At 32.2% G+C, this 49,880-nt stretch carries 48 protein-coding genes, 2 tRNA genes and 1 pseudogene; 27 read left to right on the top strand and 24 right to left on the bottom strand.

All coding sequences use genetic code 11. The features are described 5' to 3' along the window. Positions 1 to 327 (top strand): T9SS type B sorting domain-containing protein (locus tag H593_RS0118220; RefSeq protein WP_028873730.1); only part of this gene is annotated, 327 nt, incomplete at its 5' end. Positions 328 to 711: 384 nt separating this feature from the next. On the opposite strand, the gene H593_RS0118215 is transcribed toward H593_RS0118220, so the two are convergent. Together H593_RS0118215 and H593_RS19750 are read right to left on the bottom strand one after the other, a co-directional pair. After that, the gene (locus H593_RS0118215) at positions 712 to 2,229 is read right to left on the bottom strand and encodes an OmpP1/FadL family transporter (protein ID WP_028873729.1); all 1,518 of its coding nucleotides are present in this window, start codon (positions 2,227 to 2,229) and stop codon (positions 712 to 714) included. 39 nt (positions 2,230 to 2,268) lie between these two features. After that, positions 2,269 to 3,324, bottom strand: a complete 1,056-nt coding sequence (locus H593_RS19750) for a dermokine domain-containing protein (protein ID WP_051229827.1) — start codon at positions 3,322 to 3,324, stop codon at positions 2,269 to 2,271. 100 nt (positions 3,325 to 3,424) lie between these two features. Here H593_RS19750 and proS point away from each other — a divergent pair, with 100 nt between their 5' ends. The 4 genes from proS (at position 3,425) to H593_RS0118190 (ending at position 5,951) form a co-directional block, all read left to right on the top strand. Continuing rightward, on the top strand, positions 3,425 to 4,903 hold the full coding sequence (gene proS, locus H593_RS0118205; protein WP_028873728.1) for a proline--tRNA ligase: 1,479 nt from the start codon (positions 3,425 to 3,427) through the stop codon (positions 4,901 to 4,903). Between the two features lie 133 nt (positions 4,904 to 5,036). Beyond that, positions 5,037 to 5,108, top strand: a tRNA-Glu gene (locus H593_RS0118200). A 27-nt stretch (positions 5,109 to 5,135) separates the two neighbouring features. Then, positions 5,136 to 5,390 (top strand): 30S ribosomal protein S20, encoded by a 255-nt coding sequence (gene rpsT / locus H593_RS0118195; protein ID WP_028873727.1) that lies wholly within the window; start codon positions 5,136 to 5,138, stop codon positions 5,388 to 5,390. Between the two features lie 198 nt (positions 5,391 to 5,588). Next, complete coding sequence (locus tag H593_RS0118190; protein ID WP_028873726.1) at positions 5,589 to 5,951, top strand: hypothetical protein; 363 nt, start codon at positions 5,589 to 5,591, stop codon at positions 5,949 to 5,951. A gap of 162 nt (positions 5,952 to 6,113) precedes the next feature. Here the strand turns inward: H593_RS0118190 and rho are convergent, their stop codons facing one another. After that, on the bottom strand, positions 6,114 to 7,871 hold the full coding sequence (gene rho / locus H593_RS0118185; protein ID WP_028873725.1) for a transcription termination factor Rho: 1,758 nt from the start codon (positions 7,869 to 7,871) through the stop codon (positions 6,114 to 6,116). Between the two features lie 228 nt (positions 7,872 to 8,099). On the opposite strand from rho, the gene H593_RS0118180 reads away from it, so the two are divergent. Continuing rightward, positions 8,100 to 8,510 (top strand): DUF4293 domain-containing protein, encoded by a 411-nt coding sequence (locus H593_RS0118180; protein WP_028873724.1) that lies wholly within the window; start codon positions 8,100 to 8,102, stop codon positions 8,508 to 8,510. A 452-nt stretch (positions 8,511 to 8,962) separates the two neighbouring features. Here H593_RS0118180 and H593_RS0118175 read toward each other — a convergent pair whose 3' ends face one another. Next, a complete protein-coding gene (locus tag H593_RS0118175; RefSeq protein ID WP_028873723.1) occupies positions 8,963 to 9,460 on the bottom strand; it encodes a metallophosphoesterase family protein in 498 nt (165 codons plus the stop codon). Positions 9,461 to 9,611: 151 nt separating this feature from the next. On the opposite strand from H593_RS0118175, the gene truA reads away from it, so the two are divergent. The 5 genes from truA to H593_RS0118145 all read left to right on the top strand — a co-directional run bounded on the left by truA (position 9,612) and on the right by H593_RS0118145 (position 15,756). Beyond that, positions 9,612 to 10,361 carry a tRNA pseudouridine(38-40) synthase TruA gene (gene truA, locus H593_RS0118170; protein WP_028873722.1) on the top strand — a complete coding sequence of 250 codons (750 nt, stop codon included), beginning with the start codon at positions 9,612 to 9,614 and terminating at the stop codon, positions 10,359 to 10,361. Continuing rightward, entirely contained in the window at positions 10,362 to 12,128 is a 1,767-nt protein-coding gene (locus H593_RS0118165) for an ABC transporter ATP-binding protein (protein WP_028873721.1), read from the top strand. 83 nt (positions 12,129 to 12,211) lie between these two features. After that, the gene (locus tag H593_RS20945) at positions 12,212 to 12,400 is read left to right on the top strand and encodes a hypothetical protein (RefSeq protein ID WP_147231398.1); all 189 of its coding nucleotides are present in this window, start codon (positions 12,212 to 12,214) and stop codon (positions 12,398 to 12,400) included. Positions 12,401 to 12,637: 237 nt separating this feature from the next. Further along, entirely contained in the window at positions 12,638 to 13,282 is a 645-nt protein-coding gene (locus H593_RS0118150; RefSeq protein WP_084142377.1) for a GLPGLI family protein, read from the top strand. Then, entirely contained in the window at positions 13,264 to 15,756 is a 2,493-nt protein-coding gene (locus tag H593_RS0118145) for a carboxypeptidase-like regulatory domain-containing protein (protein WP_028873719.1), read from the top strand. Before H593_RS0118150 ends, H593_RS0118145 begins: the two co-directional genes overlap by 19 nt. Before the next feature lie 171 nt (positions 15,757 to 15,927). Here the strand turns inward: H593_RS0118145 and H593_RS0118140 are convergent, their stop codons facing one another. The 5 genes and pseudogenes from H593_RS0118140 to folP form a co-directional block, all read right to left on the bottom strand. Then, complete coding sequence (locus H593_RS0118140; protein WP_147231396.1) at positions 15,928 to 16,386, bottom strand: hypothetical protein; 459 nt, start codon at positions 16,384 to 16,386, stop codon at positions 15,928 to 15,930. A 53-nt stretch (positions 16,387 to 16,439) separates the two neighbouring features. Continuing rightward, positions 16,440 to 16,592: pseudogene (locus tag H593_RS21640) on the bottom strand (DUF3667 domain-containing protein); the annotation flags it as partial. Between the two features lie 159 nt (positions 16,593 to 16,751). Beyond that, positions 16,752 to 17,534 (bottom strand): diadenylate cyclase CdaA, encoded by a 783-nt coding sequence (gene cdaA / locus H593_RS0118135; RefSeq protein WP_028873717.1) that lies wholly within the window; start codon positions 17,532 to 17,534, stop codon positions 16,752 to 16,754. Between the two features lie 37 nt (positions 17,535 to 17,571). Continuing rightward, positions 17,572 to 18,279, bottom strand: coding sequence for a hypothetical protein (locus H593_RS20330; protein ID WP_051229826.1), 708 nt, complete (start codon positions 18,277 to 18,279; stop codon positions 17,572 to 17,574). Continuing rightward, positions 18,280 to 19,101 (bottom strand): dihydropteroate synthase, encoded by an 822-nt coding sequence (gene folP / locus H593_RS0118125; RefSeq protein ID WP_028873716.1) that lies wholly within the window; start codon positions 19,099 to 19,101, stop codon positions 18,280 to 18,282. 128 nt (positions 19,102 to 19,229) lie between these two features. Here folP and H593_RS0118120 point away from each other — a divergent pair, with 128 nt between their 5' ends. The 8 genes from H593_RS0118120 (at position 19,230) to H593_RS0118085 (ending at position 25,920) form a co-directional block, all read left to right on the top strand. After that, complete coding sequence (locus H593_RS0118120) at positions 19,230 to 19,769, top strand: DUF1599 domain-containing protein (protein WP_028873715.1); 540 nt, start codon at positions 19,230 to 19,232, stop codon at positions 19,767 to 19,769. Positions 19,770 to 19,781: 12 nt separating this feature from the next. Further along, complete coding sequence (locus H593_RS0118115; RefSeq protein WP_028873714.1) at positions 19,782 to 20,876, top strand: BT_3928 family protein; 1,095 nt, start codon at positions 19,782 to 19,784, stop codon at positions 20,874 to 20,876. Positions 20,877 to 21,114: 238 nt separating this feature from the next. Next, positions 21,115 to 22,191, top strand: coding sequence for an ABC transporter permease (locus H593_RS0118110; protein ID WP_028873713.1), 1,077 nt, complete (start codon positions 21,115 to 21,117; stop codon positions 22,189 to 22,191). A 1-nt stretch (position 22,192) separates the two neighbouring features. Then, on the top strand, positions 22,193 to 22,684 hold the full coding sequence (locus tag H593_RS0118105; protein WP_028873712.1) for a TlpA family protein disulfide reductase: 492 nt from the start codon (positions 22,193 to 22,195) through the stop codon (positions 22,682 to 22,684). A gap of 36 nt (positions 22,685 to 22,720) precedes the next feature. Further along, complete coding sequence (gene tpiA, locus H593_RS0118100) at positions 22,721 to 23,470, top strand: triose-phosphate isomerase (RefSeq protein ID WP_028873711.1); 750 nt, start codon at positions 22,721 to 22,723, stop codon at positions 23,468 to 23,470. A gap of 141 nt (positions 23,471 to 23,611) precedes the next feature. Then, on the top strand, positions 23,612 to 24,448 hold the full coding sequence (prmA, locus tag H593_RS0118095; protein ID WP_028873710.1) for a 50S ribosomal protein L11 methyltransferase: 837 nt from the start codon (positions 23,612 to 23,614) through the stop codon (positions 24,446 to 24,448). Positions 24,449 to 24,682: 234 nt separating this feature from the next. Further along, positions 24,683 to 25,516, top strand: a complete 834-nt coding sequence (locus H593_RS0118090) for a M57 family metalloprotease (RefSeq protein WP_028873709.1) — start codon at positions 24,683 to 24,685, stop codon at positions 25,514 to 25,516. Between the two features lie 128 nt (positions 25,517 to 25,644). Continuing rightward, positions 25,645 to 25,920 (top strand): ATP-dependent Clp protease adaptor ClpS, encoded by a 276-nt coding sequence (locus tag H593_RS0118085; protein ID WP_028873708.1) that lies wholly within the window; start codon positions 25,645 to 25,647, stop codon positions 25,918 to 25,920. Between the two features lie 16 nt (positions 25,921 to 25,936). On the opposite strand, the gene H593_RS0118080 is transcribed toward H593_RS0118085, so the two are convergent. The 3 genes from H593_RS0118080 to H593_RS0118070 form a co-directional block, all read right to left on the bottom strand. Next, positions 25,937 to 27,343: an MBL fold metallo-hydrolase gene (locus H593_RS0118080; RefSeq protein ID WP_028873707.1), complete on the bottom strand. Its 1,407-nt coding sequence runs from the start codon at positions 27,341 to 27,343 to the stop codon at positions 25,937 to 25,939. Between the two features lie 106 nt (positions 27,344 to 27,449). Further along, complete coding sequence (locus tag H593_RS0118075) at positions 27,450 to 27,857, bottom strand: DUF6691 family protein (protein WP_028873706.1); 408 nt, start codon at positions 27,855 to 27,857, stop codon at positions 27,450 to 27,452. Between the two features lie 4 nt (positions 27,858 to 27,861). Further along, positions 27,862 to 28,422 (bottom strand): YeeE/YedE family protein, encoded by a 561-nt coding sequence (locus H593_RS0118070; protein ID WP_028873705.1) that lies wholly within the window; start codon positions 28,420 to 28,422, stop codon positions 27,862 to 27,864. Between the two features lie 103 nt (positions 28,423 to 28,525). On the opposite strand from H593_RS0118070, the gene H593_RS0118065 reads away from it, so the two are divergent. Further along, positions 28,526 to 28,599 (top strand) — tRNA-Arg (locus tag H593_RS0118065). A 167-nt stretch (positions 28,600 to 28,766) separates the two neighbouring features. Here H593_RS0118065 and H593_RS0118060 read toward each other — a convergent pair. Continuing rightward, positions 28,767 to 28,991: a hypothetical protein gene (locus tag H593_RS0118060; protein WP_028873704.1), complete on the bottom strand. Its 225-nt coding sequence runs from the start codon at positions 28,989 to 28,991 to the stop codon at positions 28,767 to 28,769. A gap of 516 nt (positions 28,992 to 29,507) precedes the next feature. Between H593_RS0118060 and H593_RS0118055 the strand changes: the two genes are divergently transcribed. Both H593_RS0118055 and H593_RS0118045 read left to right on the top strand, forming a co-directional pair. Continuing rightward, on the top strand, positions 29,508 to 30,116 hold the full coding sequence (locus tag H593_RS0118055; protein ID WP_028873703.1) for a hypothetical protein: 609 nt from the start codon (positions 29,508 to 29,510) through the stop codon (positions 30,114 to 30,116). A 416-nt stretch (positions 30,117 to 30,532) separates the two neighbouring features. Then, a complete protein-coding gene (locus tag H593_RS0118045; protein WP_157588957.1) occupies positions 30,533 to 30,817 on the top strand; it encodes a hypothetical protein in 285 nt (94 codons plus the stop codon). Between the two features lie 129 nt (positions 30,818 to 30,946). On the opposite strand, the gene H593_RS0118040 is transcribed toward H593_RS0118045, so the two are convergent. From H593_RS0118040 to H593_RS20320, 10 genes are all read right to left on the bottom strand, one after another. Then, positions 30,947 to 31,603 (bottom strand): hypothetical protein, encoded by a 657-nt coding sequence (locus H593_RS0118040; protein WP_028873700.1) that lies wholly within the window; start codon positions 31,601 to 31,603, stop codon positions 30,947 to 30,949. A 4-nt stretch (positions 31,604 to 31,607) separates the two neighbouring features. Continuing rightward, positions 31,608 to 32,531 (bottom strand): DUF6371 domain-containing protein, encoded by a 924-nt coding sequence (locus H593_RS19740; RefSeq protein ID WP_051229825.1) that lies wholly within the window; start codon positions 32,529 to 32,531, stop codon positions 31,608 to 31,610. Positions 32,532 to 32,581: 50 nt separating this feature from the next. Next, entirely contained in the window at positions 32,582 to 34,081 is a 1,500-nt protein-coding gene (locus tag H593_RS0118030; protein ID WP_084142375.1) for a DNA primase family protein, read from the bottom strand. A gap of 3 nt (positions 34,082 to 34,084) precedes the next feature. Then, positions 34,085 to 34,378, bottom strand: coding sequence for a hypothetical protein (locus tag H593_RS0118025; protein ID WP_157588955.1), 294 nt, complete (start codon positions 34,376 to 34,378; stop codon positions 34,085 to 34,087). Next, a complete protein-coding gene (locus H593_RS0118020; protein WP_028873697.1) occupies positions 34,378 to 34,719 on the bottom strand; it encodes a helix-turn-helix domain-containing protein in 342 nt (113 codons plus the stop codon). Before H593_RS0118020 ends, H593_RS0118025 begins: the two co-directional genes overlap by 1 nt. A 116-nt stretch (positions 34,720 to 34,835) precedes the next feature. Next, a complete protein-coding gene (locus H593_RS0118015; RefSeq protein ID WP_028873696.1) occupies positions 34,836 to 36,188 on the bottom strand; it encodes a hypothetical protein in 1,353 nt (450 codons plus the stop codon). 121 nt (positions 36,189 to 36,309) lie between these two features. Further along, positions 36,310 to 37,572 (bottom strand): tyrosine-type recombinase/integrase, encoded by a 1,263-nt coding sequence (locus tag H593_RS0118010; protein ID WP_037052956.1) that lies wholly within the window; start codon positions 37,570 to 37,572, stop codon positions 36,310 to 36,312. Between the two features lie 693 nt (positions 37,573 to 38,265). Next, positions 38,266 to 38,961: a Crp/Fnr family transcriptional regulator gene (locus H593_RS0118005; protein WP_028873694.1), complete on the bottom strand. Its 696-nt coding sequence runs from the start codon at positions 38,959 to 38,961 to the stop codon at positions 38,266 to 38,268. Positions 38,962 to 39,222: 261 nt separating this feature from the next. After that, positions 39,223 to 39,417, bottom strand: a complete 195-nt coding sequence (locus H593_RS20325) for an amino acid permease (protein WP_028873693.1) — start codon at positions 39,415 to 39,417, stop codon at positions 39,223 to 39,225. Positions 39,418 to 39,450: 33 nt separating this feature from the next. Beyond that, the gene (locus tag H593_RS20320; RefSeq protein ID WP_211224968.1) at positions 39,451 to 39,780 is read right to left on the bottom strand and encodes an amino acid permease; all 330 of its coding nucleotides are present in this window, start codon (positions 39,778 to 39,780) and stop codon (positions 39,451 to 39,453) included. Positions 39,781 to 40,411: 631 nt separating this feature from the next. Between H593_RS20320 and H593_RS0117990 the strand changes: the two genes are divergently transcribed. From H593_RS0117990 to H593_RS0117970, 5 genes are all read left to right on the top strand, one after another. Next, the gene (locus H593_RS0117990) at positions 40,412 to 40,753 is read left to right on the top strand and encodes a hypothetical protein (protein ID WP_147231334.1); all 342 of its coding nucleotides are present in this window, start codon (positions 40,412 to 40,414) and stop codon (positions 40,751 to 40,753) included. A gap of 128 nt (positions 40,754 to 40,881) precedes the next feature. After that, positions 40,882 to 43,425, top strand: coding sequence for a YbcC family protein (locus tag H593_RS19730; protein WP_051229824.1), 2,544 nt, complete (start codon positions 40,882 to 40,884; stop codon positions 43,423 to 43,425). A 5-nt stretch (positions 43,426 to 43,430) separates the two neighbouring features. Further along, entirely contained in the window at positions 43,431 to 45,299 is a 1,869-nt protein-coding gene (locus H593_RS0117980) for a proton-conducting transporter transmembrane domain-containing protein (RefSeq protein WP_028873690.1), read from the top strand. A gap of 52 nt (positions 45,300 to 45,351) precedes the next feature. Further along, a complete protein-coding gene (locus tag H593_RS19725; RefSeq protein ID WP_051229823.1) occupies positions 45,352 to 47,523 on the top strand; it encodes a SulP family inorganic anion transporter in 2,172 nt (723 codons plus the stop codon). 110 nt (positions 47,524 to 47,633) lie between these two features. Next, positions 47,634 to 48,365 carry a DUF2490 domain-containing protein gene (locus H593_RS0117970; RefSeq protein ID WP_028873689.1) on the top strand — a complete coding sequence of 244 codons (732 nt, stop codon included), beginning with the start codon at positions 47,634 to 47,636 and terminating at the stop codon, positions 48,363 to 48,365. A gap of 552 nt (positions 48,366 to 48,917) precedes the next feature. On the opposite strand, the gene H593_RS21085 is transcribed toward H593_RS0117970, so the two are convergent. Further along, positions 48,918 to 49,880 (bottom strand): T9SS type A sorting domain-containing protein (locus H593_RS21085; protein WP_028873688.1); only part of this gene is annotated, 963 nt, incomplete at its 5' end.

Genomic DNA, 49,880 nt, shown 5'->3' with positions numbered 1-49,880 from the left:
GTCACTGCGAGAGACAAGAATGGATGCGGAGAAGGGAGTGATACCGTTATTGTCATGGACTATCCAAAATTCTTCACACCAAATGGCGACGGTTATAATGACACATGGAACATTAGTGCAATAAATAGTCAACCAAACGCAAAAATTTATATATTTGACAGATACGGAAAATTACTCAAGCAACTCAGTCCAACAGGAGCAGGCTGGAATGGTACCTACAACGGTAACCAACTCCCAACAAGCGACTACTGGTTTGCAGTAGAGTACAATGAGCCTATTACAGGCGACCGTAAAGAATTTAAAGCCCATTTTACCCTGAAAAGGTAACTATTAAACGAATTATATTTAAAAGGCTACGTCACAATGACGTGGCCTTTTTTGATTTTATAAAATAGAGCTATTTCTATTGTTATTTAGATAGGAGGTTAACTTTATTAGTTATTAAAGGCGTAGTACTATATTTAACTAACTCGATATTAGGAGTACTATAGAATGATATTTATCTCCAAGTACAATTTGTGTAATCAAACTTATGCGATAGTCCATATTGTAAACAATATTTTTAAACACTAATACCGTTTTGTATAGAACTTTAGTAGTTTTAAGATAGAGTAATTGAATTTTGTTTTAAAGGTCTTTTATAGCTGCTAATAATAAAAAAAGCGCTAAACGTAAGTCTAGCACTTTTCCGAAAAGAATACTATTTTCTAACTATAAGTTAAAACCTAATGACAGGGTAATATTAGAATTATTTGTATCTAATAGCGCAGCATCGGTTAAACCGACTGAATATAATTGATTGTTGGTATTTCTTTGAGCTTGATCATAGGTTAAATCTAATTTTGTATTACCAAAATTATAACCTATACCAAGAGAATAACCCGTTAAATCACCATAAAAAGAATCATCAGCATATGGGCTTTCTTCTAATCTATATCCCCCTCTAAGGCTAATTTGTTTTATTTTATATTCACCACCAACTCTATAAGTATTTGCTACTTTGAATACGTTATTCATGATATTATTTTGAGATGCAAAAAAAGGATCAGAGGTTGGTTTGAATTTTGTATTCGTATGATCTCTTCTAGAATAATCAAAACTTATCAAACCTTGTTCGCCAAAAACATAAGCTAAACTTCCTGTAATTTTTCCAGGAGACAGCAACCTATAGCTAGGAAAAATATTAATTATGTTTGGGTTGATAAAAGAAGAAAAGCTCCCGTCTCCATCATTTTGAACTGTCGAGATATTTTGAGACGTTTCTTCTGTAATTGTAAACCATGTGGGCGAGTTATAAGTAAAACCTGCTCTAAGCTCATTAGTGAGTTTTAAAATTGCTCCCAATTGAAATGAAAAACCATTACCAGTAGTGAGTAAATTATTTTCAAAACCAACATTGGTTATTAAAGAATCTTGATTAGAATTAGATTCGTTTAAAAATGTAGATCTTTCATAATTAATAAAGTGTGTGTTTAAATTAATTCCTAAATATAATTTGTCTTCATATTGAGTTGCTGCATTAAAGCTAAACTTCCCATTGTAACCTTGAGATACATAATCATACTGTTGATTGAATGTTCCTGGAGCTATGTTTGAGGTATAAAGTGTGTTTTCATCTGTATCAGTTCCTGGTTCTAGGATAAATGATTCGTATCCCAAGAAGGCTTGTTGATTTCCAAAACCATAAGTAGATCCAATTTCAGCATAAGCATCAGAAAGGTTTTCACCTGGAAATGCAGAAATTTGATCCAATCGAAGTCCGTTGGCATAGTCTAAAAAATATCCATCAATAGAATTTGCATTACGTCCAGAAGCAAACCATTGATTATCATAATTAGCAGTTTTATCATAAGCAACACTGAGGACGAATTTTTTCCAAGAAGAAGATTCATTTGTGTTTTGAAAAACAAAGGCTGCACCAGCTTGATTTAAGTCTATTTTAGAGTCAGAGGACGAACTTCTGCCATTAAAATAAGATATATCGTTGTCAACATTTAAACTAGATAATGATAAAGAAGCGTGACTTTTAGTGAATACAGCAGAACCTGCAGGGTTTATACTTACAGCAGACATATCTCCACCTAAGGCTCCAAAAGCTCCACTTAGAGCTCTAAAACGAGCTGTTCCTTGTATTTCATCTTGTGAATAGCGAAGCGCGTCTGATATATCTTGAGCCATAATATTGGACACAGATAACACTCCTATAGCAAGTATAGTTAATTTTTTCATATTGAAATTTTGTAAAATTATAATTTAAATAAACCTAGATTATCCTCTGCGTCCAGAGCCACCTCTACTTGATGATCTTGATGATCCGGATGATCTACTAGAACCACCGCTCGAACTTCTTGCAGAAGAAGATCTACTAGAACTGCTTCTTGAGCTTCTTGCAGAAGACGAATTGCTTCTATTATTGCTTCTTGGGCTCACAGAGTTATTAGTTCTAGATGTTCTAGGTCTCACGGAAGAGTTTGAACTTCTTGGTCTTGTTGTTCTAGGTCTTACCGTTGAATTACTACTTCTAGGCCTTACTGTTGAATTAGTTCTTCTATTTCTTATAGTAGAATTATTTCTAACAGATGATGATCTTCTGGAAACATTAGTTGAAGAATTACGTCTAGAGTAATTACCATTTCGATTTGCTAAATTAGAACCTCTTCTGCCCGCGTTATACGCTATTCCGTTTCTCCCTCTATTAAAATTGTTATGCCATCCAAATCCATTACCAAAGCCACCGTTCCATCCAAATCCATTACCAAAACCACCGTTCCAGCCCCAGTTATTGAATCCCCATCCAAAACCGTTACCAAAGCCACCATTCCAGCCCCAATTGTTGAATCCCATTCCAAAGCCACCATTCCAGCCCCAATTGTTGAATCCCATTCCAAAGCCACCATTCCAGCCCCAATTATTGAACCCCATTCCAAATCCGCCATTATTCCAACCATTGTCGTAATAATTTATAGTTACATTTTCATTAGCTTGTCCCCAACCAGCTTGGCCAGCTTGTTCATCTTCATAAGCTTCGTCACTATAGTTACCTTCGTATGAGTCTATATCCGTAAATATGGCGTTAGGATCATTTGGTATTTCACTATATTGTAAGGATTTTTGAGTGAAATAATCTTTATAGACACTCTGACTCTCTGCAGGAACTGCTCTTGCGTCTTCATAAACAACCCTTTCTCTAGAGTTGTTGTCATTGTAAATACCATCACTGTCATAACCAACATATTGGTATGAACCACAAGAAGCTAATAAGAACGTAAAGCTTAGTGCAACAAAAAATGGAAATTTCGTCTGTATGTAATTACTTAATTGCATATCTATTGATTTTTATTGTTGAACATTACAAAAATAGTTAGTTTTGCTGAACTATTTATTTATTTAACATATGCGCAAATTTTGTGCCAAAACATTAAAAATGAGTAAAAACCTTACAAGTAGAGCTGAAGATTATTCTAAATGGTATAACGAATTGGTTGTGAAGGCTGATTTGGCGGAGAATTCTGCTGTTAGAGGGTGCATGGTCATTAAGCCCTATGGATATGCGATTTGGGAGAAAATGCAGGCCGAATTAGATCGCATGTTTAAAGAAACTGGTCATCAAAACGCATATTTCCCCCTTTTTGTTCCTAAAAGTTTGTTTGAAGCTGAAGAGAAAAACGCTGAAGGTTTTGCAAAGGAGTGTGCAGTTGTTACACATTATAGATTACAAAATGATCCGGATAATCCAGGGAAACTGAGGGTGGACCCTGAAGCAAAATTAGAGGAGGAGCTTGTCGTTAGACCTACAAGTGAAGCTATTATATGGAGTACATACAAAGGATGGATTCAAAGCTACAGAGATTTACCAATCTTAATTAACCAATGGGCCAATGTGGTTAGATGGGAAATGAGGACTCGGTTGTTTTTGCGTACCGCAGAATTTTTATGGCAAGAAGGTCATACAGCGCACGCCACAAAAGCAGAAGCGGTAGCAGAAGCTAAACAAATGAATGATGTTTATGCAGAGTTCGCTGAAAATTTTATGGCTATCCCAGTAATAAAGGGCGTGAAAACTGAAAGCGAACGTTTTTCGGGAGCTATAGACACTTATTGTATAGAAGCATTAATGCAAGATGGAAAAGCTCTACAAGCTGGAACATCGCACTTTTTAGGTCAAAATTTTGCTAAAGCTTTTGATGTTAAATTTACGAATAATGAAGGCAAACTAGATTACGTTTGGGCAACATCTTGGGGAGTTTCAACACGTCTAGTAGGAGCTTTGATTATGACACATAGTGATGATAAAGGATTGGTTTTACCTCCAAATTTAGCACCATTTCAAGTCGTTATTGTGCCTATATATAAAACAGATGAACAATTAGAAGTAATTACAGAAAAAGCTAAGGGTATCATCAAAGAATTAAAGTCTCTTGGTATTTCATGTAAGCTTGATGCTAGAACAACGCACAGACCAGGAGCAAAGTTTGCTCAGCATGAATTACAAGGTGTGCCATTGCGAATTGCAATTGGACAAAGAGATATAGATAATGGAACTGTTGAGTTAGCAAGACGCGATACTTTAACTAAAGACGTTATAGGAATGACAGATCTTGTGTCTAAAGTAGAATTGCTTTTGAAAACAATTCAAGACGAATTATTTAGTAAAGCTATTAAATTTAGAGATACTCATACTACTGAAGTTGATGATTTTGAAACATTTAAAACTGTATTAGAGACTAAGACAGGGTTCATTTCTGCACATTGGGATGGTACAGCAGAAACTGAACAAAAAATAAAAGAGCTCACAAAAGCAACGATTAGATGTATTCCAATGGATGTTAAAAAAGAGGCTGGAAAGTGTGTATATACTGGGAATCCGTCAACAAATAGAGTGCTGTTTGCTAAGGCTTATTAAATTTTTTTTAAAAAAGTTTAATAAGGTCTTGCAACATTTAAAAATAGTTGTATTTTTGCATCCGCAATCAGTAATTGCTTGTTCATTTAAAAAGCACTTTAATTTATTAAAATGCGATTGAAATAAATAAAATGGCCCGTTCGTCTATCGGCTAGGACGCATGGTTTTCATCCATGTAAGAGGGGTTCGACTCCCCTACGGGCTACAATTTTTTAACAAGAAAGAAAAAACAATGGCAAATCACAAGTCAGCATTAAAAAGAATAAGAAGTAACGAAGCTAAGCGTTTACGTAACAGATACCAACACAAAACAACGCGTGGTGCTATCAAAAGGTTACGTGATATGGAAACAGCAAAAGACGCGGGTGATTACTTGCCGGCAGTTATTTCAATGATAGATAAATTAGCTAAGAACAACGTTATCCATGATAACAAAGCAGCTAATTTAAAATCAAGTTTAACTAAGCATGTCTCGGCTTTAAGCTAAACAGAATTAAATTTTACAATTGTAAGCTTCTCCATGTGAGAGGCTTTTTTTGTAATCTAAATTTTTTGTATAAAATTAACTAGGATGAGTATTAAAAGTTATTGTCAATAATAATTAGGAAATTATTAAAAAGGCTCTGTACTTGATTTAAAAAAAGATAAATTTGTATAAAATTAACTATTCACATAATCTTCACCTTTGGAAAATACACAAGCAATTAAATTAATCGATAAAATTCTTAAAAATCTTGATGAAACAGGAATTAATTCTGATGCATTAGTCGACGATATCAAGGAATTAAGAGGCTATGCTATAGAGCAAAAAGTGCCATTATTAGTAAAAGTATTGAGATATACTTATGAGCATATAGAAGAACACCAATCATTTCTTATTCCTATTCTTAACGATGAGCCGTTGGATGAAGAAAATGATATTGAACAAACAGAAGATGTTTCTCCCGTAGAAAGTCTTAAGTATTTAATAGCGCTTCCAAGAAATCTTAATAATAAGGGTAATCTTTCTGATTTAAAAGAATACAAAGAGCTTTTAATGGCTTACTAGTAATAGGTCGCGTAAACCACCATTAAAAGTAACGTGGTTATCTTATTGTAGTTCTATTAAATTTCGAACTAGATAAACTAAACCAGTTCATATAAACACAAAAAAAAAGCCTTGACTTATTAAGTTCAAGACTTTTTTTTTGGTTTAATATTTTAAACAAGTTTATCCGTTCATAGAGACTAAAAACTCTTCGTTGTTTCTTGTTTGCTTAAATCTTTCGTTAATGAACTCCATCGCTTCTACAGGATTCATGTCGGCAAGGTATTTACGCATTACCCACATTCTTTTAATTGTTGTTTCATCTAATAGAATATCATCACGACGCGTGCTTGAAGATGTTAAATCAATAGCTGGGAAAATACGACGATTAGAAATCTTGCGATCTAGTTGTAATTCCATATTACCAGTTCCTTTAAATTCTTCGAAGATGACTTCATCCATCTTAGAACCTGTTTCAGTTAAGGCTGTAGCGATAATAGTAAGTGATCCACCATTTTCAATGTTACGTGCTGCACCAAAGAAACGTTTTGGTTTGTGTAAAGCATTGGCATCTACACCACCACTTAATATTTTACCCGATGCAGGTTGTACAGAGTTATAAGCTCTTGCTAGACGTGTTATTGAATCTAATAGAATTACCACATCGTGGCCACATTCTACAAGACGTTTTGCTTTTTCTAAAACAATATTTGCAATTTTTACGTGCTCGTGAGCTTCTTTATCAAAAGTAGAAGCAATGACTTCACCACGCACATTTCGTTGCATGTCTGTGACTTCTTCTGGACGTTCATCAATTAATAAAATCATCTGATATACTTCAGGGTGATTAGCAGCGATTGCATTGGCAACATCCTTCAATAACATCGTTTTACCTGTTTTTGGTTGCGATACAATCATACCACGTTGTCCTTTACCAATTGGTGCGAACAAATCCATTATACGCGTAGAGATCGTCGCTTGCTTTTCAGCAATGTTAAATTTCTCTTCCGGGAATAATGGTGTTAAGTGCTCAAAAGCAACACGGTCTCTTACCACATTTGGACTTTGACCGTTTATCTTATTGACTTTGATTAATGGGAAGTATTTTTCACCTTCCTTTGGAGGGCGCACATTTCCTAAAACGGTATCACCAACTTTTAATCCAAACAATCTAATTTGTGATTGAGAGACATATATATCATCAGGAGATGATAAGTAGTTGTAATCAGATGAACGTAAAAAACCGTAACCATCTTGCATTACATCTAGAACACCTTCACTTTCTATAATAGCATCAAATTCAAAGTCTGGTTCTCTGTAACGATTGCGATTATCTTTGTTACCGTTATTCTTATGGACATTACCATCCTTTTGACGAGGGTTTGGTCTATTGCCATCCTTTTGACGAGGATTCGGCTTGTTGTCATCCTTCTGACGCGGATTAGGCTTGTTGTCATCCTTTGAGCGAGGATTCGGCTTATTATCATCCTTTGGACGCGGATTAGGCTTGTTATCGTTAGGACTTTTAGGACGATTATCGATATTTTGATTATTTTTTTTAATATCTTTTTTCTGTTCGTCAGACTTTGGAGACTTTTCATCTTTATCGTTGGTAGAAGTTTTAGATGACTCATCGTCTTTCTTCTCATCCAATTCCATTGTTTGTTGCGTAGGATTAGGATTCTCATCTTTCTTTTTCTCAACACGTGCTCTTGGTTTACGTTGTTGTGCAGACTTCTTGTCTTCTACTTTTTTATCAGGAGCACTAATCGGAGCAGCGACTTCTTGCTTTACAACATCTGGGTTGGCTGCTTGGAAATCTAAGATTTGGTAAACAAGATCTAATTTTTTTAACGTACGGTATTTTGGTACGTTAAGTTTTTGAGCTATATCCTGAAGTTCAGGAAGCTTTTTTGCTTTTAATTCGGAAATTTCGAACATGTATGTTTATACTAATTAAGTTTATTCTTTGAAATGGATTTATTTCTTACTTTTCTTTTTTTGAAAAAATATAATAATGTGAAAAATTTGAAAAAAATCTGAAGATTTAAACAACTGCTACTCTGAGTGTAGCAGTTGTTATTGCAATAATACAATTTTATTTTTAAAATTTAATACTACTTTTAAAAAGAAACTATTAATTTTGTACCTCGTTAGAGAGAATTAAATATGATACAACGCATACAAACTATATACCTTTTATTATCTGTAGCAGTATCTGCAGGTTTGATATTTGTATTGCACTTATGGACAAACAGTAAAGATCTTCCTGTTTTTGCAAAAGATGAATACTTGTATTTAGGTTTGTTTTTTGGATCTGCTTTATTATCTTTAATTTCTATTTTTAGTTTTAAAAACAGGAAGTTTCAATTTGTATTGGGACGACTCAACATAATATTAAATTTTATTTTATTAGGATTTTTTGTGTATCAATTACTAATGCCACCTGGAGAGAGTCATATTTCAGAGAAAGGTGTTGGGATATTTATACCTATTTTATCTATCGTATTATTGGTCTTGGCCAATAAAGCCATAAAAAAGGATGAAGATCTCGTCAAATCTGTTGATCGATTGCGATAAAACCTATTATCTTAATTATTTTAGTGCGTAAACCCAAGGTGAAGACCTTGGGTTTTTTTAGTGAAAACTAAATCTCAAAAACGCAGCACATTGGTGTTTATTGGTTGAACTAATCGCGTTGCATAATGGGATCTTTAATTTTTATTGTCTTCAGAAATAAGTATTACATTATTAAATATCTACATTTTATAAAGTGAAAATTTAACTAAAATCAATCATAAAATAATCTACATTTACTTAAAGCTTAATCTAGAAATATTATGAAAGTTCCTGTGTCGATGAATAACTTTAAAAATGGTTTAATGTATTTTTTTGCAGCATTGGCAATTAGTTTCTTACTCTATCAGTGTGAGTCGTTATCTTTAGGATGGTCAATATGCATTGGCTTTGGTGCATCAGTTTTATCTATTATAAATAGTAAATAAAATTTCTTCGGAAATTTTAAAACTTTATTAATATCGCTTCGGAAATTCTATAACTTCAAGATTCTCTATTTTTGAACCATCAATGGTAAAACGTAGCATTGTTCTTACGTTATGAAATCCATATTTCCCCACAGCTCCTGGATTCATATGGATGAGATTATTGCGTTTATCTGGCATGACTTTTAAGATATGTGAATGGCCGCAAATAAAAATGCGAGGTGGATTTGCTTTGATTAAGTCTCGAGTACGCATATTATATTTTGGAGGATAACCTCCAATATGAGTGATCCAAACATCAACATCTTCACACATAAATCTATTGTTTTCAGGAAATTCTAATCGCGCTTTAGCATGATCTATATTTCCATAAACACCTCTTAAAGGTTTTAGAGCTTTTATTTTATCGGTGACTTCCAAGTCTCCAATGTCTCCAGCATGCCAGACTTCATCAGCTTGTTTAACATATTTTAAGATGTCATTATCTATATAGCCATGAGTATCAGAAAGTAATAAGATTTTTGTCATATTTATTGTCTACTAAAGCAGAAATCTTTTAAAATTAATATCTATAAATCTATTCTTAAGAAATTTCCGAAGAATTTTTTTTAATTGTGTTAATGTAATATGATAACAATAAAACTAATTATCTTTGGATTTCACAAAAGTACCATTTCTATTGCGTTTTTTTATCGAATTATCATATAACGGGAAAGTATATCATGGTTGGCAAAATCAGCCAGATGCTATTTCCGTACAAGAGGTTTTAGAGAACACTTTGTCTACAATCTTAAAGCAGGATATAGCTGTGGTTGGAGCAGGAAGAACTGATACAGGAGTTCATGCTTCGCAGATGTTTGCTCATTTTGATTTCGATAAAAAATTATCAGAACAGATAGTTTTTAAATTGAATTCTTTTCTTCCAAAGGATATAGCGATTACAGCTATTTTTGAAGTTAAAGAGGATGCTCATGCACGATTTAATGCTTTAAGTAGAACGTATCATTATAAAATTTCAACGAGTAAAAATGTATTTAACTCTGATTTTGCTTATGCCTTGCAGAAATCATTAGATGTAGAATTAATGAATAAGGCTTGTGAAATTCTATTGCAGTATAAAGATTTTCAATGCTTTTCAAAAGTAAAAACAGATGTAAATACGTATTATTGTAAACTAATAAAAGCCCAATGGGAAGTTGAAAATGACGAATTAGTATTTACTATAACAGCAGATCGTTTTTTAAGAAATATGGTCAGAGCCATCGTAGGTACACTAATTAATATAGGTTTAGGTAAGTTAGAACTAGAGAAATTACATGATATTTTAAAATCTAAAGATAGAGGTGAAGCGGGCTTTTCTGTTCCAGCTCATGGATTGTATCTTGTAAACGTTGGGTATCCAGAAAGTATAAAAAAAGTAATTAACTAAATGGAAAACAAAAAGAATAAAGTCTTTGATTTGACCTTGTTTAAGAGATTGCTTCTATATATTAAACCGTATAGATCTGTATTTATTGTATCCTTGATTTGTGTGATTGGTCTTGCCGTTTTCGGTGCTTTGAGACCTTTAGTTTTACAAATAGCTATTGACGATCACATCGCTGTAAAACAGTACGACGGGTTTCTATTTTACGTGATCTTGATGTTAGTGTTGTTAATCCTTGAGGTGGTTAGTCAATTGTTTTTTATTTATTACGCTAACTGGCTAGGGCAATCTATTGTTAAGGATATACGTGTTAAATTATATGATCATGTTCTTAGATTTAGAATGAAATACTATGACAGCTCGTCTGTTGGTGTTTTAATCACAAGAACAGTAACAGATATGGAGCGTATCGCAGCTATATTTGGTGAAGGTTTGTTCATGATATTTAGTGATCTTCTCAAAATGTTGGTTGTTGGTGGAATGATGTTCTATATGAATTGGAAATTAAGTCTCATTGCATTTATTACTATGCCAATAGTGTTGTTTGCGACTAAGATTTTTCAGAGGTACATGAAACGTGCTTTTGAGGAAGTGAGGAACGAGGTGTCTAATTTGAATTCTTTCGTTCAAGAACGCGTTACTGGGATGAAAATTCTACAATTATTTACAAGAGAAGATACCGAGTTTAATAAGTTTAAAGCTATTAATGAGCGTCATAAAAGAGGTTGGTTAAAAACCGTTTGGTATAACTCTGTCTTTTTTCCAATTGCAGATCTTTTGTCATCCATAACCCTAGGAACTATTATTTGGGTTGGAGGATTGATGGTTGTTATTCAGGGAACCGCTACTGAAGGTAATTTATTTGCCTTCATCATGTATGTACCTATGTTGTTTAGGCCTTTAAACCAAATTGCAAATAAATTTAATACATTACAAATGGGAATGGTTGCAGCAGATCGTGTTTTTAGAGTTCTCGATACCACTTCCCAAATCGATGACTCTGGTACTGCCATTGCCACTGAGTTTAATGGCGATATCTCGTTTAAGGATGTCCATTTTTCTTATGTAGAAGATGAAGAAGTGCTTCAAGGTATTTCGTTAGAGGTTGAAGCAGGACAAACCATCGCCATTGTTGGATCTACAGGTGCAGGGAAGTCAACAATTATCAATTTATTAAATCGGTTTTATGATATTCGAGACGGGACTATTTGTATCGATGGTATCGATACAAAAAGCCTGACTTTAAAGTCCTTGCGTTCTCAAATTGCGGTTGTATTGCAAGACGTGTTTTTATTTGCTGATACTATTTTGAATAATATTACACTTAAGGATGATACTATTTCCGAAGAAACAGTGATACAAGCAGCAAAAGATATTGGAATTCATGATTTTATTTCGAGTCTTCCAAATGGGTATCATTATAATGTGAAAGAGCGCGGTGCGATGTTATCTTCTGGTCAACGACAGTTGATTTCGTTTTTAAGAGCTTATGTAACCAACCCTAGTATTTTGGTGTTGGATGAAGCGACGTCTTCTGTAGATTCCTATTCTGAGCAGCTGATCCAAGACGCCACAGATAAAATTACCCAAGGACGAACCTCAATCGTTATTGCGCATCGTCTAGCAACGATTCAACAAGCAGATCAAATTATCGTAATGGATGCTGGTAAAATTGTTGAAAAAGGAACCCATACCGAACTTTTAAAAGTTGAGAAAGGGTATTATAGAAATCTATATGAAGTTCAGTTTTTGAAGGCTGAGGCTAGTTAGATTAGTAAACTGTTAAGTATAGTAATTTTTCTATAATTATCTTGTTTATGTTTGGGTAGTACTAATTTAAAAACATAAATATTATGAAAAAAATATTTTTATTGCCTATGCTTTGCTTCCTATTCATAGGAATGTCTAGTTTTAGTTCTGTGGAAAAACTTAGTGAATATAATGAGCCTTGTCGAGTTACACTTTCTTTTACTGATGGAGAAACAGGCGAAACTTCTCAAGTTAGTTATATCTCTTATAGTCGTACTTCAGCAGCAGATTGAGATGCTGGCGCACAAGCTTTAGCAAATGGAAATTTTATGCAATCATCATATTTGAAAATGGTTCCTACAATATTTGACTTATAAAATGAAACATTTTATCTACATAGCTTTTTTTAGTCAGTTCTTTATTTATAGTCAAAATAATGATTCTATACCTTTGTTTGAATACGAAGTTAATTATAATTTAGGTAAAGCTTTGGTAAAAAAAAAGGCTATGTTTTTGAGTTAGATGGTAATATTTATTATAATACATCGAAAACAGAATTTTTAGAAAATATTGAAAGGCTTACTTTTGCAGAACAAACAGGAGTGCCTAATATCAATATAATATCTGCGGGTAATGGTATCGAAAATAATGTGAGTCTTTTAAAAGAGAACAACCATATTGATACCTATTCAGTAGGTAACGAAGTTATTCGTACCGATGAGGTTTTACAGAAACTGCAATGGATTTCTACTGGAGCAGAACAACTAGTAAATCGCAGAGAATGTATAAAAATGGTTTCAAAATTTAGAGGAAGAGATTATGTAGCTTACGTAGATTTGAGCGTTCCTGTAAATTTTGGTCCTTGGAAGTTTAATAGTTTTCCAGGATTACCAGTTTTAATTTATGATACAGAGAATAAATTGAAGTGGACTTTGATTAAAATAACAAATGATAGTAAGACTGATGTTCTAGAATTTATTGAACAGCAAAATGCTTATTTAAATTCATTGAAAAACTTATCTTTAAGAGAGTATGTCAAGTTGTATGATGAAACCGAAGATGGACATTCCATAATTCTTTCAAAGATGTCTAGAGATTTCCAAAAAGCTCCGGGCCAAAAGAAAAAGAAAAGAGGAGGCTTAGAATTGAAATTTGAATGGGAAAGAGAGAATTGAAAAATTGCAATTTTTTATTTGCTCAATTTGAGATTAGTGGGTCAGTAAAAGATTCTCTAAATAGATCGGTTGATGGTGTTAATATTTTGGTTTTTAAAAACGATTCTTTAAAAACATATACATTCAGTAATAATGGATTTTTTAGAATAAGTAATTTATCTAAAGGGACTTATAAATTGGAAGTGTCATCTATGGTCTATGAAAAAATCTCTAAAGTTGTAGATTTATCTAAAGACGAAATTGTCGACTTTAAATTAAGAGATAAGATAAATGTTATAGATGAGGTAATTATTCATGTTGAAAGAGATATTGAAATTAGAGGGGACACTATTATTTTTAAAGCAGATGCATTTAATAAGAAAAAGAATGCTGTCGTAGAGGGTCTCTTGAGCAGTATACCTGGAATAACTGTTGAATTAGATGGCACTTTGAAATTTCAAGGCGAACTAATTACCAACGTAAAAATTGATAATGATGATTTATTTGAAGGCGGTTATTCTGTATTAACCAAAAATTTAAATGCAGAAGTCATAGATAAAATTGAAGTATTGCAAAATTACAGTAGAAATCCTTTGCTTAAAAATATTAGAGATACTCAAGATATTGCACTAAATTTAACTTTAAAAGAAGATAGAAAAGCCAACTTATTTGGTAATGTGGAATTAGGATATGCAGAGCCAGATCGTTATGATTTAAATGGTAATTTGATCTCTTTATTGAAAAAAAGTAAGCATTACGTGTTGACTGATTTTAATACTATAGGTGATGATGTTGTTTCAGATATTAATGGGATTCTAAGTAGTAAAAATGATGATCAAAGTTTTAATTTAGGTAGAAAAGAAAGTAATTATACATTAACAACACTTAATACAGTGAGACCAGTTTTTGATAATAGGTTTGTCAATTTCAACGACTCTAAGTTTGCAAATGTAAATTCAATATTTAATGTGTCAGACAATTTAAAAATAAAAACATTAGGTATTTTGTTTTCTGACAACAAAGCATTTTTGAGTCAGAATATTACAAATTTTATTACTGAAGACTCATTTACATTAGTGGAAGATTTTAACACAAGAACTAAAGATAGATTGGGTTTAGGTAAACTAAGTGTGGAATGGGATTTAAGTAAAAATGAACGTTTTGAATATCAAGGTTCATATTATAAATTAAGGTCAAATGGCTTGTCCGACGTCGTTCAAAACCAAATAGATATTAATGAAGATTTAGGTTCAACTACCACTAGACATAATCATTTTATTCATTACACGTCTCGTTTACGAGATAGCTCTGCACTAGTCGTTTATGCAAAGTATATCAATGAGGCTAAACCTTTAGAATACATTGTAAAACTCTATTTATATGGTGATTTCTTCTATCCTGAGAATGAATCACAAACTTTTGAGCAATCTGTTTCTGTAATTGATTCTAAAATGAATCTTAAAACAATACAACTTGGTTATTTGTCTAACGGAACACACTTTAATTATGAAGGTTATTTGGGTTATAAAAATAGAAATGATGCGATCAATTCAAATTTGAGTTTTAATGATGGCGAGGATGTTTTTGTTGCTAATGATGACTTTCAAAATGATTTTAACTTAAGTACAAATCTATTCTACTTGAATAATAGATTTAGGCTTTCCATTGGGAAAGTAGATGTTTTTTCAAACATTAATTTAAATTACAATAATTTAAATATAAGAAATAGTGAAACTATTTCTAGTTATTATTTTTTAAATACTAGTTTAAATTTAAAGTATCAACCCAATAAAAAGCATGAATTGATTACAGGATTTGAAACTAATGGTAATGTTACAGATGCCCGAAATACCTTTAACGATTTTGTACAATTTAATTATAGAACATTTTTTAGAGGGTTGGATGATAGTAGTTTATTACGAAATAATGTAATGTATTTAAATTATAGATTTGGTAATTGGGCAGATAAGTTTTCAGCTAACTTAAATCTTAGATATACTCAAAACAAAAATTTTATATCGTCTAATTCATCTATTTCTTTAGATTTTAATACGACAGAACAAATAGTTTTGGATGATAGTGATAATTATTTTATTGGTCTTAATTTTGATAGATATATAAATTTCATATCCTCTAATTTTAAATTAAAAACCTCCTACACTCAATCTAATTATAAGGACATTATAAATAATTTTGAAAGAAATGTAAGCTCTACAAATCTAAATTATGGCTTTGAAATGAGGTCTGCATTTAATGGGAAATTTAATTTTATTTTAGGAACAGAATGGACTAAAACTGCATTCAAAATAAATAGTTCCAAAGCCGATAATACCAACAACAAAACATTTTTGGATCTTGATTTGGCTTTATTTGAAACTATAGATCTTTCTATTATTAATGAGCGTTATACATTTGGCAATTTACCTAAGAATAAGAGATCTTACTATTTTACTAACATTGAAGCTAAATATCAATTTAAAGACAGTAATTTTTAATCATTTTTAAGAATTAATAATCTTTATAATAATAAGTCTTTCGATATTTTTTCACTTACAGATATTACAACATTTACTTCAAGAACACCTTTGATTAATCGATATTTTATGTTTGGTATAAACTATCGGTTTTAATTATTTCGATCTACAGTTTTTAAAGTCTGAGGCTAGTTAGTAGAAAGCTAAAGCTACTTCCTTAGCTGCTTTTTGTGCTTTCATCATTTGCTGAAAGTCACCATTGATAAACATAATGATCGCCATAATAATGCCGAAAGCGATATGGAAAACAAAAAATGCAATAAAAAATAAAAACATTTTAAGTATTAAATCTCCTGCGCTAAGTTTAAAAATACGTTTAAAAGCATAACAGTGATAAATGAATAATGCAACATACAATATGAGTGCAAATAATAAATAATATTCTGGAATAATTAAAAGAACAATTTGCCCAAAGAGTATAGATATTATAGTGAGGGCAGACATACTGTATAGGTAAACAATTATGTGTTCGGTAAAGTTGTAATTTTTATCATAAAATACAATTAAGGATATAATCGCCATCAAAGGAATCATTGCAGATAACATTAAAGAGCCATATTCTAAGGATGAATTAGATGAGTTTTCCAACATTTGTTTAGACGTTGGATTATTGAATATTTCTCCTTGGAATAAATGAGAGTTATCTAGATATTGTAGGTGTTTTTTTTTATTATAAATAGAGATAAACCATTTAGCGACAGTGATATTCCAAAGAAACTAATAGGATTCACATATCGTTTTATAACACCTTGAACATAGCTGTCAATTACAGCTTCTGGTTTCCTATACAAATCAACAAACGTCTTAAGAGCTTATTGTCATAATTAAAGAGGGTTTTAGCAACGTGTTCAAATAGATTTTTGAAGGGGAGACCCGATTTCTTGTGCCTTTCCCTCGCAGTTATTACAGAAATTACTATTTTTTAAAAGTTGCTTATTACAGTTATTACAATCCATCTAAATCAAGTCTTGGTAAAGAAGTGCCGTTAAATCTTGTATGGTTTCAAACATCACAAATTCGCCGTTTTTTAGGTAAGAAATTTGGCCGGTTTCTTCGCTAACCACAAGAACGACTGCATCTGTTTTTTCTGTAATACCAACAGCGGCTCGATGACGTAACCCAAAACGTTGCGGAATATTCTGCTCGTTACTAACGGGTAGAATTACACGTGTCGCCTTCACTACATTGTTCTCAATTATAACGGCACCATCATGCAGCGGACTATTCTTAAAAAAGATACTTTCAATAATAGGTTGCGTGACTTTAATATTCATTTCATCACCAGTACTAGTCAAAAAATCTAGGTTATTATTGCGTTCTAATACAATAAGGGCTCCGGTTCTAGATTGTCCCATTCTCTCGCAGGCATTTACGAGTGCATTGATATCGGTTTCTGTTTCCACTTCGGTTTTTAAGAATTTCATTTTTTTGAAAAACTTACCACTACCACTTAAATTGGTGGAGCCAACCATGAGGAGAAATTTTCGTATTTCGGGTTGAAACACAACAATAAGGGCAATAATTCCCACTTTAATAAAACCATCAAAAATACGATGGAGCATAAACATATCTAGGATTTCAGTAACTCTCCAAACCAAATAAATAATAATAATCCCAATAAAAATATTGACAGCAACAGTACCTTTAACTAGTTTATAGACATAGTAGAGTAGAATAGCGACGAGAAAAACGTCTATAAAGTCTATTATCCCGAAATCCCAAAATTTGAATTTATCCAAGTTGAAAGCTGTTTAGCGTAAATGTAATAATTATTGGTTAATATATGAACTCGTTGTTAGCAATTGAGATTGTATCAGATTCTAAAGTAGAAATTTTTGATTTTATTGAGATGTAATCTTGAAAACTCAAATTCTGATTTAAATATAATTTTAGATGGAACCCAATAAAATTATATTCATTTACCAAGTACTCCATTGTTTTAGAAAGCTCTTCAATGAAAATTATTTCATTTCCAATTTTTATTTTTTTGTCTTCATTTATAATTAGTGATAAAGTTGATTGTGCATGATAACCAGCCATATTATTAGATTCAGTTTTTGATTTTAGAGTTTGTATTCCAGTAGAGTCTTGTTTTATATCGATTAAGTCGTAAACAACATTCGTAAACTCCAAAAACCCCAAATTTTTAATACTCGTATCGTTACAAGTAAAGTAATTCTTAGCATCTTCATTTTTATGCAATTCCGCATTTCGCTTTTTCTCCTGTAAGAATTTTATCTTCGGAATCGCTTGAGCAAGTGTCAATCGTTTATCCACATTAACCAACCAATTGGTCGTAATAATCAAGTTTTTCCGGTTGAGTTCTATGCTGTCTTCTTTTGTTTCATCATAAAATAAATAGGCATGAGACACATCGTTAATTTCGGTGATTTTTGCATTTTCAATTTCTGGAAGTTGTAAAATACGCTCATTTCCGCAGGAAAAAAGCACGACAGAAACCAATAGTAGATACAAGTGTTTCATTTAATGCAGTTGTTGGGTTAGTGTAATACATTCCAGAGCTTCCTTAACATCGTGAACTCTCAAAATATTAGCGCCTTTTTGTAAGGCAATGGTATTGAAAACTGTGGTTCCGTTAAGCGCCTCTTCCGAAGAACTATTTAAAGTCTTATAAATCATTGACTTTCTAGATAACCCAGCAAGAATGGGTAAGTCGGTCATTCGTAATAACTCAAATTTATTAAGTAACTCGTAATTCTGCTCTAAAGTTTTTGCAAATCCAAAGCCTGGATCAATAATTAAATCAACAATTCCTAGTGCTCTAGCTTTTGCAATTCGTTCAGAAAAATAAAAGAGAATATCGGCAACCAAATCATCATAATTGGTGAGACTTTTCATCGTTTTAGGATTACCTCTCATATGCATCATAATGTAAGGCACGTTCAAATTGGCAATCGTTTTAAGCATCTCTTCATCCAAATGTCCTGCAGAAATATCATTTACCATACATGCTCCAGATTTAATAGCTTGTTGTGCGACTTGACTTCTAAAAGTGTCTACGGAAATGAGCGTATCTGGACATTCGTTAAGAATCATTTCAATTATTGGGATCACACGTTGTAACTCTTCGTCTACCGAAACATCATCTGCATCAGGTCTAGAACTATAACCACCAACATCTATAAACGTTGCGCCTTGCGATGTCATGGTTTTTACTTGACTCATAATGGCCATCGTATTTTTATAGTTGCCACCATCATAGAAAGAATCTGGAGTCACATTGAGAATTCCCATGATTTTAGGAGTTGATAAATCTATAAGTTTGCCTTTACAATTTATGGTCATAGCCGTCTTTCGAATTTTATTTTAGAGGCTCAAAAACATCCGATATTCATAAAAATCTTGAATTTGGAACGTTGCACTTTGAACTCTGAACTATTTAAGCGAAATTTACGGAAAATTAAATGTTTTAAATGCAAGATACTTCAAAACAATATGATGCTGTGATTTCAACATGCAGAAGTCTTTTTATAAGTAAAATGAAAGACTATGGAAGTGCTTGGCGAATTTTAAGACTACCATCGCTAACCGATCAAATCTATATCAAAGCCCAACGCATTAGAGGTTTGCAACAAAACAACGAGCGTAAGGTTGATGAAGGTGAAGTGAGCGAGTTTATTGGTATTATCAATTATTGCACAATGGCTTTGATTCAATTAGAAAAAGGTGTGGTAGAACAACCAGATTTATCTTTGGATGAAGCTATTGAATTATATGATGGTAAAATTGCGATTACAAAACAACTCATGATGGATAAAAACCATGATTATGGTGAAGCTTGGAGAGATATGCGTGTGAGTAGTTTAACCGATTTGATTTTACAAAAATTATTGCGTGTAAAACAAATTGAAGATAATGCAGGAAAAACATTAGTAAGTGAGGGGATTGATGCCAACTATCAGGATATGATTAATTATTCGGCATTTGCACTCATTCATTTAAAAGAAGCATAAAAAAAATAGAACATGAAAGCACTAGTAAACATATGTCGAGTATTCGTAGGAGGATTATTTATTTTTTCAGGATTTATAAAACTCAATGACCCCTTAGGGTTTTCATATAAACTAGAAGAATACTTTAGTTATGATGTTCTCAATATACCATCGTTAATACCTTTTGCTTTAGGGCTTGCAATATTTGTGGTCGTTTTTGAAGTAGTATTAGGCGTATTCTTGCTCATTGGTTATAAACCTAAATTTACGGTTTGGAGTTTATTAGCGATGATTGTCTTCTTTACATTTTTGACCTTCTACGCAGCCTTTTTTGAAAAAGTAAAAGATTGTGGATGTTTTGGAGATTTCTTAAAATTGTCCCCTTGGCAATCGTTTTGGAAGGATGTGATTTTGCTGGTAATGATCGTTGTTTTGTTTATTGGTCATCGTCATATTAAATCAATATTTAGCAAATTTGGATTAACAGTTACTGCATTATTGAGTTTTATCGTGTGTCTATGGTTTGGTTATCATGTGTTGATGTACTTACCAGCGTTCGATTTTAGAGCTTATAAAATAGGAGATAACCTACAGGAGAACATGCAATTGCCAGCAGATGCTCAAAAATCGGTAACAGATTATGTCTGGACTTACAAAATCAATGGTGAAGAAAAAACAATAACAGATAGAGGTCGTGGGCCAAAACAATACGATGAAATTATAGGTGTAGATACCAGACTAGTTGAAGAAGGTGATGTGCCTAAAATTCAAGATTTTTCTATAGAGTCCCAAGATGAAGATTTAACACAGCAGTTTTTAGAGTTGGATAAATTGGTCATAATTGTCGCTTACAGCTTAGAGAAAACAGAAGCAGATGGTATGAAGAAATTTAAGGCAATGGCAGATGAAGCTCAGAAAAAAGGCTATACTGTAATTGGTGTAACTGCCTCTGGTGAAGCAAAGAAAAAAGAAATAAGAAACACTTATAATCTAGATTTTGATTTTTATTTGTGTGATGAAAAAGTATTGAAAACTATAGTAAGAGCAAATCCAGGCGTTGTTGTTTTAGAAAAAGGAACAGTAACTCAAAAAGTACATTGGAATGATATTGCTGACCTTAAATTATAGTTTTTAGAAGTCATAGATTTGCAGTTGAATCATAAAACAGCAATACTCTAATTACATTAAAGTATTTACAAAAGCCTTAGAGAGTTAACCTCATGGTGAATAAATAATATGTCATAACTCTGGAGTAATAACAAACGATTAATCAAAGAAGGTTTTGCGACTTTACGTCTCTCTGAGAAATAATAATTGAGCTTACCCAAAGACGCGTAAGCACAACTCAACAACAAACAATAAACACCTGATAAGATATATCCTAAATAAAATCCTTTACGCATTACTCACTCTTCTAGGTGTAGTAACAGTCATATTTTATTTATTTAATGTGTTACCAGGAGATCCTGCACAAATGATGCTTGGACAAAATGAAGATAGCGAGCAAATAGCTACTGTGAAAGCTAAATATGGATTTGATAAACCTATTTCAACTCAGTATTTATATTATTTAAATGATTTAAATCCTATTTCATTTCACTCATTAAACCAAGACGACTACACCTATTTAAAAGCTGGTAAATATTCAGCATCAAAATTGTTTACTGTTGGCAATACAACAGTAGTTATCAAGTTTCCATACTTAAGAGAATCGTTTGCCAAACAAGGTAAAAAAGTATCGCAAGTTATTGGAGAGACACTTCCAAACACAGCGGTTTTAGCCGTTTCAGCAATTATTATTGCTATTGTGCTAGGTATTTTATTTGGTATAATATCTGCACTTTATAAAGACCAATGGATAGATAAAACGATTCAAATCTTTAGCACCTTAGGCATGAGTGTACCTTCGTTTTTTAGTGCTATTCTATTTGCATGGTTCTTCGGTTTTGTGATTCATAAGTACACTAATTTAGAAATGACAGGAAGCTTATACGAGCTTGATGATTTTGGAGAAAAAGTGACTATAAAATGGAAGAACCTTATACTTCCAGCCGTTGTTTTAGGGATTCGTCCTTTAGCAGTTGTTATTCAGTTAATGCGGAATTCACTTTTAGAAGTATTTAACCAAGATTATATTAGAACAGCAAGAGCCAAAGGGCTTAGCGAATTTCAGATCATCAGAAAACACGCTATAAAAAATGCTTTAAACCCTGTAGTAACAGCAATTTCAGGTTGGTTTGCTTCGATGTTAGCAGGAGCCGTATTTGTAGAATATATTTTTGGCTGGAATGGTCTTGGCAAAGAAATAGTCAATGCGCTCAATACATTAGATTTACCAGTAATAATGGGAGCAGTTTTAGTTATAGCACTATTGTTTATAATCATTAATATATTTGTCGATATTATTTATGGATGGCTCGACCCAAAAGTGAAATTAGAATAGTATGAGAAATATAATGTACACGGTATTCATCTGTCTTTGTATCACAAACTGTGAAGCGCAACCAGAGCCAACTCAATTTTCAGAAGCTGCTTTGAATGCTGTTTTTGTAAATCCTGAAGGAGAAAAGGAAAGCCTCAAAACAATTTTAGAGACCTATAAGGGAAAAAAAGTTTTGATAGATATTTGGGCAAGTTGGTGTAGAGATTGCATTGTAGGCTTACCAGATTTAAAAGCATTACAAGAAGAACATAAAGATGTTACTTATCTGTTTTTATCTATGGATAAAACGCAAAAGAGTTGGAAAAACAGTATTAAAAAATATGACATAACAGGGGTGCATTATTTTATGCCGTCAGGTTGGGATGGGCCTTTTAGCGATTTTATGGATTTAGACTGGGTACCGCGATATATGGTTGTTGATAGCGAAAGTAACATTAAATTATTTAGAGCTATAACAGCTAACGATCTAAAAATAAAAGAACATTTAAAGTAAAATATAAGTTTCTTCGGAAATATAAATACAACACTAATGAGAAAAAATATTGTAGCAGGAAATTGGAAAATGAATAATGATTTGGCGCAAACAGAAGCATTAATTTCAGATTTAAAAGCACATACAAAAACGTCAAATGCAGAGGTGATGATTGCGCCATCATTTACAAACCTATGGCACGCTTTTGAAGCGACAAGGCAAGACGATATTGAAGTGGTAGCACAAAATATGCACTTCGCAGATAACGGTGCTTACACAGGAGAAGTAAACGCAAGTATGTTAAAAGGTATTGGTATAAAAACCGTTATTTTAGGTCATAGCGAGCGTCGCGCTTATTACAATGAAACAGATGAATCGTTAGCAAAAAAGGTAGATGCAGCACTGGCAAACGATATGAGAACAATCTTTTGCTTTGGAGAAGAATTGGCAGATCGTAAAGCTGGCAGTGAGGAGGCGATAGTAGGCTCTCAAATTAAGAATGCCTTGTTTCATTTAGAAGCTTCAGCATTTAAAAATATCATTTTAGCTTATGAACCTGTTTGGGCAATAGGGACAGGAGAAACGGCAAGCCCAGAGCAAGCTCAAGATATGCATAAATTTATAAGACAAACATTAAACGATACCTATGGTAGTCAAGTTGCAGATGACATGTCCATTCTTTATGGTGGTAGCGTAAAACCTGGCAATGCTAAAGAAATTTTCAGCAAACCTGATGTTGATGGCGGACTTATTGGAGGAGCAGCTCTAAAAGCAGACGATTTCTATGCCATTGTAAACGCATTTTAAAAATTTAATTTGGACGTTACCAAGACATGCTAAAGAGCATTGTCTTGGTCGCGCTATCTATGATATCTTTTTTGAGAACTACAAAAAAGGATGCCATTTCTATCGCTAACGCACTTACGTGCTAAAACCACTACCATACCAATGTCAAACATTATTTATTTAGGTTACTATTTTAAAGTACAACCAGTGCAACTAGGAGTCGAAATTTTAATTGCGGAATTAGGCTATGCGGGCTTTGAAAGCTTCATGGAGACAGAAGAGGGCGTGACAGCATACATTCAAAAAGAAGACTATCATGATAAAATCCTTAATGATATTCAAATCTTAGACTCAGAGGAGTTTGAAATATCTTTTACTTCCGAAGAAATCGAGCAAGTCAATTGGAATCATGAGTGGGAAAAGAACTTTAATCCTATTATTGTGGATGATAAATGTTCGGTTCGTGCACCTTTTCACGAAAAGCCAGATACCGAATTTGATATCATTATAGAGCCAAAAATGAGTTTTGGTACAGGGCACCATGAAACGACACATATGATGATTCAACATATTCTAAAGAATGATTTTGAAGGTAAATCGGTTTTAGATATGGGTTGTGGGACAGGGGTTTTAGCTATCCTAGCAGAAATGAAAGGCGCAAAACCTTTAGATGCGATAGATTTTGATAATTGGTGCTATCTCAATAGTTTAGAAAACGTAGAAAGAAATAACTGTAAACATATCAAAGTAGTAGAAGGAGATGCAAGTCTATTGTCAGGGAGGCATTATGATATCGTTATTGCTAATATTAATAGAAACATTTTATTAAATGATATAGAAACCTATGTCAAGACTTTAAATGAAGAGGGACTATTATTTTTAAGTGGGTTTTACAGTGAAGATATCGCAATAATTAAAGCCGAGTGTAATAAACAGGATCTAGTTCATGTTGACACATTAAAAAGAAATAACTGGGTAGCTTTAAAGTTTAAAAAATAAGAATAATTCAGTATTATTTTGTTTCTCCGACGTATTGCTCAAAAGTTTAACATAAAAAAATCAAAATGTATTAAAATTACGGAAAAACCGTAATTTTTTTATTTTTAAAATAGTTAACTTTGATTTGATAATTATCACAGCCTGGATAACAATATAATTTCAATGAAATAATCACCGTTGTCCAGCTCGCCCCAATTTACGTAAATCTCACTTATTAACTTAATTTACGCAAAAATGAAAAAAATAAAATTTGTGGCACTAGCTTGTCTATGCCTTATGTTTAGTATTCAGTCTTGTCAAAAAGATGACAGCCCAATCGAAGAAGTCTCTGTTGAAAGAGCAGTTTCTACAGAAATATTAGCAAAATTAGCCGACTTACAGATAAATACCAACGATGTTAAAATTGTCGATTTCTACTTGCCTGATGGCACTACAAAAGAAATGATAGAACTAGAAGGTGATATCTACATGAGTGAAAAGGAAATCATCGCTTTAAGTCCTTTAGTAGAAGACGGATTGTCTAGAAATTATCGAACTAATAATTTAGTGTCTCAAGGTAAGACCATAACTATAATTGGTTACACTGGAGGTGGAGGCTCTGGTCTTTCTACAAAAGAGAGAACAGCCTTACAATGGGCAGTCAATAATTACAATGCTTTGAGTAGTGTCTCTATTTCTTTCCAATTAACGTTTGGTACAGATTACCAATCTAAAGATATGGTGGTTTATCATAATCCAAATCAATCTGGTTCAGGAGGTTCTGCTGGATTCCCTAGTAATGGTAATCCAAATAAATTTGTTCAAATTTATGGTTTAGATATTTATGACACTAATGTAGTAGAACATGTTATAACACACGAGATTGGTCACTCTGTAGGTTTTAGACATACAGATTGGTTTAATAGAGCAAGTTGTGGTCAAAACGTTAATGAAGGCGCCGGTCAAGCCGGAGCAATAGATTTAGGAGGTAATAATCCAGAGACGTCTGTAATGTTAGCTTGTTTTAGTACAAGTGAAGACGGAGAATTTGGAACTGACGATGTCAATGCACTAAATATTATGTATTAATAGACGTTGCAATAATTTTAAAAGACTTCTGTTCTATGAATAGAAGTCTTTTTTTATTGAGGAGTTTTTTCTAATTTTGCAAAACCGGAATCATCAACCTCATTAAATAAATTGCTATGCACCAAATAATGAGCACAAAAGAAAAAGTAAAAGAAGAACACCTCGTTGATACTCTCGAGTTACCTCTCAATGAGATTGTATTGTATAATGACGATGTCAATACATTTGATCACGTTATAGAGACCTTAATCTATGCATGTGATCATACATCAGAGCAGGCAGAACAATGTGCGATATTGGTGCATTATAAGGGCCAATGTACTGTGAAAACAGGGGAGTATAAAGAGTTAGAGCCTCGTTGTACAATGCTTTTAGAAGCCGGTTTAAGTGCCGAGATAATTTAGCTTCGTATGTTTAAATTTACAATGTCGATGGACAAACAAAATCTGTCATCGGTAAATCTGTGGTTTTAATTGCATCAAAACCACCAGCTATGTCCACTAGTTTATGAAATCCTCGTGCTTGTAAAATAGAGGCAGCGATGACACTTCTGTAGCCACCAGCGCAATGGATATAATAGGTTTTGTCTTTAGAAACATCATTCATTTGCTCGTTAATCAAATCTAGAGCAAAATGTTTAGCATCTTCAAGATGCATGCTTTGAAACTCACCGTCTCTTCTAACGTCTAGAATATTAACATTACCTGTTTTAACTCGGTTTGAAAACTCTGTGGCAGATATAGATTCTAATGTGTCAATGTCTTTTCCTGCGGAAATCCAAGCGGCAATACCACCCTTTAAATATCCTAAAGTATTATCATAACCTACACGGGATAAACGTGTCACCGCTTCTTGACTTTTACCATCAGGAACTACTAAAATTATAGGTTGTTTGATGTCTTTAATTAGAGCACCAACCCAAGGTGCAAATGTACCATTTAGACCAATAAAAATTGAATTAGGGATATGACTTTTTATATAGTCACTTTGAGGTCTCACATCAAGTACTAAAGCCTCTTCATGATTAGCCATAGCTTCAAAGTCTTCAGGAGATAAAGCGATGTTTCCTGTTTTTAATACAGTTTCAAAAGTATCATAGCCTGTTTTATTTAACATGGCATTTTTTGCAAAATATTGTGGAGGAGGAGCAATGCCGTCTAATACTTCTTTTACAAATTCGGCTTTAGTCATGTCTGCTCTTAAGGCATAATTGGTTTCTTTTTGATCTCCAATAGTTCCCACAGTTTCTTTGCTCAGATTTTTTCCGCAGGCAGAACCTGCACCATGAGCTGGATAAACAATGACATCATCTGCGAGAGGCATTATTTTATTCCGGAGAGAATCAAATAACATAGCTGCTAAATCTTCTTTTGTTAAATCAGATTTTATTGCTAAGTCAGGTCTCCCAACATCACCCAAAAATAAAGTATCACCAGAAAAAATGGCATGATTATTTCCATTCTCGTCAATTAACAAATAAGTTGTTGACTCTAAAGTATGACCAGGAGTATGCCAGGCTTTAATAGTAATATTTCCTAGTTTAAATTCTTCGTTATCTTTTGCTGAATGAATCTCATAGGAAGTTTCAGCTCCTGGCCCATAAATAATTGTCGCGCCAGTTTTTTTTGCTAAATCGATATGTCCTGAAACAAAATCTGCATGAAAATGTGTTTCAAAAATATATTTAATTTTGGCTTTGTTTTTATCAGCCTTCTCTATGTAAGCTTGTGTTTCACGAAGTGGATCTATTATGGCAACCTCTCCATTAGATTCAATATAGTAAGCGCCTTGTGCTAAACAGTTTGTATATATTTGTTCGATTATCATAAGAATATCAATTTCAATTATCTAAAAAAGCGTTGTGTTTTTAAATTTTTTCCATCTCAAAGATACGAAGTATTCTTTTTTTAGAACCGACAAACACTAACTTTTGCTAATGTGGTAATTTGTCTTTCATCAAACCGTAAACATACGTTCCTAAAAGGGCAGCGAGAATTAGTATAATCACAGAAAATGCTCCGGTACCGACCAGAATGTACATTGGTCCGGGACAAGCACCAGACAAAGCCCAGCCCAAACCAAAAATGGTTCCGCCAATAATATAGCGTGTAAAACCTTTTTCTTTTTTGGGTACAGTCATTAAACCACCATTTATATTTTTTAGTTTTTTGCTAATAAGGAGTAAGATAATTCCGGTAATAACAGCTGTTCCAATAATACCAAACATGTGAAATGATTCAAATTTGAACATTTCGTAAATACGGTACCATGAGACTGCTTCAGACTTTACGAGTACGATTCCGAAGAGAATTCCGACGAATAAAAATTTTAAATATTGTATCATACTAACTAAAAATTAAAGGAAATAATAAATGAATCATGATAAGGCCTCCTATAAAGAAGCCTATAACAGCAATTAATGATGGCAATTGTAAACTACTTAGGCCAGTAATGGCATGTCCAGATGTGCAACCTCCAGCGTAGCGAGTGCCAAAGCCAACTAGAAATCCACCAATAATTAAAATAGCCAGCCCTTTGATGCTAAGCGCAGCATCCCAGCTATATAATTCTGGAGGTAGCAACGATTGGCCAGCGTTCTCAAAACCTAGGGTATTAAGCGTTTTAACAGTTTCTGGGTTTAAATCAATGTTAATTGGTGAAGAGAGGTATAAGTGTGCTAAAAAGCCACCAATAATAGCTCCCAAAACTACTGTAAGATTCCAACGTTGTGTTTTCCAATCAAAATCAAAGAATTTTACATTTTTACCAGCACCAGCCCAGGAGCAGAGTGTTCTAAGATTGGATGATATACCAAATGTTTTTCCGAAATAAATAAGGATAAACATAATAATAGCGATGAGAGGACCACAAACATACCAAGGCCACGGATCTAGAATGAATTGCATAATTTGGATTTGAAATTGAGTACAAAAATAAGTATTTAGAATTTTTGAAATAATAGTTTGGTAATAATTTAATAAATGTATTATATTTGCACCCACTTAAAAAGGCCTCGTGGCGCAACTGAATAGCGCACTTGATTACGGCTCAAGAGGTTACTGGTTTGAATCCAGTCGAGGTCACTAGTGTTAATAAGGCTTTCAAGAGATTGAAGGCTTTTTTTATTTTATCATTTTCACACTATTTTCACACTTTGTTAGAATTAACACCTTTTTTGTAAGCAAATAACGAACTCTAATTTATTCTTTTTGTTTTAGGCTACATTTTATACATTACCTACATTATGTTTTTATAGGTTTGAATACTTATCTAATAAACGACCAGTTTTAAAACTTCTTACTTCTGTTATTGTGTTATGTACTCCATCATACACGACCTCAACAAAGAACTTATTGATTGCGTAGAGGTTACAGCGTTCTGTTTTAGTAATATAGTTGTCTATGAAAGTGCCATATTGATTAACAGCCTCCATACGTTCGTTTACGTATAATATGTTGAACTCGTATAATGTCATTCTTGTTTTAATTTGAAAGTGCAGCAAACACGAAAATTATAATCAAAATTAATATAATAATACCAATCAGAGAACAGCCAAAGTTCAATGTTTGAAGAAAACAACCTTCTGATTCAACATTAGATTTTGTTTTCAGAGGGTATGCACAATTTGGGCATTTGTCAGCTTTATTTGATACTTGGGTACTGCATTCTGGACAGTTGATTAGAGCCATAATTTTAAATTATTATCTGTGTTTTTTAATAGTAAACAGTCATTTTAAATAAATAGTGTACAGGGTGTATAGTCCATAACTTATTCCACAAATTAAAGCATAAAACAATCCTAGTTTAAAAGTATTGCTGTACTTATCCGTGTAGTTGTCTTGCTGATTGTTATAACGTTTGTCTTTTTTATGAAAGAGTCGCATAGTGTAAATATACTTGATTTTTGAAATTGTAAATTGAGGGAAACCGTAATTTTTATTTATGGAAAATTTTTACCTTTATTTTTCAATAATTAAAACTAAAATAAACCATGAGAAAAACAATCTTAATGTTAGCAGTATTCACTATTTCAACTTTAAGTTTAATAGCACAGACTGAAGCGACTACTAAAGACGGAAAAAAAGTAATTTTAAACGAAAATGGAAGTTGGGAGTATGATGAAAATATCAAAACTGAAAAATCAGTTACGTTAGACTGTTCTAAGTTAATTTCTACCGATACAGATAAAATGACAGGGAAATCTTCAACGTCATCAAAAAAGGTTTTAATGGTGTCAAAGAATGGAGGGAAAAACGGATTCGGAATCTTTCTAATGAAAGGCTCTAGTGGTACTATTATTATCAGTACTCAAGCTGTAGGTGCTGGAGGTTGTATTGATGATGACGATAAAATGAATGTTTTGTTTAGAGATGGAACAAGAATGGAATTAGTGAATAATGGAAAATTTAATTGTAAATCTAAATTCACACTATATTTTGGGAATTCGTTCGGAAAGAAAAAAGAGTTAGAAATGTTACGAACTAAAGAAATTGAAACAATGCGAATTTGGACATCTAAAAGCTATGTAGAGGAGGACTTTACACCTGAACAAGGTAAAGAGCTTATGCAAACTATAGTTTGTTTACTGAATAATGAATAACTATTTACAATAACGTTATATTATATTTGAAAAATAATTAGTTCAAAAATAATCAGTTCAACATGGAGGAAAGTGAAAAGCTAGATAAGATTATTTCAATATTACTTGTAATTAAAGCGTGGATAGTTTTTTTCGGGATAACTACTATTATTGGTGTTTTAAGTTATTTATTTCTAACTTATATTTCAGTTAAAGAAATTGAGCAAATTCGTAAAGATAATAATTGGCAGGAAAGGATAAACCAGTAGTCATTAAACTTTTAATTACGATACATTTATAGGGGTTTTAACTATTATAAAATTTACCAAAAGTTTTATGAAAATAGAAAAATTAGCGTGTACCTGTGAACATTGCTTTATTTCCCATGATTTGGGGGTATGTCCGTTTGTTTTAATGATAAAATCAATTTAAAAAATATGAGTCAGTATCTAGAGAAAATGAAAGATTTAGCGCTTTTGAATCCAGTAAATAAAAGTGTTTATTTTAAGAATATGAGTAATTATAAGAAAACTAATGAAGAGACTCAAAAAGCTTATAATGATAATGCTAATCTCTTTTTTGAATTAGAGTTGAAAGTTATTTCAAATAGTGATAGCGCAAGCACGAAATATTTAAAAAACATAAACATTATAGTTATAATCATGTTTGTGCTTTTTTTAATTTCCGTAGTAATTCAATCTATATTTGTATTTCTAACATGAAATTAAAAACTGAATTATAAAGGTTTTTAATCTTTTAATATCATGATTAGCGACTCAGTCAGCTATATTAATCTGTTTCATCAGCTTAATATAGCACTTTGTTGGTTTGTCATTATAGCAACTTGGTTTTTACTTTGTTTGTTCTAGTGCTTTCGATACGATACATTCAATCTCTAAAATATCTTGTTTGGGTAGTTTATCAAAATCTTCATTCGATATTTTTAAATTATTAATTTGAATATAATTATTAACGTTTGCGGTGTTGCTGTTTGCTACTCCTGAAAGCTGAATAAAGTGTTTTAAAGCACTTGCGTTTCTGTCTTCAATACCGATTAAGTAAAGTTTCTGTAACGCTTGCATTGCCATTATTTCATTTTTGCCTTTTACTAAAGTATTGCGCTTATCTGATATTCCATTTTTTAAATGATTATAAATTGTTTGTCTTGATAATTTGGTCTCAGTTTGAATATGAGTCATTACAGGAAAACAGCGATTTTCCAATACATAATTATGAATAAAACTTGTGATTAAGGTATGATTATATTCATAGGTTATATTTCTAATTTCATCCTTTTTATTTTGGTCATCCAAAACAGAGGTTAACATTTCAACAAGTACAAATTCTTTCCCTGATTTGTCTAAGTAATTTTCGCCTAATCTATTGAGTAAACTTTTTCTTAGTTGCTTTTTAGAATCAGGATTTTCGACTAAATAATTTTCAACATCTTTTATTGAATTTAAATCTTCAATATCCGTCAACTTTTGTAAACTTTTTTCTTTTTTCATTTTGTTAATATTTAGTTTTTAATAAATAATCTGCAATATCTAAACCTTGCTTTTTCTCTGTTTCTATCGCATTATCTTCTAATAAAGTAGATGTTCTAAAACTCGCTAGTCTTGTAAGATGCGGAATCTTGTCGTTCCATAAATCAAAACAATTAAGGTCAGGGAATAGAACCACGTTACGCCCTTTTAGTGCTTTTGTTTTGGCTTCATTCAGATTATTAACAGAACCACAAGCCAACCAGATAAACTCAGGTAAAAACACGCTCGAAATAATCGCTGTCTTTTCGCTCTCTACAATAGCAACTGGTTTACTTGTATCTTCTTTTAGTAAGTGTTCGCCAAAATAACATTGCTCTAAATTGAAAGCATCAAGTTTTAAAGCTTTATGCACCCAGTTAATATGATTGTAAGGCTTCTTTACTCTTTTGCCATTAGAAGCATTGTAAAGCATTATTTTTCCGCTTCTTATCCTCCTGTTTATATCTACTTGCCAAAAAACCGTCGCACCGCTCCATAGTTTAGAAGTGCCGATATTATATTTAATTGCTAAATAATTAACTGTTTCAAAATCCCAAATATTAGAAAGGAACTTAATAAAATTGTTATTACTTTTACTTGTTTTGCTCTTTTGCATAACCTCAGCATTTATAAAACTTGTCGTTGGTTTTGGTTTCGGCTTAACTCTATACGTAAACCGTTGACTCGATGAGGTATTAAATGAAATATTATTATCTTCAAAATACTGTTTTGGCTTGTAGTGGTAACCGCATTTAATTAGCCGATTACAGCAACCAACGGCATCGTTTAAATACTCGTTGGTGTGTAAATCAATATACTTGGTAAATACGTTACTCTTGTTACAATTAGGACAGCGGAAACGTGTCTTCATCCCCTTGTAAGGCTCTAAAGTGTATCTATGTTCTCTCATAGTGTTAAAAATTGTTTTTTAATGACTTGCATTTGTTACATTAATTTGCATTAAAAGTCAATTTCACATGAATCTTCGTTTATGCTTTTGCGCTCTATAAATACAGCATTGCCATAACTCTTTCTTTTAACTAAAAAACCGTTCTTTTTTATCCTGCTCGAAAATGTACGAATTGAGCATAAGCCAAAACCACCATCTAAACAGTAACTTTTGTACTCTGCATAAATATCTTTTAGAGGTCTATCGTCTACAACTGACTTTTGGTAATTTTCATCATCAATAAACATCAGTACGCTGTCGCTTTCCTTTTGGTATTGTAGTATTTCATTCTGTACAATTAAACTATTGGTAAAATCTTTGTTCTTTAGTAATCGAGTTAAACCATTTAACACCCAATTAAAGACTCCTGAGAGTTCCGTTTCAATTATGCGACTAGAGAGTTCTTTGTCTTGTTTGCTTGGTGGTATCGTCACTCTAAAAGGAAGGATTATAAATCTGCGAAAAAAGGCATTTGTATTCTCTACTTCTTTTGGTAGTTCGTTACAGTTGAACATAAACCTCGCATAGTCTGTAATTATCTGAGTGTTTTTGTACAACAGTCTTGCTTCTACTGGTTCGCCTGAAATAAGAAGTTTAAAAATGCTACTTTCTAATCGTCCATTAATTTCACTAGCGTAATTCAGTAATTTGTTTACCAGTTGCGCTCTTGAGTTACCATTCTCTGCTGTTAAGGATTGTAAAGAGTAATTTGCTACGTTTTGACTACCTAGTAAAGCCATCAGTATTTCAAACAAAACGCTTTTGCCATTTGCACCAGTACCAAATAACAGTAATACTTTCTCAAGCTTTAGAACACTGTTCTTTACGAAAATATAGCCTAAATATTCGGCAAGTATATTTTGTAATTCCTGCTCAGGTAGAACCTCATCTAAAAACTTCTTGAACTTTGGCGCTGTTGCTTCACTATCATAATCAAATGGTAATTGATAGGTTAGGAAATCGGACTTCTTAAAAGCTCTTAAAAACTGTTTACTTTGCGAAATTTCAAACGTTCCATTGTAGAGGTTAATTAATGTAGTGCCGTTCTTTGGCTTTATCTCTTTTAGCCCTGCATCTGCAATAAACTGTTTATAAAGCTCATCTTTAAATAAATGATGTTTAGCATCGAATTTATCAACACTCATCTTAAGAGCTGTGCATCCTAAAAAATCTTTGAAAGTTTCTTCATCTACACTTTCCCAGTACTCAGAATTAAATAAATAAATAAAGTCGCTCTTTCTACAAAGACTAAAACCGTTATCGTTAACTACCTTTAGAAGTATCTCTATGCAAGCCACTAAAAAATGTTTCTTTTGTAGTTTGTCTTTGTCATTATCAAGCTTACAATAATCTCGAAAATTTACTGGCTCTACATTTTTAAGCATCTCCGCTAATATGTTAGCAACTGAGTTTTGTTTCAAGTGTTCTTTATCCATTTTTACGGCTTCCAATAGTGTTTCTGTTTCCTTTAATATCTCGTTAATACCAATACTTATTTTTTCTTCTTTCATCGCTTAAAACATCTTTAATTGGTTCGACGGAGGAAAGTGTTTTGGATTGGTGGTTAAGTACCACGCTAAATGCTTTGTCTTTTCACAATAACAGTATTTTACCTCTGTTAATAAGCCTAATTCTTCTAAATCTCGCTTGTATCTTGTAATACATTTTTGAGGTACGCCAGTAGCATCAGTAACCATTGAAGCTGTTGCAATATGATTTCGCAAATAGGTAAATATGGTTTGAAGTTGGGTTCTTTTATTGCTATCTTTCCCTTGTCTTATATTCGGGCTGTTATCTTGTTTATTCATTATTTCAGCCCTTTATTTTTGTTAGACAAATACTCATCCGTTTCAGCTTCCAACTCGTTTAGAGTTTTTTGCTTTCCAGTTTTTACAAAGTCTTCAATAATTTCAGTTTTGAAAAAATAAAGTCGATTACCTTTTTTGTGATAAGGTATTTCATTTCGTTGAACGTAGCCGTAAAGAGTTGGTACGCTCAAGTGTAGTAATTCTGCAACCTCTTTAATGGTTAAAGGATTGTCTTGTTGCAGTGTTTCAGCCTTGTTTAGTAGAAAGGCTTTTAATTCTCTAACTTCGTTTGTGAGTGTTGTAACTACGTTAGGTAGTTGCTCAAATTTTAATACTTCCATTTTATACTATTTAAAATTAATGATAGTACAATATTATGAAAGTATTGTGTGTTAACTACTTGGTATTCAGTTGTATAAAATTGTATACAAGTAAATACAAGTTTTCGTAACTTGTTTTATTGTTGGTTATTAAATTCTTCTAAAAACTGAATCATTGAATCCAGTTGCGCGTTGTCTGTGCTATCATTATACTTATAATCATTCATTGCAGTATAACTAGCAATATGCCACTCAAACTCTCTATTACAGCATTCGTGAAATTTTTTAGCATTTCTTTCTTTTGGTACTAAATTAAGCTTTTGCAATGCCATTAATAATAGCTTTAGCTCTTTACCTTTTATATTTTTATACCTTATTTTAATATTTTGAACAATTTGGCTTGCTTTTTTATGCGTAATCAATTCGTGTAACTCTTGCGCTTTATTTTCAGTAGTTCCATTATTTTCAGCCTTAATTATCCAGTCCTCTAAAGCTTTCTTGTTTCCCTTGAAATTTGCACTCTCTAAAATTCCATATTTAAGATATTGTATAAATGCTTCTTGATTATTAGTTTTATTATAATGGTAGTCTAAAAAAGGAAATATTTCTAATACATACAGATTGCTTAATTTTATAAAAAATTGTGAGTTATATTCTGTTTGTAAACCTGCTGTTATAAATTCTTTAGTTTTAAAATGAAAAACGCTTTCGTTTTTTAAGTCAAAATTATTTGCTTGTTTCTCAATATCCCAAGGCTTTATTATAGTATCTTCTTTTTTGAATTTTCTTTTAACTTCGCTAACAGAAAACATTCCATCATATTCACGCTTCCAAATATCTTTTTGTTTTTCAGTATCACCTGAATGAATTTTTGAGTAATTCTTTATGGAATCATCAATCTGCAATAGTTGGTTGATTAAATCTTTATTAGCTGAATCTTCAAGATTTTTAATTTGTTCATCAAAATAAGAGTTTAAAGGACTTCTTTTTATGTCTATATCGAACCATTGATTAAAAAAAGAAATAACGCTTTCTAATTGTGTGACTAGATGATTTTTAAGCAGTAAAGCAGTTTTGTAATCTTCTGCTTGCACGTAATTTTTTATAAAATATTTTTGATAATCTAAACTTTTAAAAAGTTGTTTAATTTTATGAAATTCTCTGTTTATTGAGTTAATTGAAGCGTTAGCTCGTCTATCTTTATTTTCCCTTTTTGCTTCATCATAAATGGATACAGCTTTAAATAATAAAATGATATGTTCTTGTAATGAATCTAAAAGAGAGTATTCATTTTTAAGTCTTTTTTTGATGTCTTCATTAAATTGCTTTTCGTTGCTTAATGCTAACAAACTTACTTTTGTCCTTGAGTGTATTATATTGCTGTAATATAATTCATTTGCACTGCCATCTTGATTTTTATGCTCTAATGCTGGTGCTAGCGAATATTCATTGTAGCTGTCATAAAAGGACTTGATAACGTCGATATTCATTGTCTTATATTCTAATTTAGATAATGTAGATAATGTAGTAAATGTAGGTCAAAACAAAAAGAATATATTGCAACGTTGTTAAATGTTTTAAACAGAAATAGCCCCTTAATAAAATAGTAACTTAAAAGTTAAGTAAACTATTTGCAAATTCCTTTTTTGCTTCATCTTCAAAACCTGCGAAATAATGTTTTGTAACGCTGAGGTCGCTATGGTTTAGGGCTTCGCTTATAAACTCCATACTAGCACCTTTACGAACTGAATTTGTAGCAAAGGAGTGTCTAGCGTAATAAAAGCTGATATCTTGTGGTAAATCGTTTGCTATTGCTATTCTTTTAATATGGTCGTTAATGTAACGAGTGAAATTTTTAATCTTTTTATACTGAGTGGAACTATCCTCTTTAATGTCTATAATGTCAAACACAAATCCGCTTTTGCTTTTATTACCATAGTTGGCAATTACTTCTTTTGTGTATTCTATTAAATAGATTGAAATGGCTTTTTTTTCTGCGGACTTATCAAATGTTTTCGCCCTGTAATAGGTAAACTTATCTTTATTAATATCTGAATATTTTAATAGTGCAATATCTTTTAAATTCATTCCATTACATAAGTAGCTAAAAAACCAAAATGCTTTTGTTTTTGCTTCATTTTCATTTTTTACCTCAGCATTAAACAAAGTTTTTAATTGAACAGAAGATAATGCTTTCTTTACTTTTTTCGTGCGTGGTATTTTATAAAGCTTATCATTTTTCACTTGGCTGTAGGGGTAAACCGCTTTAGAAATATCATTATCCCCAATAGCGTTGTTGAATATTGCTCTTAAAGTTCGTGTGTAGATACCTATAGTTGTATAGCTTTTGTTTTTAGAGAGCATAAAGCTTTCGTAGTCATTAAGCCAATCAGTCGTAATAGTATCAAAGGTTAATTTGTCTATTGCGTATTTTTTTTCCTCCTCACTAAATTGTGCTAATGAATTAAGAGTGTACTTATAGCTTTCAGCTGTTCCAATTTTATTGTTTTTAATATTCTTAGCAATAACTTTATTAAAATGATATTGTACGTTATTATTATCCGTAGACTTTCTGAAGAGTTTCATTTCAAACTGCTTAAAATCAAATGCTTTCATTTGTTCGGCAACTTCATTTGCTCTTTTTTCAAAATCTTGAAGCTTAAAAAGAATTTCTTTATTCTTGCCTCTTAGCTTTTTGTTTTTAGCATTTATCCAAATAGTTAAAAATTCTTCTTCGGTTAAATCTATACCAGTTGTGAAATATCTTACTTTTTTAATGTTATTGAGTTTATTATAAACTCTTAATTTAATTGAAAACTTACCATTTTCTTTAATTCGTCTTTTTTCAAAGTAAATTGATATAATATGACTCATTGTCTTTTGTTTAAAACAAATATAATCATATTCACACTATTTTCACACTAATTATATTATTAAACAGATAATAGATATTAACGAACAAATACTATATTTGTCTTTATTGCAGTGTTTAATAAGTGTTTAGGTAAGAAACGAATAATTAACAAATAGGTAAATACTTGATTACGGCTCAAGAGGTTACTGGTTTGAATCCAGTCGAGGTCACGAATAGATAAATTCATTAGAAAAAACGCCAAGCTTGCTTGAGCGTTTTTTTGTTGAAATTATTTTCAAAGCGGAGCTTTTCTGGAAAGACGGAGTCAATTCTAAAACATATATAAAACAGTAATCTGTTAATCTTTGCCAATTTTGCTTGAGCATTTTTTTGTTGAAAAACTTAAATCTTTGTTTTATACGGTTGAAGGAAAATAATAAAGTTTAATGCAATAGTACTGCATACTTTACATTTTTAATAGGTGATTTACAATAGCTAAATAATTCTGTAGCAGGACGTAGTCGTCATAATATCAACATAAAAAGGCTGTATTTTTTTATGGTCAAACTCACTTTGTGCTATTTAAATCGTTAACTGGTACAAGAAATTCAAAATTTAATTTTTAGATAAGCACCTTATTAGCAGTAGTATGACTATTCATTGCTGCCTCTAAAAGATGATCGATAACGCTTATGTTTTTTTTGCAAATAGCATTATGCTAACTCTAAATTTAGCAATTTGTAAAATAGAACTTTATCTGTAATATATATAGAACGTTTTTTTATAGAAATCATCCCTTTATCTTTAAACTGTTTGAGACTTCTGCCTAAACTTTCACGAGAAGTTCCGATGCAGTTTGCTAAATCTTCTCGACTTAAGTCTATTCCACTAAAATTCGGATCCATTGTTTTAAACCGATGATCAAACACCAATAAAAAAATAGCCAATCTTGTATTTTGATCTTTTTGAGCCAATACTGCAATTGTATTTGCTAATACACCAAATTCGTGACTAATATTTTTTATAACTGCATCTTTTAGGAAGGGGAGTTCTTTAAGTAATTTTAAAAAATTAGTTTCTGAAATAAATTTTAGTTCTAAATCGTCAAGAGCTTCGCAAGAATCTTGGTAACGCTCTTCACCTAATAATGCGTGGTATCCTAAAACATCTCCAGGCGTATAGATATAAAATATCTGCTCTTGATTACTAAAGCCCTTTTTAAACTTCTTTGCTCTACCTTTAACGATTTGAAAGATGCCAGTAGGAATTCCATCTTCATAAAAAAGAGCACTCCCTTTCTTTATATGGATGTCTTCCATAAACGTTTCAACTAATTTCTTCTCTTCAACTGGTAAATTTTTAAATAGTAAATGGCTCTGAAAATCAAAATTTGAATAGAAATGGTTCATAATGAAAGTTTAGAACAAATATAACTTGAACTATTAAAAAAGATAACAAATGTTATATCAAATGCTAGTTTAATTTTATAATAAAAGCTTAGTCATATTTTTAATTGGTTTTCTGGATATCGCATGTGTTCAGAATTAGAAACGGTTTGAATTTATATGATTAGTCGAACATCGCCTAATTGCTCAATTTTATATGGAAAACGGTCACCATGAGAGCTGATAAACATAAAATTGATTGGAATACTTCAATCCTTAGAAGGTTTATCTATTAATTTTGACGAAAACTTTTCTTTTGTTCTTTTTTTTTAAATATTGAGGTAAGATGCGATCAAGCGCCATACGTTCCAATGGGCCTGAAACTTCAATAAATCTTATGAGTACCGCTCCACTCAGCATCAAAAAGGCATCCAAACTTATTAAGTTTGCCAACCATTTTTCTCCTACGTGCGATTCCATTTCAATTAACAACGTAGTTTGATAGGCATAACTTTACAATAGTGGAATTCCAAATAGTGAAAGTGCAAATAATGCAGCCAATGAATTAATAATACTTACCACAAGCCACATGTTTTTTAATGTTTTGGGAAATACTCCTTTTTGTTGTTCTTCCACAAAATTAGTAGAACTTTCAAAACCAGAAACTCCTAACATTGAAGCCGTAAAACCAAGAAAAATAGCGTTTGCTATACTTCCTCCTGTCGTGGGTAAATACCAGTTTTCTATAAATATTTCAATGCCATTATTTAGAAGAAAGAAAATGACGAAAGCACTTAGTATAGCAAACGATACCAAATGGAAAAAGAAAATTTCTATAACCACTTTGGCAGATTCTGAAAACACCTCCTATGGTCAGAACACCAAAAAAAACTAAGGAGAGTTATGGTAGTCAACATTATGGGAATAGTAGGAATAGGGTGTTGTAGGCAATGAATAGCTTCATTTGCCGAAATAACAACTGTAGCCAAATAAGATAAGAGTGTTAACGCGGTAGCACAAGAGGCCATAGATTTGCTGGTCATATTTAATAATGCATTGCATGCTCCGCCGTTTAAAGGTAAAGCTCCAACTACTTCTCCATATATTTTTCTAAAAAAAAAAGGGAACACGTGAGACAATAAGTAGCGTGATGCATGCCTATTGTCCTGCGAAGGCTGGCCAAAGCCGATACATATAACACAGATGAGCTTATGTCATTTCCGCAGATCGCTTAGAGCCTAATACAGATAGTTTTTTATATTTTTTCATAGCATGGAATGATCATCTTATGACAATTAATAATTGGAATCACTCTTTATTTGTTGATATTTCATCTGCTATAACGATCTTAATCTTTGTAATAGAAAGCCAATTAGGAATAAATAGGATTAATAATAAAAGTTTTACATAAATATAACTTTAATTATTTTTAAATATAACAAATGTTATATATGTTTGCATCTTTAATTTTAGTATGAAGATTTTTTACTCCATAATAGTATTGCTTTTTACATTGATGCCAGAGGTGTCGGTTGGGGCTATTGCGGATAAAGGTTCCACCGAAACAACTCGTATTGATGATAGATTTCAGTGGCTAGAAGAAGAAAAAGAAATCGATACTCTTACAACTCTAATTGAGGATGTTTTTCATAAAATTGGAGGATCTTCTGGCGGATATGCTTTAGAGGATAAACCTTTTACTACTCAATTTTTTCAATCTTTTACCAAAAGAAATGAATGTACTCAACTAAGCTGGATTATTTTTTCAAAGACGCCTCGCTACATTCAGTTTTGCAGTCTCAAACTAGACTGTTAAACCATTCTTATTAATACTAAATCTCCTTTATTTTATTATCAATCCGTTATCTAAATAGCTACAAATTAATGCTTTAGTTTGGGGAAATGATGGTGATATTTCATCCAACAATACTTATACATGTTTTAATGAAAACAGTAAATTTACAATTTAACGAGGAAAAAACAATAGAACATTTAGTTCATCACTTACCTTCTCAACTTACTCTTAAAGATTTCGTACATCATAACTCCCTTCACAATTTTCAGGATAAGGAGTTCTTTGAAGGTATATTTAGTGCCTCCAAAATCTTCGGTATTCAAGTAACATTTAATCTTAATGAGTATCGAAAATTACACCGGCAAGGAAGAATTAGAACGGATATTATTAATCAAGTAATTACAAATAAAAAAGGCGTTTCTCATTTAGAAGCATTTAAACAAAAAATGTTGGAGCATCCATATAAGCATACTTATAATCCGCGAATTGGAAAACTTAGAGCGAATTGGAAAAAACAATACAAGATAGATCTTGAAAATCTTGTTCAACCTCTATTGTTTAGAATTATAGGAAGTTATCTCGATCAGGGAATTGCTATTTGGCATTTTCCATTTGAAGAGAAAGGTCTTATCAATGCGTTAAAAATTCTAGAGCAAAAAAGTCTAACAAGTTTTTTTAAAACAAAAAAAGCAAAGCGTCTTTTGCTGTCTGATGATTTAAGTATTGAAAAATTGCTTAAGATTCTAGTAGGTAATGAATCTTACTACGAAAACTATTTGTTTGACCAACAGTTCTCTCACAAAGGATGGAGTGGATTAGTAAGTGCTATTGAAGGAACACCAGAAACTTTATTTTATAGAAAAAAAGTGCACTTAAAGGATTTTATCCTACTGGAACTCCTTCTTGAGTATGACGCGCTAGAAAAAACTTTAGGTAATCATTGGGAACCACTTGCTACTGACTATCCAATTGAAGCAGAAGATTATTTTGCTCCAATAGAGTTTGGTGAAATGGAAGAAGTCTTACAATTATGGCAAGAAGCATTTGAATGGGACTATTATGACGAGGTACTTGCTGGAGTTGCAAAATTAGCCGAGTCTAAACGTCATATCCAAAATGTAGAAACAAGTTTTCAGGCAATTTTTTGTGTGGATGATAGAGAATGTTCACTTCGAAGACATTTAGAATATATTGATCCAATGTGCGAAACTTTAGGTGCTCCAGGGTTTTATGGTGCAGCGATCTATTTTCAGCCATATAAGGCACAATTCTATGAGAAAAATTGTCCGGTAGCCTTAACACCTAAACATCTTATAAAAGAAATTGAAATTTCTAAAAAAAGAGACCATGAAGTGATTCACTCTAAAAACTCACACACATTTTTCAAAGGATTTTTATACTCAATGTCTTTGGGTTTATGGGCTGGATTTAGATTGTTTAGAGATTTATTTAATCCTAAAATGCAGCCAGATATAGCAGATGCGTTCTCACATATGGATGTAAAAGGAAAATTATTAATAGAAAACCAAGACCCTAATCATATAGAGAACGGCTTACAGGTTGGCTATACTATTGAAGAAATGGTAGATATTGTTAGTTCACTTCTTAAAGGAATTGGACTTGTAGACAAGTATGCACCCATCGTTTATGTTGTTGCCCACGGAAGTAGTAGTGCTAATAATCCACATCATGGTGCCCACGATTGCGGCGCTTGTAGCGGAAGACCTGGTGCTATTAATGCTAGAGTATTTGCCTATATGGCTAATCACTTAAAAGTAAGAGCTATTTTGGCTAAAAAAGGACTTATTATCCCAGAGCACACTCAGTTTTTGCCTGCTATGCACGATACATCAAGTGATGAAGTAGGATATTATGACCAAGAGATTTTGTCGTCAGAAAATGCAAGACATCACCAATTACACATAGATACTTTCGAAAACGCTTTAGGCCTTAATGCAAAAGAAAGAGCTAGACGATTTGCCTCTATAGATATTTCTAAAGACATCAAACATATTAGAAATGAGATCAAGAAACGGTCTGTCTCTTATTTTGAACCGCGTCCTGAATTAGGGCACGGTACTAACGCCTTATGTCACGTTGGTTCTCGAGAGAAGATAAAAGGATTGTTTTTAGATAGACGCGCCTTTTTACAATCGTATGATTATCGTTCTGATCCCAATGGAGATGTTCTCTTACAAGTATTAAGTCCACTACCTAATGTCTGTGGCGGAATTAATCTAGAATATTATTTCTCGAGAATGGATAATGAGAAAATGGGAGCTGGAACAAAACTGCCTCATAACGTGATGGGATTAATTGGAGTTGCTAATAGTAGTGATGGGGATCTTAGACCTGGATTGCCATTGCAAATGATAGAGAATCACGATCCAGTTCGTTTGTTAATGATGGTAGAACACACACCAGAAATAGTATTAAAGACGATTAAATCTTCTCAAGCTATGTACGATTGGTTCGATAAAAAATGGTTGCATTTAGTAGCCATTTCTCCAGAAGATGGCAAGTTGTACTATTTCTGCGATGGAAAATTTGAGCGTTATAACCCACTATTGAAAATTACGACAACAAGTGATATTTTAGGAGTTATCGAAACTGCAGGAGAAATGAAATCAAACCATATTCTGGATGCTACTAAAGAAAATATCTCTGTTCAAATTTATTCTGATAAAATTTAAATAAAATGAATTCATTACTACCTATATTATTACTTGTGCCTCTGGTTTCGCTTCTAGTGGGATTCAGTTTTTCAAATAAAAATGAAAAGGCAATTTACAGAACTTCAATAATTAGTATTCTCGTAAATTTCGTTACTATCATTAGCCTAACTAGCTACTGGATTACTCATGATTTTGAATATATTATTTTCAAAGGACCAACATTGTATCACTCCAGCGAAATAGATTTTAGTCTAAATCTTTTTATTGATGGCTATAGTTTGGCCTACATATTTGTAGCCACTTTACTCACTGGAGCTATTATTGTTTTTAGCAAAAACTATATACATAGAGAGAAAGGATATAAACGTTTTTTTAATAATTTAAAATTCTTTTACCTAGGATTAATGTTAGTGTTATTAGCAGATAATTTAGAAATACTATTTGTAGGCTGGGAAGTTTTAGGTGTCACTTCATTCTTTCTAATTGGCTTTTATAGAGAACGTTATCTTCCTGTTAAAAATGCTTTAAAAGTTGTTTCTTTATATCGTGTAGCAGACATCGCTTTATTATTAGGTATATGGATTACACACCATTACTTTGGACATAGTATCAGTTTTTCAAATTTTGAAGGCTTACAGAATACCGAATCACATGTTCTAAATGATGCCTTTTATCATTTTATGATTCCAAGCGTATTTCTAATTGCTGCAATGGTGAAATCTGCACAATTTCCATTTTCATCTTGGTTACCAAGAGCAATGGAAGGCCCAACAACATCAAGCGCTATTTTTTATGGCTCTTTGTCGGTTCATATTGGCGTATTTTTACTAATTAGAACAGCACCTTTTTGGGAGAACAACTTATGGTTTCATTTTCTTATTGGTGGTATTGGATTAATTACCTGTGTACTAGCGACTTTAACTTCAAGAGTTCAATCTTCAATAAAAACTCAAATAGCTTATTCATCAATTGCTCAAATAGGATTTATGTTTATTGAAGTGGCATTAGGTCTTTACTGGTTTGCTATAATTCACTTTACGTGCAACGCATTGTTTAGATCCTATCAACTTTTAGTTTCTCCATCTGTGCTTAGTTATAGAATACACGAGCAGTTATTTCATTTTATACCGCCAGCCGCTCAAAAAACAGAAGGTTTGTGGAATCGAATTAAGCTGTCTATTTACGTACTCTCTATCAAAGAATTTAATCTAGACATCTTTATGTTTCGTTATCTATGGAGCCCTTTAAAGACAATAGGGAACTCTTTCAAGTTTGTAAAAAGTAGAACATTAATTTATAGCATGGCGCCTCTATTTATTTTAGGACTTTACACGGTTTACAACCAAGATATCCTTTCCTTATTTATGCTAAAACACTTACCCGAAATTTTTGCAGGATTAGGTTTGATGTTAATCTTAAAATCATTTGTTGAAAGAGATTCTTCAATGGTGAGTTGGATATTAATAGTGGTCAATCAATTATTTTTATCCTTGGCTTTTGGCTTTAATGAAGAATTTGATTTTAATCAAATACATATCTTTTTAAGCGGTATTCTAGTTGCGGGCATCTTAGGTATATGGATACTTAATAGGCTAAAAATAAGAGGTGAGGATATCTCCTTAAATCAATTTCACGGGCATTCTTACGAATATCCACGATTAGCATTTCTCTTTATCATTTGTTGTTTGGCAATTGCAGGATTTCCCATAACACCAACATTTATTGGAGAAGATTTGATGTTAGGTCATATACACGAAAATCAATTTCCACTTCTAATTTTAGTGGTATTAAACTTAATACTAGATGGGCTAGTGATTTTTAGGATTTACTCGAGATTATTCTTAGGAGAGCACAAAAAAGGGTATCACGAGTTTGCTTATAGGTCTTCTTAAAATTAGCTAGTATTTAAAATAATAATAATTATCTCATAAATTATCTCATAAAATGAAAAATACAGAAATACCAAAAAAGGGCATCACGGGTTTAAAAACCCATTTTAAAGACGATTTAATATCAGGGTTTAGTGTTTCCCTTATTGCCCTACCGTTATGTTTGGGTATTGCAATAGCTTCAGGTGTACCACCACTTGCAGGTTTAATAGCAGCTATTATTGGAGGGTTGATTGCCTCACGAATATCAGGAACATTTGTCACTATTAGTGGTCCTGCAGCTGGTTTGATAGTAATCACTTTAGGTGCTGCGGAAGCCATGGGTGGAGCTGGAGCGGAAGGCGGCTATTCAGGATATCCACATGTCTTGGGAGCAATAATTATTGGGGGATTGATTATGGCGCTTTTCGGCTTACTGAAAGTAGGTAAAGTTGGCGACTACTTTCCATCGGCAGCAGTACATGGTATGCTGGCTGCTATCGGTATTATCATTATTATTAAACAATTCTTTCCTGCTATTGGAGCGCCCTCTCCCAAAGGAGAAATTTTAGAAGTGGCAACAGATATTCCTCATGCGCTTACTGAATTGAATCTTTATGCATTAACTATTGCTTTAATTTCTATGGTGATATTAATTATGCATCCAATTTTAAAGTTGAAATTCATCAAAATGATTCCTGCTCCAATGTGGGTACTCATTTTTACGATTCCTACAGCTATACTTTTAGGTACCGAGAATTTGGCAATGGTAGAAATGCCACATAATTTATTTGGTGAAGGTGGTTTTCAATTACCTTCTTTTGAGAAAATAGGAGAATCTGAATTTTGGATTGCTGTTATAGGTTTCGCATTGGTTTCGGCGATAGAGAGTCTCTTAAGTGCAAAAGCAGTAGATAGTTTAGATCCCTATAAAAGAAGTTCAAATTTGAATAAAGATTTAATTTCTATGGGCGCGGGTTCTTCTCTTTCTGCGTTGATTGGTGGTCTTCCAATGATTTCTGAAATCGTGCGTTCTTCTGCGAATGTGAATAATGGAGCGAAAACCCAATGGGCAAACTTTTTTCACGGAGGCTTCCTTCTCATTTATTTACTTATTGGTGTAACCATAATCGAGATGATTCCTATTTCTGCCTTAGCTGCAATGCTTGTGTTTACTGGATTTAAGTTAGCATCTCCAAGAGAGTTTAAGCATATGTTTCAAATTGGTTTAATGGAGTTTGAGATCTTTGTCGTAACGCTTATCGCAGTTTTAGCCACAGATTTAATTATTGGTATTGTAATCGGAATTTTATTCAAATATGTGCTGATTCTTTTTAAAGGAACAAAATTTAGGGAGTTGTTTAAGTCTAACTTGTATATAAGCCACGAGGGAGAGATAAAGACAATTCATTTAAAAGGCTCACAGATTTTCTCTAATTACTTATCACTTAAAAAGAAAATGGATAGTGGTGTTCAAAAATATAACGAACTTATTCTTGACTTTGCAGAAGTTGAATTTATAGATCATACAGTTATGGAACATTTAGAAGATTATGCCCGATTAGCTAAGTTAAATGGTAAAGATGTACATATTGAAAATGCAGATGGTCTTAATCCAGTATCTACTCACCCTTTAGCGGCTAGAGATCGCAGATCAAAAACAAAATTAAAAAATATCAATATTAATGCTCGTACACTGCAATTACTTTCGTTCTCTAATGAAAAGAACTATCAATTCAGTACAAAGTTAGATGATTACAGTGAATGGGAATTCTATCATTTTACCATAAGGAAACAAATTTTATCAATTGAAAATGCAATTCAATATCAAAAAAATGGGATGACCTATCAAATAGCCGATATCACTACTAAAACAGGTGCTGAAGTGACTGCTAATATTCAAAAAATAACAGCGATTAAAGTTTCAGGGATATCTGAAGTGCCTAAGTTTTATCTGCAGAGGAAAGATTTCTTGGAAGCTCTAAAAGATGTTTTTGATCACAATGACATTACTTTTGCTAACTTTCCTAAATTCTCAAAACATTATGCAATTCACGCTGACGATGCGGAAGAAAAAGTACGTCAATTGTTCAATGAACATCTTCTGTCTTATATGGAAACACATGGTACGATATTTATGAGTGGTAATGGCAAAGATTTGCTTGTTCATCTGGATGATAAACTATTAAATATCAATGAAATTCAAGCTGTTATCTCCCGAACAGAAAAGTTAGTATCCGCTATGTAGTTTGAAAATGCTACAATATGGCTACAAAACAACGCCATTAGTTAGTCACGATATTTTGTTACCATCAAAAGTCTTTAGGTTGTTTTGTAGTCTTTTTTATACTTAATAAAATGAAAAATATTTATATTGCCTTTTTACTAATATTAGTATTTAATCTTGCCAGTGCACAGGAGAATAGTGCTAGTCATTCTAGTTCTTGGAATAGTTTTATCCCAAAAGTAAAGATTGATAATTCCTTTTATATCACATCAGAATTTCACTTTAGACGTGCTAATTTTTTAAAAGGTTGGGAGCAATTTATCATAAGACCTGCTATTCACTTTAAGAAGAACGAAACCTATGATTTTGCTTTAGGTTATAGTTTTATAAAAAATTATTCTTTTGCTGATTTTAGTATTCCAATTAATGCAAATGAACATAATATATGGCAGCAAGTACAATTAAGTCAATCTCAAGGCAAAATTAGTTTTAAGCACCGTTTTCGATTAGAAGAACGTTTTATTGATAAAATTGTTGAATCATCTAATAATCATTATGGTATAGGTGGTGGTAATTATAATAACAGATTTCGCTATCGTTTTACCGTAACTAGACCCATCATAAAAATTAAGGAAGATAAAAGTATTTCAGTTGAAATATTTAATGAATTGTTTATGGATTTAGAGGATGGAATTAGACCAAAAGCTTTTAATCAGAACTGGTTTTATGTTGGTTTGGGATATCCTATAACCTCTAAAATGGGATTAGGTATTGGGTATCATAATATCGGCTTAAATGGTGGTAACAATACGTTCATTACTAATCATATCTTGCAAACAACGATTACTTATTTAGTAAACTAATTGATCGTAGTCATTAAACTACTTTACCCTTTTATTTAGAGATATTTATAATCTTATTCAAAAAGTTTGATTTTTGTATTTATGAGGTGGCTAAAATAAATTACAATTAGCTATTACTGCGTTTTTTTAAGTTGAAATCAGTAAAAATAGAAAGTAGCTCGTTAATTAACTATGCTTTATGTTTTGTGACAAAAGAAGATGAGTTTTTGTAAATAACCTCGTTCTTAAAGTAAATTAGAACCTTTCTCTATTCTCTTTTTTAATTTCAGTTATTGATATGAATGATAATTTTAAAAGAGGATTACCAATTGTTTCGTATCTCGTTTTTTCTTAAAGTAAAATGAATAATATTTTTAACTTTTTTACTTTCCAACTACACCTAAAAGACTCCTCATTCAAATTCAATACTGCAAACTTGTTTTTTATTATTCCAAGATATTCGTTTGTAGCCAAACAGTCTTAAAACTTCTATCTGAGTAAATGTAGTAACTCCAATTAAATAAGAGGCTGTCTTTTCAGGCAGCCTCTTATAATTTAACCAACTTGTTGTAATTAGTTACTATGTTGAGGTGACGATGACATTATTTTTTTAATCAAAACTTCTTTTCTTGTTGTAATTTTTACAATATATATCTGATTGTCAGATCCATATAAATTAATTCGTGTAACGCCTTTACTGCCCTTGATATAATTACTATTGATATAACTTTTTATTAAAGCATTTTTTACATCAAATATTTCAACTTTAACATTAGTATCATAACAAAAATTATAACTAGCAAATACTTCCTGTTCAAAAGGTACTGGATACATCACGAGTTTCTCTTTATCAATAATTAAATGTAGGGACGTAGTATGCGTGCAGCCTTCATTATTTGTAGTTTCATGAGTATAAACACCACTCTTTTTGTAGGTCTCTCCATTTAATTCCCAGAAATAACTTTCACAATTTTCTATATCTAACTTTTCATTGGTGTCTTCACAAGGACTACAATCTTCAATTGTTAAGTTTAATATTTTAGATCCTTCACAGTTCTCACCTGGAATTGTTAATCCTACTTGCACTGTTGTATATGTTTGACCATTTACAGACCATACATATAATTCGCCTTCACAAATTTTTGCATCTGTTACTTCTGGCTCCGGCTCTGAACCTTGATTAATATAACTACATGTTGCTGTGTCTAATTGGTAATCATCCCAACAGTTTACATTGCCTGGATTGATTGGCTCTGTACCTTTATTAATATAAGTACATGTTGATGTGTTTAGTTGGTAATCATCCCAACAGTTGACTATTGTTGGTTCTTCTGGTTCAAGCCAAGTTGTAATTGTTGTTATGTCATATTCACAGCCTGCTGCATTAGTTTCTTTAGTTATAACTGTTCCTGCTTCAGATTCGATACATGAGTCAATATTTACAATTTCATCTGGCTGTCCAATCCAAGTTGTGATTGTAATTACATCATATTCACAACCTGCTGCATTGATTTCTTTAGTTATAACTATTCCTGT

The sequence above is a fragment of the Psychroserpens burtonensis DSM 12212 genome (assembly GCF_000425305.1).
Classification (GTDB): domain Bacteria; phylum Bacteroidota; class Bacteroidia; order Flavobacteriales; family Flavobacteriaceae; genus Psychroserpens; species Psychroserpens burtonensis.
This window is presented reverse-complemented; position numbering and strand designations above follow the sequence as displayed.

Coding starts and splice junctions, on each gene's coding strand:
- H593_RS0118005 (WP_028873694.1), bottom strand. CDS start 38,961: ATGAACCATTTCTATTCAAATTTTGATTTTCAGAGCCATTTACTATTT.
- H593_RS0118040 (WP_028873700.1), bottom strand. CDS start 31,603: ATGAAAAAAGAAAAAAGTTTACAAAAGTTGACGGATATTGAAGATTTA.
- H593_RS20330 (WP_051229826.1), bottom strand. CDS start 18,279: ATGAAACACTTGTATCTACTATTGGTTTCTGTCGTGCTTTTTTCCTGC.
- H593_RS0118105 (WP_028873712.1), top strand. CDS start 22,193: ATGAGAAATATAATGTACACGGTATTCATCTGTCTTTGTATCACAAAC.
- H593_RS0118090 (WP_028873709.1), top strand. CDS start 24,683: ATGAAAAAAATAAAATTTGTGGCACTAGCTTGTCTATGCCTTATGTTT.
- H593_RS0118070 (WP_028873705.1), bottom strand. CDS start 28,422: ATGCAATTCATTCTAGATCCGTGGCCTTGGTATGTTTGTGGTCCTCTC.
- H593_RS0118080 (WP_028873707.1), bottom strand. CDS start 27,343: ATGATAATCGAACAAATATATACAAACTGTTTAGCACAAGGCGCTTAC.
- H593_RS0118175 (WP_028873723.1), bottom strand. CDS start 9,460: ATGACAAAAATCTTATTACTTTCTGATACTCATGGCTATATAGATAAT.
- H593_RS0118055 (WP_028873703.1), top strand. CDS start 29,508: ATGAGAAAAACAATCTTAATGTTAGCAGTATTCACTATTTCAACTTTA.
- rho (WP_028873725.1), bottom strand. CDS start 7,871: ATGTTCGAAATTTCCGAATTAAAAGCAAAAAAGCTTCCTGAACTTCAG.
- H593_RS19750 (WP_051229827.1), bottom strand. CDS start 3,324: ATGCAATTAAGTAATTACATACAGACGAAATTTCCATTTTTTGTTGCA.
- H593_RS0118180 (WP_028873724.1), top strand. CDS start 8,100: ATGATACAACGCATACAAACTATATACCTTTTATTATCTGTAGCAGTA.
- H593_RS0118120 (WP_028873715.1), top strand. CDS start 19,230: ATGCAAGATACTTCAAAACAATATGATGCTGTGATTTCAACATGCAGA.
- H593_RS19725 (WP_051229823.1), top strand. CDS start 45,352: ATGAAAAATACAGAAATACCAAAAAAGGGCATCACGGGTTTAAAAACC.
- H593_RS0118020 (WP_028873697.1), bottom strand. CDS start 34,719: ATGGAAGTATTAAAATTTGAGCAACTACCTAACGTAGTTACAACACTC.
- H593_RS0117990 (WP_147231334.1), top strand. CDS start 40,412: ATGAAGATTTTTTACTCCATAATAGTATTGCTTTTTACATTGATGCCA.
- rpsT (WP_028873727.1), top strand. CDS start 5,136: ATGGCAAATCACAAGTCAGCATTAAAAAGAATAAGAAGTAACGAAGCT.
- H593_RS0118140 (WP_147231396.1), bottom strand. CDS start 16,386: ATGTTGGAAAACTCATCTAATTCATCCTTAGAATATGGCTCTTTAATG.
- H593_RS0118015 (WP_028873696.1), bottom strand. CDS start 36,188: ATGAATATCGACGTTATCAAGTCCTTTTATGACAGCTACAATGAATAT.
- folP (WP_028873716.1), bottom strand. CDS start 19,101: ATGACCATAAATTGTAAAGGCAAACTTATAGATTTATCAACTCCTAAA.
- prmA (WP_028873710.1), top strand. CDS start 23,612: ATGTCAAACATTATTTATTTAGGTTACTATTTTAAAGTACAACCAGTG.
- H593_RS0118085 (WP_028873708.1), top strand. CDS start 25,645: ATGAGCACAAAAGAAAAAGTAAAAGAAGAACACCTCGTTGATACTCTC.
- H593_RS0118145 (WP_028873719.1), top strand. CDS start 13,264: ATGGGAAAGAGAGAATTGAAAAATTGCAATTTTTTATTTGCTCAATTT.
- tpiA (WP_028873711.1), top strand. CDS start 22,721: ATGAGAAAAAATATTGTAGCAGGAAATTGGAAAATGAATAATGATTTG.
- H593_RS19740 (WP_051229825.1), bottom strand. CDS start 32,531: ATGAGAGAACATAGATACACTTTAGAGCCTTACAAGGGGATGAAGACA.
- H593_RS0118215 (WP_028873729.1), bottom strand. CDS start 2,229: ATGAAAAAATTAACTATACTTGCTATAGGAGTGTTATCTGTGTCCAAT.
- H593_RS0118025 (WP_157588955.1), bottom strand. CDS start 34,378: ATGAATAAACAAGATAACAGCCCGAATATAAGACAAGGGAAAGATAGC.
- H593_RS0118165 (WP_028873721.1), top strand. CDS start 10,362: ATGGAAAACAAAAAGAATAAAGTCTTTGATTTGACCTTGTTTAAGAGA.
- H593_RS0118115 (WP_028873714.1), top strand. CDS start 19,782: ATGAAAGCACTAGTAAACATATGTCGAGTATTCGTAGGAGGATTATTT.
- H593_RS20945 (WP_147231398.1), top strand. CDS start 12,212: ATGAAAAAAATATTTTTATTGCCTATGCTTTGCTTCCTATTCATAGGA.
- H593_RS0117970 (WP_028873689.1), top strand. CDS start 47,634: ATGAAAAATATTTATATTGCCTTTTTACTAATATTAGTATTTAATCTT.
- H593_RS0118010 (WP_037052956.1), bottom strand. CDS start 37,572: ATGAGTCATATTATATCAATTTACTTTGAAAAAAGACGAATTAAAGAA.
- H593_RS19730 (WP_051229824.1), top strand. CDS start 40,882: ATGAAAACAGTAAATTTACAATTTAACGAGGAAAAAACAATAGAACAT.
- proS (WP_028873728.1), top strand. CDS start 3,425: ATGAGTAAAAACCTTACAAGTAGAGCTGAAGATTATTCTAAATGGTAT.
- H593_RS0118045 (WP_157588957.1), top strand. CDS start 30,533: ATGAGTCAGTATCTAGAGAAAATGAAAGATTTAGCGCTTTTGAATCCA.
- H593_RS0117980 (WP_028873690.1), top strand. CDS start 43,431: ATGAATTCATTACTACCTATATTATTACTTGTGCCTCTGGTTTCGCTT.
- H593_RS20325 (WP_028873693.1), bottom strand. CDS start 39,417: ATGGAATCGCACGTAGGAGAAAAATGGTTGGCAAACTTAATAAGTTTG.
- H593_RS0118030 (WP_084142375.1), bottom strand. CDS start 34,081: ATGAAAGAAGAAAAAATAAGTATTGGTATTAACGAGATATTAAAGGAA.
- H593_RS0118060 (WP_028873704.1), bottom strand. CDS start 28,991: ATGACATTATACGAGTTCAACATATTATACGTAAACGAACGTATGGAG.